The sequence below is a fragment of the Streptomyces gardneri genome (assembly GCF_006539185.1).
Taxonomy (GTDB): Bacteria; Actinomycetota; Actinomycetes; order Streptomycetales; family Streptomycetaceae; genus Streptomyces; species Streptomyces gardneri.
Genome location: NZ_BJMN01000059.1, coordinates 1 through 51,210, shown reverse-complemented (window position 1 = coordinate 51,210; position 51,210 = coordinate 1). Strand labels below are relative to the sequence as shown.

35 protein-coding genes, 2 tRNA genes and 1 pseudogene are annotated in these 51,210 nt (G+C 70.7%); 7 read left to right on the top strand and 31 right to left on the bottom strand.

Features of this window, described 5'->3' with window-relative positions; all coding sequences use genetic code 11:
• Positions 1 to 227: 227 nt before the first annotated feature.
• From galE to SGA01_RS35375, 10 genes are all read right to left on the bottom strand, one after another.
• Positions 228 to 1,220, bottom strand: a complete 993-nt coding sequence (galE, locus tag SGA01_RS35420; RefSeq protein ID WP_141301987.1) for a UDP-glucose 4-epimerase GalE — start codon at positions 1,218 to 1,220, stop codon at positions 228 to 230.
• Between the two features lie 121 nt (positions 1,221 to 1,341).
• Positions 1,342 to 2,496: a glycosyltransferase gene (locus SGA01_RS35415; protein WP_141301985.1), complete on the bottom strand. Its 1,155-nt coding sequence runs from the start codon at positions 2,494 to 2,496 to the stop codon at positions 1,342 to 1,344.
• A complete protein-coding gene (locus SGA01_RS35410) occupies positions 2,489 to 5,272 on the bottom strand; it encodes a CDP-glycerol:glycerophosphate glycerophosphotransferase (RefSeq protein ID WP_141301983.1) in 2,784 nt (927 codons plus the stop codon). The genes SGA01_RS35415 and SGA01_RS35410 overlap by 8 nt, the downstream gene beginning before the upstream one ends.
• A gap of 134 nt (positions 5,273 to 5,406) precedes the next feature.
• Entirely contained in the window at positions 5,407 to 7,038 is a 1,632-nt protein-coding gene (locus tag SGA01_RS35405; protein WP_141301981.1) for a glycosyltransferase family 2 protein, read from the bottom strand.
• Positions 7,039 to 7,135: 97 nt separating this feature from the next.
• Positions 7,136 to 8,575, bottom strand: a complete 1,440-nt coding sequence (obgE, locus tag SGA01_RS35400; protein ID WP_141301979.1) for a GTPase ObgE — start codon at positions 8,573 to 8,575, stop codon at positions 7,136 to 7,138.
• A gap of 126 nt (positions 8,576 to 8,701) precedes the next feature.
• Positions 8,702 to 8,956: a 50S ribosomal protein L27 gene (gene rpmA / locus SGA01_RS35395; protein WP_024756701.1), complete on the bottom strand. Its 255-nt coding sequence runs from the start codon at positions 8,954 to 8,956 to the stop codon at positions 8,702 to 8,704.
• Positions 8,957 to 8,969: 13 nt separating this feature from the next.
• Positions 8,970 to 9,290, bottom strand: coding sequence for a 50S ribosomal protein L21 (gene rplU, locus SGA01_RS35390; RefSeq protein WP_015033583.1), 321 nt, complete (start codon positions 9,288 to 9,290; stop codon positions 8,970 to 8,972).
• A gap of 245 nt (positions 9,291 to 9,535) precedes the next feature.
• Complete coding sequence (locus tag SGA01_RS35385; RefSeq protein WP_141301977.1) at positions 9,536 to 13,369, bottom strand: Rne/Rng family ribonuclease; 3,834 nt, start codon at positions 13,367 to 13,369, stop codon at positions 9,536 to 9,538.
• A 234-nt stretch (positions 13,370 to 13,603) separates the two neighbouring features.
• Positions 13,604 to 14,395 carry a TIGR03936 family radical SAM-associated protein gene (locus tag SGA01_RS35380; protein WP_141301975.1) on the bottom strand — a complete coding sequence of 264 codons (792 nt, stop codon included), beginning with the start codon at positions 14,393 to 14,395 and terminating at the stop codon, positions 13,604 to 13,606.
• Positions 14,396 to 14,519: 124 nt separating this feature from the next.
• Positions 14,520 to 15,734, bottom strand: a complete 1,215-nt coding sequence (locus SGA01_RS35375; RefSeq protein WP_167534247.1) for a hypothetical protein — start codon at positions 15,732 to 15,734, stop codon at positions 14,520 to 14,522.
• 98 nt (positions 15,735 to 15,832) lie between these two features.
• On the opposite strand from SGA01_RS35375, the gene SGA01_RS35370 reads away from it, so the two are divergent.
• Positions 15,833 to 17,866: a glycosyltransferase gene (locus tag SGA01_RS35370; RefSeq protein ID WP_141301971.1), complete on the top strand. Its 2,034-nt coding sequence runs from the start codon at positions 15,833 to 15,835 to the stop codon at positions 17,864 to 17,866.
• Between the two features lie 118 nt (positions 17,867 to 17,984).
• On the opposite strand, the gene SGA01_RS35365 is transcribed toward SGA01_RS35370, so the two are convergent.
• Positions 17,985 to 21,599: a bifunctional glycosyltransferase/CDP-glycerol:glycerophosphate glycerophosphotransferase gene (locus tag SGA01_RS35365; protein WP_141301969.1), complete on the bottom strand. Its 3,615-nt coding sequence runs from the start codon at positions 21,597 to 21,599 to the stop codon at positions 17,985 to 17,987.
• Positions 21,600 to 21,983: 384 nt separating this feature from the next.
• On the opposite strand from SGA01_RS35365, the gene SGA01_RS35360 reads away from it, so the two are divergent.
• Positions 21,984 to 24,506, top strand: coding sequence for a bifunctional glycosyltransferase/CDP-glycerol:glycerophosphate glycerophosphotransferase (locus tag SGA01_RS35360; RefSeq protein ID WP_503827364.1), 2,523 nt, complete (start codon positions 21,984 to 21,986; stop codon positions 24,504 to 24,506).
• Between the two features lie 187 nt (positions 24,507 to 24,693).
• On the opposite strand, the gene SGA01_RS35355 is transcribed toward SGA01_RS35360, so the two are convergent.
• The 10 genes from SGA01_RS35355 to folC all read right to left on the bottom strand — a co-directional run bounded on the left by SGA01_RS35355 (position 24,694) and on the right by folC (position 37,032).
• Positions 24,694 to 26,622 (bottom strand): TIGR03960 family B12-binding radical SAM protein, encoded by a 1,929-nt coding sequence (locus tag SGA01_RS35355; protein WP_141301965.1) that lies wholly within the window; start codon positions 26,620 to 26,622, stop codon positions 24,694 to 24,696.
• A 52-nt stretch (positions 26,623 to 26,674) separates the two neighbouring features.
• Complete coding sequence (locus tag SGA01_RS35350) at positions 26,675 to 28,222, bottom strand: CYTH and CHAD domain-containing protein (protein ID WP_141301963.1); 1,548 nt, start codon at positions 28,220 to 28,222, stop codon at positions 26,675 to 26,677.
• 38 nt (positions 28,223 to 28,260) lie between these two features.
• Positions 28,261 to 29,457 carry a rod shape-determining protein RodA gene (gene rodA, locus SGA01_RS35345; RefSeq protein ID WP_141301960.1) on the bottom strand — a complete coding sequence of 399 codons (1,197 nt, stop codon included), beginning with the start codon at positions 29,455 to 29,457 and terminating at the stop codon, positions 28,261 to 28,263.
• A 4-nt stretch (positions 29,458 to 29,461) separates the two neighbouring features.
• Positions 29,462 to 31,648 carry a penicillin-binding protein 2 gene (gene mrdA / locus SGA01_RS35340; protein ID WP_141301958.1) on the bottom strand — a complete coding sequence of 729 codons (2,187 nt, stop codon included), beginning with the start codon at positions 31,646 to 31,648 and terminating at the stop codon, positions 29,462 to 29,464.
• Positions 31,649 to 31,667: 19 nt separating this feature from the next.
• Positions 31,668 to 32,336: a rod shape-determining protein MreD gene (mreD, locus tag SGA01_RS35335; protein ID WP_141301956.1), complete on the bottom strand. Its 669-nt coding sequence runs from the start codon at positions 32,334 to 32,336 to the stop codon at positions 31,668 to 31,670.
• On the bottom strand, positions 32,333 to 33,316 hold the full coding sequence (mreC, locus tag SGA01_RS35330; protein ID WP_055643472.1) for a rod shape-determining protein MreC: 984 nt from the start codon (positions 33,314 to 33,316) through the stop codon (positions 32,333 to 32,335). Before mreC ends, mreD begins: the two co-directional genes overlap by 4 nt.
• 93 nt (positions 33,317 to 33,409) lie before the next feature.
• Positions 33,410 to 34,429, bottom strand: a complete 1,020-nt coding sequence (locus tag SGA01_RS35325) for a rod shape-determining protein (protein ID WP_055643471.1) — start codon at positions 34,427 to 34,429, stop codon at positions 33,410 to 33,412.
• Positions 34,430 to 34,678: 249 nt separating this feature from the next.
• Positions 34,679 to 35,092: a nucleoside-diphosphate kinase gene (gene ndk / locus SGA01_RS35320; RefSeq protein ID WP_141301954.1), complete on the bottom strand. Its 414-nt coding sequence runs from the start codon at positions 35,090 to 35,092 to the stop codon at positions 34,679 to 34,681.
• 66 nt (positions 35,093 to 35,158) lie between these two features.
• Complete coding sequence (locus tag SGA01_RS35315; protein ID WP_141301952.1) at positions 35,159 to 35,524, bottom strand: DUF4233 domain-containing protein; 366 nt, start codon at positions 35,522 to 35,524, stop codon at positions 35,159 to 35,161.
• Between the two features lie 5 nt (positions 35,525 to 35,529).
• Positions 35,530 to 37,032 carry a bifunctional tetrahydrofolate synthase/dihydrofolate synthase gene (folC, locus tag SGA01_RS35310; RefSeq protein ID WP_141301950.1) on the bottom strand — a complete coding sequence of 501 codons (1,503 nt, stop codon included), beginning with the start codon at positions 37,030 to 37,032 and terminating at the stop codon, positions 35,530 to 35,532.
• A gap of 100 nt (positions 37,033 to 37,132) precedes the next feature.
• Between folC and SGA01_RS35305 the strand changes: the two genes are divergently transcribed.
• A complete protein-coding gene (locus SGA01_RS35305) occupies positions 37,133 to 38,155 on the top strand; it encodes a rod shape-determining protein (RefSeq protein WP_167534246.1) in 1,023 nt (340 codons plus the stop codon).
• A 56-nt stretch (positions 38,156 to 38,211) separates the two neighbouring features.
• Here SGA01_RS35305 and SGA01_RS35300 read toward each other — a convergent pair whose 3' ends face one another.
• Both SGA01_RS35300 and SGA01_RS35295 read right to left on the bottom strand, forming a co-directional pair.
• On the bottom strand, positions 38,212 to 39,351 hold the full coding sequence (locus SGA01_RS35300; RefSeq protein WP_229917522.1) for a sensor histidine kinase: 1,140 nt from the start codon (positions 39,349 to 39,351) through the stop codon (positions 38,212 to 38,214).
• Positions 39,352 to 39,441: 90 nt separating this feature from the next.
• Positions 39,442 to 39,720, bottom strand: a complete 279-nt coding sequence (locus SGA01_RS35295; protein ID WP_141301946.1) for a hypothetical protein — start codon at positions 39,718 to 39,720, stop codon at positions 39,442 to 39,444.
• An 85-nt stretch (positions 39,721 to 39,805) separates the two neighbouring features.
• On the opposite strand from SGA01_RS35295, the pseudogene SGA01_RS43130 reads away from it, so the two are divergent.
• A pseudogene (locus SGA01_RS43130) lies at positions 39,806 to 40,039 on the top strand (glycosyl transferase); the annotation flags it as partial.
• A 101-nt stretch (positions 40,040 to 40,140) separates the two neighbouring features.
• On the opposite strand, the gene SGA01_RS35285 reads toward SGA01_RS43130, so the two are convergent.
• Positions 40,141 to 42,762, bottom strand: a complete 2,622-nt coding sequence (locus SGA01_RS35285; protein ID WP_141301944.1) for a valine--tRNA ligase — start codon at positions 42,760 to 42,762, stop codon at positions 40,141 to 40,143.
• A 138-nt stretch (positions 42,763 to 42,900) separates the two neighbouring features.
• Between SGA01_RS35285 and SGA01_RS35280 the strand changes: the two genes are divergently transcribed.
• On the top strand, positions 42,901 to 43,860 hold the full coding sequence (locus SGA01_RS35280) for a hypothetical protein (protein WP_141301942.1): 960 nt from the start codon (positions 42,901 to 42,903) through the stop codon (positions 43,858 to 43,860).
• A gap of 528 nt (positions 43,861 to 44,388) precedes the next feature.
• Here the strand turns inward: SGA01_RS35280 and clpX are convergent.
• The 5 genes from clpX to SGA01_RS35255 all read right to left on the bottom strand — a co-directional run bounded on the left by clpX (position 44,389) and on the right by SGA01_RS35255 (position 49,047).
• Complete coding sequence (gene clpX / locus SGA01_RS35275) at positions 44,389 to 45,672, bottom strand: ATP-dependent Clp protease ATP-binding subunit ClpX (protein WP_015033605.1); 1,284 nt, start codon at positions 45,670 to 45,672, stop codon at positions 44,389 to 44,391.
• 156 nt (positions 45,673 to 45,828) lie between these two features.
• On the bottom strand, positions 45,829 to 46,491 hold the full coding sequence (locus tag SGA01_RS35270) for an ATP-dependent Clp protease proteolytic subunit (RefSeq protein ID WP_037641831.1): 663 nt from the start codon (positions 46,489 to 46,491) through the stop codon (positions 45,829 to 45,831).
• 62 nt (positions 46,492 to 46,553) lie between these two features.
• Positions 46,554 to 47,171, bottom strand: a complete 618-nt coding sequence (locus tag SGA01_RS35265) for an ATP-dependent Clp protease proteolytic subunit (protein ID WP_141301940.1) — start codon at positions 47,169 to 47,171, stop codon at positions 46,554 to 46,556.
• A gap of 242 nt (positions 47,172 to 47,413) precedes the next feature.
• Entirely contained in the window at positions 47,414 to 48,799 is a 1,386-nt protein-coding gene (gene tig, locus SGA01_RS35260) for a trigger factor (protein ID WP_141301938.1), read from the bottom strand.
• 171 nt (positions 48,800 to 48,970) lie between these two features.
• A tRNA-Pro gene (locus SGA01_RS35255) sits at positions 48,971 to 49,047 on the bottom strand.
• 132 nt (positions 49,048 to 49,179) lie between these two features.
• Between SGA01_RS35255 and SGA01_RS35250 the strand changes: the two genes are divergently transcribed.
• Together SGA01_RS35250 and SGA01_RS41530 are read left to right on the top strand one after the other, a co-directional pair.
• Positions 49,180 to 49,253, top strand: a tRNA-Gly gene (locus SGA01_RS35250).
• Between the two features lie 132 nt (positions 49,254 to 49,385).
• Positions 49,386 to 49,862, top strand: coding sequence for an amphi-Trp domain-containing protein (locus SGA01_RS41530; RefSeq protein ID WP_176602607.1), 477 nt, complete (start codon positions 49,386 to 49,388; stop codon positions 49,860 to 49,862).
• 42 nt (positions 49,863 to 49,904) lie between these two features.
• Here the strand turns inward: SGA01_RS41530 and SGA01_RS35240 are convergent, their stop codons facing one another.
• Together SGA01_RS35240 and SGA01_RS35235 are read right to left on the bottom strand one after the other, a co-directional pair.
• Positions 49,905 to 50,099 (bottom strand): hypothetical protein, encoded by a 195-nt coding sequence (locus tag SGA01_RS35240; protein ID WP_030684996.1) that lies wholly within the window; start codon positions 50,097 to 50,099, stop codon positions 49,905 to 49,907.
• 156 nt (positions 50,100 to 50,255) lie between these two features.
• On the bottom strand, positions 50,256 to 51,210 hold a 955-nt coding region (locus tag SGA01_RS35235), incomplete at its 5' end, for a PP2C family protein-serine/threonine phosphatase (RefSeq protein WP_141301936.1).

Sequence of the window (51,210 nt, the reverse complement as noted above, 5' to 3'; positions counted from 1 at the left end):
CCCGCCAGGTCGCGTACCGGCCGCTCCTCATCGGCGGGCTGACCGAGCCGCTGTTCGCCCGCACGTACGAGCGGGACTGGGCGGCGCGGTGCACGGCCACGTACTACGGCGTGGACCGCATCCACCGCCCCTGAGGGGCCCGCCGACCCTCGGCCCGACACAGCGGAGTGGGGCGCCCCGGGCCGAACCCGGGACGCCCCACTCGGTACTGCCTGCCGTTGCTCGGATCAGCCGGCCGTGCGGGCCGACCGGTTCGCGCCCCAGCCTTCCCAGGCCGAGCTGATCATGGAGCGGACGTCGTGCCGCGCCTTCCAGCCGAGCTCCGACTCGATGCGCTCCGCGGAGGCGACCACGCGGGCCGGGTCGCCCGGTCGGCGCGGGGTGACCAGGGGCTCGACGCTGTGACCGGTGATCTCGTTGATCAGGTCGACCATCTCGCGCACCGACACGCCCTCGCCGCGCCCGATGTTCAGGGTCAGCGCGGCCGTCTCGCCGGCCTCACCCGCCTTGGCGAGCGTGCGGGCCGCCGCGAGGTGGGCGTCGGCGATGTCGGCGACGTGGATGTAGTCGCGGATGCAGGTGCCGTCGGGCGTCGGGTAGTCGTCACCGAAGATGCGCGGGGACTCGCCGGCGTCGAGGCGCTCGAAGACCATCGGCACCAGGTTGAAGACACCGGTGTCGGCGAGCTCGGGGGCCGCTGCGCCCGCCACGTTGAAGTAGCGCAGGCAGGCGGTGGAGATCCCGTGGGCCTGGCCGACCGCGCGGGCCATCCACTCGCCGACGAGCTTGGTCTCGCCGTACGGGCTGAGCGGCAGGCACTCGGTGTCCTCGGTGACGAGGTCCACATCGGGCATGCCGTAGACGGAGGCGGAGGAGGAGAAGAGGAAGCTCTTCACCCCGGCGCCGGCGGCGGCCTCCAGGATGGTCTGCAGACCCGTCACGTTCTCGCGGTAGTAGAAGAGCGGCTGCTCGACCGACTCGCCGACCTGCTTCTTGGCCGCCAGGTGGACGATGCCCTTGACCGCGTGCTCGCGCAGCACCCGGTCCAGGAACTCGCGGTCCAGGACCGAGCCCTTCTCGAGCGCGACGCCCTCGGGGACGCGCGCCGGGTTGCCCGTGCTGAGGTCGTCGACCACGACGACACGCTCGCCGGCCTCGGTCATTGCTTTGACGACATGGGAACCGATGTATCCGGCGCCGCCGGTGATGAGCCAGGTCATTCCGACAGTTTAGCCACAGGACGACGGCCCCCCGGCGGACCACCGCAGGGGTCCGCCGGGGGGCCGCGGGGTCCACCGGGTGTTCCGCCGAGTCCTCGACGGAACCGTCTTCAGCGCCTCTCTAGCGCTCTATCTCCGCGAACACGGAGTCCCACCGGTCGAGGACGCTCGGCAGCGACAGGCGCGCGACGTGCTCCCGTCCCGCCGCGCCGTACCGCTGCCGCAGCCCGGCGTCGTCCATGAGCTCGCCGAACGCGGCGGCGAGCCCGGGCACGTCGGCCGGCGGCACCAGGGTGCCCGTGACACCGTCGTCGACGAGCTCCCGGACACCGCCGGAGACGTCGAAGCTCACACACGGCACGCCGCACGCGGCGGCCTCCGCCAGCGCCATCGGACGGCCCTCGCGCTCACTGCTGATCGCGACGACCGACAGCTCGCGGTAGGCGGCCGCCATGTCCTTGACCGTGCCGCGCAGGACGACCTGGTCGGCGACGCCGAGGTCCTCGGCCTTCATCCGCAGCTCGTTCTCCAGCGGGCCGTCGCCGAAGAGGTGCAGCTCCCAGCCCTCGCGCCCCTCGCGGGCCCGAGCGAAGGCCTCGATCAGCCGGTCGTACCGCTTGATCGGGTCGAGCCGGCCCACCGCGCCGATCTTGCGGGTGTCGAGCGGAGCCGACTCGTCCGGGTAGAACGGCAGCGGGTTCGGCATGACCCGCACGTTCGGCACGCGCTGGTTGACGAACTCGACCGCGTCCCCCTGGGAGAGGACCAGGGTCTGCTCCAGAGCCGGGTAGTGCCGCCGGATCAGCCCGAGGTTGGCGCTGCGCCGGGCCTGGGCGAAGGACTCGTGGTACTGCCCGATGCCCTTCAGGTGCTGCCACTCCAGCGGCATGACCCAGTCCGCCGCCCACGGCGAGCCGAAGACGATGTAGCCGTCCTCGACCGACGACAGCCTGCGCTGCATCTCCGCCCGCGCGTGCTCGCGGGCGGCCCGCGCCCGGCGGGCGTCGGCGCGCCGCGCCAGGCTGAGCCGGTCGCCGACCGTCCGCACGGGCGGCTTGGGCTCGGGGCTCGGCGGGTAGAGCGTCGCATGGCGGTACGCACGCGTCGTGTTGTACGGGAAGGGCTCGGCGCTCGGCCGGATGCCGATCAGCTCGACGCGGTGGCCCCGCTCGCCCATGCCCTGGGCGAGGGTGTGCAGCACCCGCTGGGAGCCGCCCATCGAGTCGACGTCGACACCGACGAAGAACACGTTGCGGGCAGGGGAGGCCTCAGTCATGGGTGCCGCCTTCGAAAAAAGCATCGACCACCAGCTTGCTCGCGTGGCCGGTCTCGTACGAGCAGAACATCTCCTGGAAGCGCGTGTAGCGCTGGGCGTGCCGCTCCCGCACGCCTTCCAGGTCGCGCACGGCGGCGGCGAGGTCCTCGGTGGTCGTCAGCATCGGACCCGGTGCGATGTCCTCGAGGTCGTAGTACGTGCCCCGGTCACCGCCCTTGTAGTCCTCGTAGTCGTCCGTGTACAGCAGTATCGGGCGACCGGTGTTCGCGTAGTCGAACATCAGCGACGAGTAGTCCGTGAGGACCGCGTCCGAGGCCAGCATCAGGTCGTTGACGTCGGCGAACCCCGAACCGTCGCGGAGGAAGTGGCCGAGCTCCGGATCGACCTTGAACCGGTCGTACGGGTGGGCGCGCACGACGATCGTCCACTCGTCGGCCAGGTACGGGGCCAGCGCCTCGAAGTCCACCCGGATCGACTGTCCGGTGCGACGGGCCGCGTCGCGGAAGGTCGGGGCGTAGAGCAGCACCTTGCGGCCGGCCGGGATGTCCAGGGCCTCGCGGGTGGCGGCCGCCCTGGCCCGCTGCTCCGGCTCGGCCCAGCGCACGAGCACGTCGTTGCGCGGGTAGCCGGAGCGGATCAGGTCGGCCCCGACCTCGAAGGCGGGGACGAAGGTCCGCTCGAACTCGGCGCTCGGACAGACGAGCGCGTCCCAGCGGCCGACGGCGGCGCGGAAGCGCCCCTTCTCGATCTCCGAGGCGCCGCGAAGCGACGGGACGTCGAAGCCCATCGCCTTGAAGGTCTGGCCGTGCCAGGTCTGGAGGTACCGGGTGCCCTTGGGCTTCGCGTACAGGTACGGCAGGTTGTGCGAGTCGACCCAGTACGCGGCCCGGGCCAGCGCGCGGCCGTAGGCGAAGCTGCCGCGCTTCACGAGCTTGACGTCGTCGGGGAAGGAGTCCCGGCTGCCCGAGTAGGCCCAGACCACGTCGATCGGGAGGTTGCGGCGCTTGAGCTCCTCGTAGACGTAGCGGGGGTTGTCCGCGTAGCCGCGGCCCTCCACCGCCTCGAAGACGGCCAGGCCGCGCTTGCGCGGGAGCCTGGCGACGGCGTCGTAGGCGGTCGCCTTGCCCTCGTTGCCGACGAGGATCTTCTTGACCTTGCCGACCTTGGCCTTGGTCTTGCGGGCGTAGGGGCCGAGCGGTTCGAGGGACTTCAGGACGCCGGAGCGCTGCCAGGTCACCTCAAGGCGCCCGGCGCCCTTCTGCTCGGCCTGGACGCGCAGGTGGTGGATGCCGAACTTGTTGTACCGGAGGGTGGCGCGGAAGTCGGGCTGGTCGTGCCGGGCCAGCAGGATGTCCGTGCGCCGCACGCCGTCGCGCTCCAGGGCGATCACCGGGTGGCGGCAGGTCGCGACGCCGACCTTGCCGACCGGGACCTTCCGCAGGTCCACCTCGGCCTTGGACACGTACTGTCCCGAGCCGTCCGCGACGAGCCTGAACGGCACGGTGAGCGGCGTCTTGTGGGCGGCCAGCTTGACCGACGCCTCGGTGTCCTCGGTGATCAGGCCGACGGGGTCGTACGTCCGGATCTCCAGGCGCAGGACCGGGCCGAGCATCGACACGGAGGTCAGCTCGTGCCGCAGGCGCCCGGTGGCGAGGGACTGCTCGTGGAGGTGCCACTCGCCGAGGTCGAGCTCGGCGCGGCTCGCGGCGTCGGCCGGTGCGACGTCGCCCCAGTAGGAGACGCCGTCCACCTCCGTCACGGCACGGGGCGCGAGCTGCGGCCGGCCGAACTGGCGGGCGGCCACGGCGACGTCCTCCAGCCTGCCGGTGCGCAGCAGGTGGAGACAGACGCGCTCCTCGCGCGAGAGCCGCTCGTAGGTCTCGTCGGAGATCTCGTCGAGGTACGGGGTGACCTCGGCGGCGAACTCCGCGATCCAGTCGCCGTCGCGGAAGGGAAGGTCGCCCAGGTACAGGCGGAAGTCGTGGCGGAGGAACTTGTAGTCCTTCTCCGCGCGGAGCTCGAAGTCGCCGCGCTCCTCCAGCCAGGCGTCGATCAGCCGGGCCACGCCGATGCGATCGCGAACGTTCTGGATCTTGTGCCGGCTCGACGAGATGGAGACGCTCTCCGGCGCGAGACGCCAGGTGTAGACCGACCACGGCACGACGGCGAAGGTCTCGGCGAGCGTGTAGGCCTGCGCGGAGAACAGCTGGTCCTCGTAGTGGATGCCCTCGGGGAAGGCGAGGCCGTGGTCCCGGATGAAGGCGGTCCGGTAGAGCTTGTTCGTCGACAGGTGGTCGAAGAAGTACTCGGGCGCCTCGGTGATGCCGTCCACGACCCGCTGCTCGGTGAAGAGGTGCGGGTACCAGAGGCCCGTGGAGTCGTTCGCCTCGTAGAACCGGGTGACCTCACCGGTCACGAAGTCGACGCCGGTCTCCTCGGCGACGAGCAGCATGCTCTTGCAGGCGTGCCGGGGCAGCTCGTCGTCGCTGTCGAGGAACATGACGTACGGGGCGCGGGCGAGCGCGATCCCGTGGTTGCGGGGGGCGCTGCAGCCGCCGCTGTTCTGTTCCAGGCGCGCGTACCGCACGCGCGGGTCGGCGGCTTCGAGCTCGCGCGCCACTCGCTCCGTGCCATCGGTCGAGCAGTCGTCGGCGATGATCACTTCGAGATTGTTCAGGGTCTGGTCGAGTACGGACCGAACCGCTCGCGGGAGCCGTTCCTCATCGTTGTAGACGATGACGACGACGCTCACATCGGGGACGTCGGTGGTCGGCATCCAAGTCCTCTCACACAGGCATGCGGTAGTGCAAAGCGCGTTCACAGTTGACTGATGAACGCCCTCGGCGCCCGCCAAGTCACTCCCCCGGGGGGAATTGTTAAGAAACTGGTTTCCCGCTCATCGGGGGGTGTTCAGCGTCTTGCCAGGATCCTCCTGATACGTCCGGAGAGCACCTGACGGGCGCCCGCCATTCCGCCCGTGAGCCGGAGGGTCAGCGCCCGGCGCGGCGAGGCCACGACCTGGACGAGCAGGACGCGGCCGAACCGGCCGAAGGCCACTCCCCGCTTGCCGGCGAAGCCGTCCGGGGTCCTGATCTCGGCGCGGCCGGTCGAGCCGTCCGCGTAGAGCAGCACGGCGACGAACGACCAGGAGGCGAGCCGGCCGGCCCGGAGCAGCCGGGCGCTGGGGACCCGCGCGGTGGCGGTCCAGCCCTCGCCGGCGGGGACCAGCGGGGCGGACTCGGCGAGGAGCTTCGCGCCAGAGACGCGCTCGGTGCACTCGACCTGTACGGAGACGGGGTGCAGCGCGCCGACCCGGCCGTACAGCTCGTGCACGGTCAGGGTCACCCGGGCGCTGCCGCCGACGGTGGCGAGGCCGTCCACGGCGACGGGCAGCCCGGCCGGGGACAGCTCTTCGAGACCGTCCAGCGGTACGTCGGCGGGGGCGGCGGCCAGCACGGGGGCGCCGTCCTCGGAGCGGGGGTACGGAGGGACGAGCCGCGGCCGGCCGGCGGCGAGCTCGGCGAAGCGGGTGAGCTCGCGGCCCTCGGGCACGGCGGCGAGGGCCGTGATCCCGGCGTGCAGCCAGCGGTGCGGCGCCCGGGCGGCGGCGACCGCCGCGTCGTCGAAGCCGGCGACGTGGTCACGGGTGACCGTCCACCAGTCGGCGCGGTAGGCGGCGGGCCGGCGCGGCAGCTCGCGGAGGTACATGGGGAGGTCGTAGTCGAGGAACTTCGTCTGCGCGGGGATCGCGAGCGCGGGGCGCCCGGCCTTGCGGAAGACCTCGACGACGGCACGGTGCGCGGCGACCCGGTGCTCCCAGTTGTCCAGGGAGCCCTGGCGCAGCGAGATCGACAGGTTCGCGGCCTGGCGCCGTACATGCCAGACGTACAGGGGGACGTCGGTGACGGCGAGCCGGGGGGCCGCGGCCTGGACGCGGGCGCTGAAGACGAAGTCCTCGTAGTGGAAGGCGCCCTCGGGGAAGCGGATCGCATGCCCGTTCAGGAAGTCGCGGCGGTAGAGCTTGTTGACGGAGAGGGTGTCGCGGACCAGCTCGGGGTGGTCCTCGACGCCGTCGAGGACGGTGCCGGGGAGGGTGGCGCCCCGGGAGACGTCGTACAGCGTGGGCGCCCAGACGGTCTCGCGGCCCTCGGGGAGCTCGCGCCGCACGCAGAGACCGGTGACGACGTCCGCGCGCTCCTCGGCCGCGACGGCGAGGAGCCGGTCGACGGCGCCGGGCATCAGCACGTCGTCGCTGTCCAGGAAGAGGACCCACGGGTGGACCGCGGCGGCGATGCCGTCGTTGCGGGGGGTGCCGCAGCCGCCGCTGTTGACCTCGCGGACCAGCGGCTTCACGCGCGGCTCGTCGGCGAAACCGGCCAGCACGTCGGGCGTCGCGTCCGCGGAGGCGTCGTCGACGACGACGACCTCACCGACGGCCTCGCCCTGTGCGAGGGCGGACCGGATCGCGTCGCCCACGTGCTCGGCGTCGTTGTACGCGATGACGACGACACTGACCCGTGCCGCGTGGGGTGGCTCGACCATCCGAGCATCGTAGCGGGAGCAAACCGGACCCCTGACCGGAGAACCGGAAGGGAGGGCCGCCGAGCGCGTCGGCGACACTCCCTTGACGCCGGACATGCTAGAAGGGGTCGAACTCGTCGTACTCGCGCTGTGCATCGTCCCGCTGGGCGTCCCGGTCGCGGCGGCGCTGCGCTGCCGGGCGCGGGGCCTCCAGTCGGTGGTCCTCGCCACGGCGGCCGAGCATCTCGGCGCCCGCCATCATGGTGGGCTCCCAGTCGAAGACGACCGCGTTCTCCTCTGTGCCGATCGCCACACCGTCGCCGGCGCGGGCGCCCGCCTTCATCAGCCGGTCCTCGACACCGAGGCGGTTGAGGCGGTCGGCCAGGTAGCCCACGGCCTCGTCGTTGTTGAAGTCGGTCTGGCGGACCCAGCGCTCGGGCTTGTCGCCGCGCACCCGGTAGACGTCCTCGGCCTCGTCGTACGTGACGGTGAAGCCCGCGTCGTCGACGGCCTTCGGGGTGATGACGATCCGGGTCGCCTCCTCCTTCGGCTTGGCCGCGCGCGCTTCCGCGACGATGCCGGCGAGAGCGAAGGAGAGCTCCTTCAGTCCCGTACGGGCGACGGCGGAGGCCTCGTACACCTGGTAGCCGCGCGCCTCCAGATCCGGGCGAATCATGTCGGCGAGGTCCTGGCCGTCCGGGATGTCGATCTTGTTGAGGACGACGATCCGGGGGCGGTCCTCAAGACCGCCGTACTGCCGGAGCTCCTCCTCGATGATGTCGAGGTCGGAGACCGGGTCGCGGTCGGACTCCAGCGTCGCCGTGTCCAGGACGTGCACGAGGACCGAGCAGCGCTCGACGTGGCGCAGGAACTCCAGGCCCAGACCGCGGCCCTGGCTCGCGCCCGGGATCAGGCCCGGCACGTCGGCGATCGTGTAGACGGTCGAGCCGGCCGTGACCACGCCCAGGTTCGGGACGAGCGTCGTGAAGGGGTAGTCGGCGATCTTCGGCTTGGCGGCCGACAGGACGGAGATGAGCGAGGACTTGCCCGCGCTCGGGTAGCCGACGAGGGCCACGTCCGCGACGGTCTTGAGCTCCAGGACGATGTCCCGCGACTCGCCGGGCTCGCCGAGGAGGGCGAAGCCCGGGGCCTTGCGGCGGGCGGAGGCCAGCGCGGCGTTGCCGAGGCCGCCGCGGCCGCCCTGGCCCGCGACGAAGGTGGTGCCCTCGCCGACGAGGTCCGCGAGGACGTTGCCCTGCTTGTCGAGGACGACGGTGCCGTCCGGCACGGTCAGGACGAGGTCCTGGCCCTCCTTGCCGGAGCGGTTGTCGCCGGCGCCGGGCTGGCCGTTGGTGGCCTTGCGGTGCGGCGAGTGGTGGTACTCGAGCAGGGTGGTGACCGACTGGTCGACGACCAGGGTCACGTCGCCGCCACGGCCGCCGTTGCCGCCGTCGGGTCCGCCGAGGGGCTTGAACTTCTCCCGGTGAACGGAGGCGCAGCCGTGGCCTCCGTTACCCGCGGCGACGTGCAGCTCGACGCGGTCCACGAAGGTGGTCATGGTGGTGCCTCCATTGGGGGGTCCCCGGCCGAAGGCGGGGGAAGTGCGGAATGTCTATCTAGTAACACGCGAAAGGCGGACCCGCTTCCCGTACGGGAAGTGAGGTCCGCCTCCGCAAAGATCCGATCAGGCGACCGGAACGATGTTCACGACCTTGCGGCCACGGTGGGTGCCGAACTGCACCGAGCCGGGCAGCAGGGCGAACAGCGTGTCGTCGCCGCCACGGCCGACGCCCGCGCCGGGGTGGAAGTGGGTGCCGCGCTGGCGGACGAGGATCTCACCAGCGGAAACGACCTGACCGCCGAAGCGCTTCACGCCGAGCCGCTGAGCGTTGGAATCGCGCCCGTTCCGGGTGGACGATGCGCCCTTCTTGTGTGCCATGTCTCAGTCCCTCTTACTTCGCAGCCGCGGGGATACCGGTGACCTTGATCGCCGTGTACTGCTGGCGGTGACCCTGGCGACGGCGGTAGCCGGTCTTGTTCTTGTAGCGCAGGATGTCGATCTTGGCGCCCTTGTGGTGGTCCACGACCTCGGCCGTGACCTTGATGCCGGCCAGGACCCACGGGTCGCTGGTCACGGCGTCGCCGTCGACAACGAGCAGGGTCGAGAGCTCGACCGTGTCGCCAACCTTGGCAGTGGAAATCTTGTCAACCTCAACGATGTCGCCGACAGCAACCTTGTGCTGGCGACCACCGCTGCGCACGATGGCGTACACGCGGATCTCTCTCTCACTCGGGATCGAAAACCTCTGAAGCCAGCCGCTCACACGGGCCCGGGGGCCCGCGGCGTTCCGGAATCGGACGAGCGGCCTCTCCCGACGAGCGGGAGGGAGTTGCTCAGAGGTGCGACGCGTCCAGTCAGACACGCCGACGGTCTAGGTTACGGGCGGCTGCCGCAGGGGGTCAAATTCGCCCGAGCGGGTGCGGGCCGTCCCGAAGGGGACGGCCCGCACCCGGTGGATCAGTCCTGGGCCGGAGCCGCGGTCTTCTCCGCCGCCTTCTTGGCCGGGGCCTTCTTGGCGGTGGTCTTCTTCGCCGCCGTCTTCTTGGTCGCCGCCGTCTTCTTGGTGGCGGCCTTCTTGGCCGTGGCCTTCTTCGCGGTCTTGCGCGCGGCCGTCTTCTTGGCCGGCGCGGCCTCGGTCTCGGCCTCCGCCTCGGACTCCGCCGTGGCAGCCTCGGTCTCGGCCGGGGCCGTGGCGACCACGAGGACGGCCGCCTCCTCGGCGCCCGCGGGGGAACCGGCGGGAGCGGTGGCCTTGCGGACCACCCGGCGACGGGCACGCGGCGGGGCGGCCACGGGGGCCTCCTCGACGACGGGCTCGGGCGCGGTCTCCACGACGGGCTCCGGCTCCGGGGCGGCCACGGGGGCCTCCTCGGCGACGGGCGCGGCCACCGGCTCGACGACGGCGGGCTCGACGGCCTCGACGGCCTCCGTGGTCGACACGACCGGGGACGTCGCCCGGCGCGTGGCACGGCGACGGGCGCGCGGGGCCGGGGCGGCGGTCTCCTCGACCACCGGCTCGACGACCGGCTCGGCCACCGGCTCGACGGCCTCGACGACGGGGGCCGGCTCCGGCTCCACCACGTAGGTCTCGGTCTCCACGACACGGGCCGGGGCGGCCGGCGCGGACACCCGGCGGGTGGCGCGGCGACGGCCACGACCGCGCGAGGCGGCGGCCTCGGCCTCGGCGATGCTGCCGTACAGCTCCTCGTCCGGGGCGATGGGCTCGGGCAGGGCCACCGGCGCGGCCAGCTCCGCCGCGACCTCGGCCTCGGTCTCGTGCTCGGCACCGGACTCGACGGTCTCGTGCTCGTGCTCGTGGGCGTGCTCGGCGCCGCCGCGGCCGCGCTTCTTCGCCCGCTTGCCGCCACCGCCGCCGGTGACCGCCGGCTGCTCCATGTGGACGATGACACCGCGGCCGTTGCAGTGGACGCAGGTCTCGGAGAAGGACTCCAGGAGGCCCTGGCCGACCCGCTTGCGGGTCATCTGGACCAGGCCGAGCGAGGTGACCTCGGCCACCTGGTGCTTGGTCCGGTCACGGCCCAGGCACTCCAGGAGGCGGCGCAGCACCAGGTCGCGGTTGGACTCCAGGACCATGTCGATGAAGTCGATGACGACGATGCCGCCGAGGTCGCGCAGCCGGAGCTGGCGCACGATCTCCTCGGCCGCTTCGAGGTTGTTCCTCGTCACGGTCTCTTCGAGGTTGCCGCCCTGGCCGGTGAACTTGCCGGTGTTGACGTCGACGACGATCATCGCCTCGGTCTTGTCGATCACCAGCGAGCCGCCGGACGGCAGCCAGACCTTGCGGTCCAGCGCCTTCATGAGCTGCTCGTCGATCCGGTACGTCGCGAAGACGTCGACCTCGCTCGTCCACTTGGACAGGCGGTCGGCCAGGTCCGGGGCGACGTGCGAGACGTAGCCGTGGATGGTCTCCCACGCCTCGTCACCGCTGACGATGACCTTGGAGAAGTCCTCGTTGAAGATGTCGCGGACGACCCGGACGGTCATGTCCGGCTCGCCGTACAGCAGGCTCGGCGCGCTCGTCGAGATCTGCTGCGCCTTCTTCTGGATGTCCTCCCACTGCGCCTGCAGACGCTCGACGTCGCGGCGCAGCTCGTCCTCGCTCGCGCCCTCGGCGGCGGTACGCACGATGACGCCCGCGTCCTCGGGGACGATCTTCTTGAGGATGGTCTTCAGCCGGGCGCGCTCGGTGTCCGGGAGCTTGCGGCTGATGCCGGTCATCGAGCCCTCGGGCACGTACACGAGGTAGCGGCCGGGCAGGGAGACCTGGCTGGTCAGACGGGCGCCCTTGTGGCCGATCGGGTCCTTCGTGACCTGCACGAGGACGGACTGGCCGGACTTGAGGGCGGTCTCGATGCGGCGCGGCCCGTTGGCCATGCCGAGCGCCTCGAAGTTGACCTCGCCGGCGTACAGGACGGCGTTGCGGCCCTTGCCGATGTCGACGAACGCGGCCTCCATCGACGGCAGGACGTTCTGGACCTTGCCCAGGTAGACGTTGCCGACGTACGAGGTGGCCTGCTCCTTGTTGACGTAGTGCTCGACGAGCACGTTGTCTTCGAGGACGCCGATCTGGGTGCGCTCGCCGCTCTGGCGGACGACCATGACGCGCTCGACGGCCTCGCGGCGGGCCAGGAACTCGGCCTCGGTGATGATCGGGACGCGGCGGCGGCCCTGCTCGCGGCCCTCGCGGCGCCGCTGCTTCTTGGCCTCCAGGCGGGTCGAGCCCTTGATGGACTGGACCTCGTCGGCGCTCGTGCCGGCCTCGGCCTTCTCGCGGGCCGGGCGGGGCTCGCGGACCTTGACGACCGTGCGGACGCCTTCCTCGTCGGTGCCCTCGACGTCGGCGGAGGCGTCCCCGCTGCGACGGCGACGGCGGCGACGGCGACGGGAGCTGCTGGAGCCGCCGGCGTACGCCTCGGCCTCGTCCTGCTCCTCCTCGCCCTCCTCGGCCTCGCCCTCGTCCTCGGCGCGGAGCTCGTCGGACTCGTCCGACTCCTCGACCTCGGTGAGCTCACCGCGGCGACGGCGACGGCCGCCACGGCGGCGACGGCGGGACGGGCGGTCCCCGTACTCGTCGGTCTCCTCGGTCTCGTCGGCCTCTTCGAGCTCGTCCGCTGCGGCCTCGACCTCGGGCTCGTCGGCGACGGTGGCCGGGACGGGCTCGACGGCGACGGGCTCGCCACGGCGGCGACGGCGACGGCGGGAGCCGGCCTCGGCGCGCTCGGTGGCCTCGGGGATCTCGATGGGCCCGGCCGTCTCGGCGGCCTCGGCCTCGACGGTCTCGTCGAGCTCGTCCTCCTCCAGCTCCTCCGGCTCCACGACCTCGGCGGCTGCCATGGCGGCCGTCTCCGGGGTCTGGAACATCGGCTCGGAGAACACCGGGGCCTGGAAGACGGCGACGGCGGGACGCTCGGCGCGGCGGGCGCGGGACGTCTCCGGCTTCGTGACGGGCTCGGAAGTGAACTGCGGCGAGGTGGCGCGACGGCGGCCGCGGCCACGGGTGGCGGCGGTCTCGGCGGCGGCGACCTCGGCCTCGTCGGCGGCGATCTGCGCGAGGGCGTCCTGCGGCAGGGACTCGCCGGTGGCGGCCTCGGCGGGCGCCTCGGGGGCGGCCTCGGGCGAGGTGACCCTGCGGGTGGCGCGGCGGCGGGTGCGCGGGGCGGGCGCGGCGGCCTCGGGGGCCTCCTCGACCGGAGCGGCGGCGGTGACCGGCGCGGCCTCGACCGCGGGCTCCTCCACGGCGGCCGGGGACGTCACCGGCGACGTGGCCTTACGGGTGGCACGACGGCGGGCCGGGCGCGCCGGAGCGGCCTCGGCGGCCTCGTCGACCGGGGCGGCGGCGGTCTCGGCGACCGGCACGGCCTCGACCGCGGGCTCCTCCACGGCGGCCGGGGACGTCACCGGCGACGTGGCCTTACGGGTGGCACGGCGACGGGCCGGGCGCGCCGGAGCGGCCTCGGCGGCCTCGTCGGCGGCGGTCTCGGCGACCGGCTCGGCGGCGGGGACCTCCGCGAGGGGGGCGCCGACCTCGATGGTCTCGACGGCCGGTGCGGTGGCCTTGCGGGTGGCGCGGCGGCGGGTGCGCGGCGCGGGGGCGGCCTCGGCCTCGACCGGCGCGGCCTCGGCGGCCGGGGTCTCGGCTGGCGCCGTGTTCTCGGTGGCCTGGGTGCCCTCCGTCACCGGCGGACCGGCGGGGCGGGAAGCGGCGCGGCGCCGACGGCGCGGCGGCAGCTTGTCACCGGGGGCGTTGGTGTCTTCGTTGGACTCGAGCATGCGGGCGGTTCTCCCGTCACGCTCCCGGGCGCCGCGTCTGGTTCCGGCCCGGCGGCACGATCACGCCTGTGGCGCGGTGCCGCCGTCCGGGGCGCGGGCGCCGCACGGGAGCTGATGTCTGGCTCGCCGGTTCCGTACGCCCTGTGCGTACGGCCTGGCGAAAGTCTCCTGGTCTGTGCGCTGCCCGACCCAGGTGGCTCCCGAGTACCAGGGCGGCGCTACAACGACCGCTCCCTACGCGGTACCTGCACCCGGCGCCGTCGCTGAGGCGGTCGCGGCGGCCGTGGTTGAAGCGGCCGTGACTGCCTCGCGGTCGGGCGCGAGCGGGTCGGTCACCGTGCCGGACTCCTCGTCGAAGAGCCCCTGCGCCAGCCTGGTCACCGCAGCGGGGACCGGCGGCGCCAGGTCGGCCACAGCTCGGAGACCGGACAGGACGTCGTCGGGTCGTACGGCAGGTGTCACGTGCCGAACAACCAGCCGCAGTATCGCACAGGCGCTGTCCAGCGGCCTATCACCCTGGGGATCGCCCTGGGGAGAGGAAACCGTCAGCTCGGTGACCGCGGAGCGGGCGTCGAAGGTGCGGATGCCGTTCTTGGTCTTGCGCTGTACTTCCACGGTCTCGGCCGCGAGAAACGCGTCGGCGGCCTTCTTCGCGTCCTCGACGGTGACGCCTTCGAGCCGCAGCTCCCACACGGAGGCGGTGAGCCGGTCGGCGAGACCCGAGGTCCGGGCCTCGACGGCGTCGGTGATGTCGAGGCCCGCGGGGAGGGACTCGTCGAGCAGGGCCCGCAGGGTCTCCGGGTCGCGCGTCTGGGTGAGCGCGATCTCCAGGTACTCGGCTTCGGAGCCCGTACCGGTCGGGGCGGCGTTGGCGTACGACACCTTGGGGTGCGGGGTGAAGCCGGCCGAGTACGCCATGGGCACCTCGGCACGGCGCAGCGCACGCTCGAAGGCGCGCTGGAAGTCACGGTGGCTGGTGAACCGGAGGCGGCCGCGCTTGGTGTAGCGCAGTCGGATGCGCTGCACCGCCGGTGCGGGCGGCGGGCCTTCGGGCTGTCGCTTGCCCAGTGGTTCTTCTCCTCGGTGCGGGGCGGGCGCGGGGGGCGCGCCGCCCTCAGGTGTACGGGGGTTCCCTCGGGGCCCGGCCGGCTCACCCCCGCTTGTGCAGGGAGATCTCGGCCTCGGCCACCATGCCGGGAACGGTCTGTCGTGGTGCAGCACCTCCCAGGTTACGCGCCTGACCCTGTGGAGCGTTCACAGGCTCGGGCCGCCGCTCCCCGCCGACCAGAGCGTGCCACGCGTCGCGGCGCGCCCGGCGCACGGTCTCCGCTGCCGAGGCGAGGGCTTCGCGGACCGCTCGGCCGGTCTCGACGGCGGCCTTCTTCGCGGGCCGCCACACGGCGTCGCGGACGAAGTGGCCGACCGGAGTGGCCACGCTCCGGTAGAACCAGCTCACGGGGCGGCCGAGCAGGTTCCACGCGAGCCACTTGAGGGCGCGGCCGACCGCCAGGGAGATGTACCCGGCGATGCGCCAGCAGACGGCGAGGGCGGCGGCGATCTCGCGGCCGATCACCGCGAGGACCCGTCCGACGGGGGTGAGCACCCAGCGGTACAGGAAGACGGCGGGGATGACGAGGAGGACCTTCCCGAGCCGCATCAGGCCGGCGGCGAGGCCCTTCAGGATCCACGTCAGGCCGGTGGCGAGCCCCTTGCCGATCCAGGCGAGGCCGTGGCCGAGCGGGGTGAGGACGTAGCGGTACGCCCCCGAGGCGAGCGGCACGACCACGTACCGCCACAGGGCGGTCCACGGCCACACCAGCACCGCCCACAGCGCGAGGCCGGCGCCGCGGCCGAGCGGTGCGATCAGCCGGGCGTACACCCAGGCCGTCGCACGGGCGAGGCCGTGTCCTATCGGTGTCAGGACGGCGCGGTACAGCCAGGCCGCCGGGGCGGCGACGAGGTGGACGGCGAGGGGTACGAGGACGTAGCGCCACAGGCCGAGCCAGGGCCAGTAGAAGACGGCCTTGACCAGCCACCATGTCGCCGTGGCGAGGGCTTCGGCCATTCGGGCGACGGCGCGGCCCACGGGTGCGAGCACGTGCTCGTGGAACCAGTCGTAGGCCCGGCCGAGCGGGCGCAGCAGCACGCGGCCCAGGAAGGCGCCGCACAGGGCGAGCGCGTCCCAGACGAGGCGCACGGGGACGACGACGACCAGCACCACGATCCGTACGGGGATCCTGATCGCCGCGGTCAGACAGCCTTCGGGCGCGGGGCCTGGGGCCGCTTTCTCCGGATACATGTCACGGGAGACGCAAAAGGTCCGCTCCCGGTTCAGCGCGGAAGCCGGATCCGGACTGTTCGGCACCGCCTCCTTGGGCGGCCCCGTAGCCTAGGTGCCGACGCCCGCTCCCCCACACACGTTGCGCATCCCCCCACCTAACCCAGGACACGTTGAGGCTCGGTATGAAAATATCCTTCCTGCTGGTTGACCGCTGTCACATCGGCGGCGTGGTCAGCGCCATCCACAACCTGGCGAAGGCGCTCGCGGATGACCACGAGGTCGAGCTCGTCTCCCTCCGCCGCAACCGCGACCAGGCGTACTTCCCGCTCGACCCCCGGGTGAAGACCCTGGCTCTCAGCGACATGCGGAAGCACTCCCACACGTACGACGGCGACGACCCGGCGATCGAGGTCTTCCCGCACATCTACCCGAACGAGCCCACGGACAAGAAGCCCTGGATCAGCCGGCTGGCCGAGAAGCGGCTGATGGAGTACCTGGCCACGACCGACGCCGACGTCGTGGTCAGCAACAACCCCAAGATCACCATCATGCTGGCCTACTCGGACCGCGACTTCCTCAAGGTCGCGATGGAGCACTCGCGGCCCGCGCGGTACGGCCCGCACATCCGGGACGCCCTCTTCCGGGACGCGTACCCGAAGATGGACGCGATCACCGCGCCGACGCCGGACGAGTGCCGGACCATCGCCGGGGTCGTCCCCGCCGTGAGCCACCTGCTCTCCCCGATGCCCAACTGCATCCCGGCCCACGAGGGCCAGATGTCCACCGGCGACAACAAGATCGTCGTCACCGCGGGCCTGCTCAAGACCCACAAGGGCTTCGGCGATCTGATCGAGGCCTTCTCCACCGTGGCGCCGCGCCACCCGGACTGGAGCCTGCGGATCTACGGCTCCGGCCCCGAGCGCGCCAACCTGCGCAAGAAGATCGACGAGACGGACAGCAACAACCAGATCTTCCTGATGGGCCCGGCCACCCCGGTCACCCCGGAGTTCGCCAAGGCGTCCGTGTTCGTCCTCCCCTCCCACCTGGAGGCCTTCGGCAACGTCACCGTCGAGGCGATGGCGGCCGGTCTGCCGGCGATCTGCTACGACGCCCCGCACGGCCCGCGCAACATCATCAAGCAGGGCGAGGACGGCTACGTCGTGCCGCTCGGCGACAAGCAGGCGCTCGCCGAGCACATCGAGAAGCTGATCTCCGACGAGGACCTGCGCCGGAAGATGGCCGCCGCCGCGGTGGCCAACGTGGTCCGCTTCCAGGAGGCCGAGACCGCCGCCCGCTTCGAGCAGCTCGTGGAGACCATGCGGGCCCGCCGGGCCATCCCCCGCTCGGCCGCCGCCGTGGTCACCCCGCAGGGCGACGTCCGGGTGCGGATCGACGGGCTGCCCGCCGGCAGCGACGCCGTGCTGGTCTGCAAGGACATCCGCAAGAAGGCCGACGAGGTCGTCGTCCCCTTCGTCGGCGACGAGGCGCTGGTCCCCGCGCTCGGTAAGCTCGTCGAGGGCGACTGGCAGCTGGAGATCCGCGCCGCAGGCTTCGACCTGCCGCTGCGGTCGGCCGGCTGCGACACCCTCCAGATCCTGTCGCTGAAGCTGCCCCGCACCGAGGGCCCCGCCCTGTCCGTGCTGCTGCCGCACGCCCACACCGACGGCACCCTGCGGGTGCAGAGCCGGGTGCGCGCCCAGCACGTCGAGGTCGCGGCCCTGCACGCCGGCGCCACCTCGATCGTCATCGACGCGGCGGCCTGGGGCGTCGAGCCCGGCAAGGACAGCGTGATCGAGGCCGTCCACCGCAAGGAGGCCGACAGGAACTTCACCTTCCCGGTGAAGCCCGGCACCGACGGACGCTTCACGGCCTCCCTGGACAACGCCGCCGCGGCCCGCCTCCACGAGGCCGGCGGCGAGGACGTCTGGGATCTCTGGCTGCTGCCGGACCAGGAGTCCGCCCGGATCCGCGTCTGCAAGCTGGCCACCGACGTGCTCGTCCCGATGGACGTCTTCCAGTTCCCGTACCCGGTGGTGACGCAGTCCGGCGCCCCGGTCGCGGCCGCCGTGGACACCAAGCCGAAGAGCGGCTGGCGCAACCGGCTGGCCGCCGTCCCCTCCGCCGCCGTCACGGCCGTCACCGGCAGCCGCCAGGAGCTGCGCCCGTACTTCGCCAGCAACGGCCAGCTCTCGCTGAAGATCATCGACAAGAAGTGACCGGCGAGCGGTAGCCGGGCCCCGGTCCGCACGACCGGGCCCGGCCCGAACGACGGAGCCCCGGCCCGCAGGGAGACCTGCGGACCGGGGCTCTTCCGTATGCCCGGGGGGGCACCGCCTACAGCGGCGCACCCTCCTCGGCGATCTTGAACATCAGGTCGGCGACCCGGCCGGCCGCGTGGCCGTCGTCGAGGTCGCAGAACTGGTGGTGGAACTCGTCGTACTTCTCCTGGTACTCGACCGCCACCTCGTCGATCTCCCGGATGGCCTGGATCAGGTCGTCCGAGGTCTCGACCAGCGGGCCCGGGGCGTCCTGCTCGAAGTCGAAGTAGAAGCCGCGCAGCCGGTCACGGTAGTGCTCGAGGTCGTACGTGAAGAACAGCATCGGCCTGCGCAGGTGCGCGTAGTCGAACATGACCGACGAGTAGTCCGTGATCATGATGTCGGCGGCCAGGTAGAGGTCCGCGATGTCCGGGTACTCGGAGACGTCGAAGACGAAGCCGTTACCGGCACCGGGGATGCTGTCCACGATGTTCGAGTGGCGCCGGACGAGGAAGACGTGGTCGTCCCCGAGGCGGCGGCGGGCGTCCTCCAGGTCGACACGGAGGTCGAACTTGAACTGGCCGCGGGCGTGGGAGAGGTCGTCGCGCCAGGTCGGCGCGTACAGCACGACCTTCTTGCCCTCGGGCAGTCCGAGGCGCGCCTTGACCTCCTTGGCCCGCTCGTCGCGGTCCTCGGCGTACAGGTAGTCGTTGCGCGGGTAGCCCGTCTCGGCGATCAGACCGTTGTAGCCCATGGCCCGCTTGAGGATGGGCGTGCTGAACCGGTTCGACGAGACGAGGATGTTCCAGTTCGCCGCCTCCTGGACCAGGCGCTCGTGGTAGTTCGGGTCGAACTTCGGCGCCTCGATGTCGAGGCCGATCTTCTTGAGCATCGTGCCGTGCCAGGCCTGCACGATCACCTGTCCCGGCCGCCGCTTGATCCAGTGCGGGAGGTGGGCGTTGGTGATGATGTAGCGCGAGCGCGCCAGCGCGTCGTACCAGTCGGCGCCCTGGAAGCGGACCGCTTCCAGGGTGTCCGGGAGCTCGACCTGGCCGTCGCGGACCAGCCAGCGGTGCTTCACGTCCGCGCCGCGGCGCAGCAGTTCCTCGTGGACGGCGCGCGGGCTGTCCGAGAACTGCTTGCCGTTGTAGCTGATGTACAGGACCTCGTCGCGCAGCGGCAGCTCGCGGCCGCGCTCGTAGACCTCGGTGCGCAGCTGGTACTGGCGGTTGGCGCCGCGCTCCATGTCGTTGAGGTCGGGCAGGCAGTTGAGCTGCGGGTGGTCCTGCCAGTGGACCTCCATGCGGTAGTCGCGGCCGCTGTGCGAGCCCTCCAGCGGGAACTGGGTCACGGCGAGGCGGTCGACGACGAGCGGCAGGGACTGCTCCTGCTCCTCGTCGGAGGTCTCCAGGCGGAGCACCCAGCGGCCGGCCTTGAGCGGCAGCCTGCTGTTGGTGCCCGTCATGGTGGCGGGGCGGAAGGAGGCCTCGAAGGAGCCGTCCGGCAGGACGTTGAGCGGGACCTTCCGCTCGTCGAAGCGGCCCTTGGCGCTGATGACCAGGTGGTGGTCCGACAGCTCCACGGGAGCGGCGCCGCGGATGAGGAACGTGCCGTCGGCGAAGGCGATGCCGGTGATCCTGGCGCGCAGCGGGCGGCCGGAGAACTTCAGGTAGCCGTTGGCTCCGGAGAGGACGGCCACCTCGTTCTGCATGGCCTCCTCGCCGAACTCGGCGGGCAGCCGGACCTGGAGGTCGGCCACGCCGTCCTGGACGACGACCTTGACGGAGCGCTGCTTCTGGCCGGGCTCCGTCACCCGGATCTGGCTGCTCCAGTTGCGGCGCATCGTCTTCGCGGCGTCGGAACCGCCGCCGGACGCGGCCTCGGCGCTGTCCTGGTGCTCGGGCAGCAGGGCTATGTCGCGCAGCGGGACGTTGATCTGCAGCCGGGTGTGCCCGCCGCTGACGCCGAGGACCTCGGCCGGGTAGGTGAGCACCTCGCCGCTGTTCTGGTTGGCGACCCGGAGGATGATCTCGGTGCCCATCGCGAAGGTCTCGCGGAAGACGGCCTCGACGACGATCTCGTCGCCGGCGGGCTTGAAGCCGGTGACGACGACCGGCACCTTCTCGATGCGCAGCTTGAGCGCGGCGCGCCGGATCTCCGGGACCATGCGGAAGTCGTCGTCGAGCCACTGGTACGGCGGGTAGGTCAGCCGGTCCGTGCCGTACGAGTGCACGGAGCGGGAGCGCACGAGGCCGCCGGACATGACGCGCATGCCCACGTGCCAGAGGCCCTCCTGCCACTTGCCGCCCTTGCGGAACCGGGCGGGGTCGATGACGGTCTCCCAGCCGGCCCAGTCGAAGCTGTGGCCGCGGCCCTTGTGGCCGGAGGCGGTGGTGGCCTTGGGGGCGAAGATGTTGCCCAGCGGGACGAGGACGCGGCGCTGGGTGCCGTCCTTCTTCAGCTGGAGCAGCTTGACGACGCTGCGCTTGCCCGTCTGGTCGACGCGGTCGATCCACGCGTGGCCGGACAGCTTCAGCTTGCCGTCCTCCCAGGTCAGCTCGTCCAGCGGGGAGCGGAGCTGGAGGTCCTTGTCGACGCGCAGGAGCTTCTTGGGCACGAGGTCGCCGCGGTCTTCCAGCGCGGAGTAGCGCGCGTACTTGCGGACGACGCCGTCGAGGCCGACCGGCTCGCCGAGGCGCTCGGCCTCGATGAAGTCGACCAGTTCGTTCGCGGCGTGCTTGCGGACCAGCAGCCACTTGACGCGGAGCGCCGTGGGCAGCGTGTTGATCAGCTTGACGTCGATCTGGTCGAGGAACTTGTTCGCCACGCGCATGAACTCCGCGCGGTACTCCTCGTCACCGTCGGGCATCACGTTGAGGAAGATGCGCAGGTCGCCGGTGAGGACCGTCTTGTCGTACGCGAGCTTCAGCGCTTCGGCGGCGGGGTTGTTCTGCTCGGCCAGGAAGCGGCTGACGTGCTCGCAGCCGGTGGCGCGGTCGCGGGCCGCCTTGGGCTCGTTGCGGCGCTGGGTGATCGAGGGGTTGGCCTCGCCCTCGCGCAGGCGCCAGTAGTAGCAGGGCTCGCTGATGATGTCGACGGACTCGGCGAGGAACTGCGCCGGCACGATGACCGGGGTGTCCTCGTACAGCACGCCCTCGGGGAAGCGCAGTCCGTGCTGCTCCCAGAAGTCACGGCGGAACACCTTGTTGCAGGCGAGGCGGTCCGTCAGGAGGTTCTTGTTCTTCCGGACGTGCGTCTTCTTCACCGCGCCCCGGGACAGGAACCGGTGCATCGGGGACTGCCAGATCCTGGTGGAGTTGATGTGCTCCACGTTGCCCGTGGCGAAGGAGGAGCCGGTCTCGTCCAGGCTGCCGATCATGAGCCGGAAGGCGTCCGGCGGGATCATGTCGTCACTGTCGACGTACGTGACGAACTCGCTCTCCGGCGCGAGGCTGTCGAGTCCCGTGTTGCGGGCCGCACCCAGGCCGGCGTTCTCCTTGCGTATCAGCTTGAACCGGGCGTCCTGCTCCGCGAACTCCGCCGCGATGGCGTTGGAGTCGTCGGTGGACCCGTCGTCGATCATGAGAACTTCCAGGTCCTGGAAGGTCTGCACGGCCAAGGAGTTGAGGCAGGCTGGAAGGTACTCCGCCACGTTGTAGATCGGGACGATGACGCTGAGCCGGGGTGCCATGAAGTTCTGCGTTCCTTTCTGGTTCAGACCCGCTCGACGAGCTCGAGCGCCTGAGGGGTGACGGGGCGTGCTAGGGGTTTTCCAGCGGATTGTCGGGAGGCGTCTCCACCCTCCGAGAAAGACCCGCCGGGCGACGTGCTGGGCCGCACACCCGCCGTCGAACTGCAGTACTTGTCCCGGTACCCGGTCCGCAGCTTAGCTGCCGGCCGCCGGCCCACCCCGGAGAGAAGCGAACCTTGTCCCGCCCCGTGACGGGGGGAGTCGTGACCAGAGACACAGAAGAGCGCAGGACCGTTTCCGCGCGCCCCGGCATGCGGGAGCGCGCGTGACGTACGTGGACCACCAGGGCCACTCGGGACATTCTTCACCGGTCCATCTGCGTGCATGACGATGCGGCGGCCCCCGACCGCCGCAGCACTCCAGAATAGACGATCCGCAATTCCGGCGTTCTCCCCTCATTGGCCCCTTCCTCACCCGCAGGGAACGGCCCGTTCATCGCGCGCGCGAGCGCCTGCGGTTTCCGCGGTGCGGAAGGCCTCCGGCATACTGCGTTGGAGCGGTTCGACTGAGGAGACACAAGCCATGCCGGCTGCAGCTAACCCCCGATTCAGCGTGATCGTCCCGGTGTACGGGGTCGAGGGCTACATCCGCGAGTGCATCGAATCGGTGACTACGCAGAGTTACCCCGATTTCGAGATCATCGCGGTCGACGACTGCTCCCTCGACGGCAGTGGCGCCATCATCGACGAACTCGCCGCGCGCGACCCCCGCGTGCGCCCCGTCCACCGCGCCGAGAACGGCGGCATAGGCGCCGCCCGCAACACCGGCGTCGAGCACGCCCGCGGCGACTACCTGCTCTTCATCGACGGCGACGACTCGATCCGCCCCGGCTCCCTGCAGGCCATGGCCGACCGGCTCGCCGAGGCCGAGGACCCCGAGGTCCTGCTCTTCGACCACGTCCGCACCCACGTGGACGGCACCGTCGAGCCCAGCAACTCCGGCCCGTACCTGGCCGGCATCCGCGACCAGGTCATCCGCCCCGCCGACCGCCTCGAACTGCTGCGGATCTTCGCCGTGGTCTGGAACCGCGTCTACCGCCGGGACTTCTTCACCGGCGAGGGCTACGCCTTCACCGACGGCCTGTACGAGGACGCGCTCATGGTCTACACGTCCATGGCCGCGGCCCAGCGCGTCGCGGGCCTGGAGTACGTGGTCGTCGAGTACCGCCAGCGCCGCGTCGGCAGCTCGATGCGCAGCAGCACCCCGCGCAAGCACTTCGTGATCTTCGAGCAGTACCGCAGGGTCTTCGCGTACCTCGACGGCCTCGCCGGCCGCCCCGGCATCGACGAGTACCGCAGCACCGTCTTCACGCGGATGATCTCCCACTTCCTGTTCACCTTCGCCCGGGACTTCCGAATACCCAAGGGCCACCGTCGCGCGTACCTGAAGCAGGCCTCCAAGGTCTACCGCGACCTCGAACCGGCGGGCTACACGCCGCCGCCCGGCATCCTCGGCCTCAAGTTCAAGGTGCTGAAGAGCGGTTCGTACACCGGCTTCGAAGGCCTCAAGGCCGTCAACGGCACCCGCGAGGCGAGCATCCGCTCCCTCGGCCGGTCCAAGCGCTGGGGCGGCCGCAAGGCCCTGCGCGCCTACTACGCCGTGCAGCGCCGCCTCCCCGTGGACGACAACCTCGCCGTGTACTCGGCGTACTGGGGCCGCACCCCCGGCTGCAACCCGCTCGCCGTGCACGAGGCGGCCAAGCGGGTCGCGCCCGGCGTCCGCGGCGTGTGGGTCGTGAACCAGGAGTACGCCGGCAGCCTGCAGCCCGGGATCAAGCGGATCGCCCCGGCCACCTTCGGCTACTGGAAGGCGCTGGCCAGGGCCAAGTACCTGGTCAACAACGTCAACTTCCCGGACGCCGTGATCAAGCGCCCCGGTCAGATCCACCTGCAGACGCACCACGGCACCCCGCTCAAGCGGATGGGCCTCGACCAGCAGTTCTACCCGGCCGTCTCCCGCAGCATGGACTTCGAGAAGCTGCTGGAGCGCGTCGACCGCTGGGACTGGAGCGTCTCGTCGAACCAGCACTCCACCGAGAACTGGGAGCGGGTCTACCCGGCCGACTTCCGCACCCTGAACACCGGTTACCCCCGCAACGACGTCTACTACCGCGCCACCGCCGCGGACGTCCGCCGGATCCGCGCCGAGCTCGGCATCGCGCACGACAAGACGGCGATCCTGTACGCCCCCACCGTGCGCGACCACCAGAAGGACGCCTTCGTCTCCCGGCTGGACCTCGCCCGCTTCGCCCGCGAACTCGGCCCGGACTTCGTCCTGTTGGTCCGCGCCCACTACTTCTACGGCAGCGACCCGGAGCTGAACTCGCTCGCCGAGCGGGGCGCGCTCGTCGACGTGTCGCGGCACCCGTCCGTCGAGGAGCTCTGCCTGGCGGCGGACGCGCTGGTCACGGACTACTCGTCGATCATGTTCGACTACGCCAACCTCGACCGGCCGATCGTCACCTACGCCGACGACTGGGAGGCCTACCGGACCTGCCGCGGCGTCACCTTCGACCTGCTCTCCGGCGAGCCCGGCGAGTCCCCCGGCGTGCTCACGACCACCGAGGACGAGCTGATCGAGGCGTTCCGCAGCGGCGCCTGGGACGGCGAACACGCGGCCACGCTGCGCCAGGCCTTCCGGGAGCGGTTCTGCGCCTGGGACGACGGTTTCGCGGCCGAGCGGGTCGCCCGGCGGGTCTTCCTCGGCGAGGAGGCGCTCCGGCCGCCCGTCGTCCCCGTGGCCGAGCGCCGTCCGGCCCCGTCGCCGCGCGCGGCCGAGGGCCTCGGGGCGCCCCGCCCCCGGGCGGCGGACCAGGACGAGCTCACCGCGGCGGGCTCCGACCACTAGGCATCACGTGTGACGAGGAGGCGCCCGGAGCGTGATGCTCCGGGCGCCTCTTCGTATCCGGCCTCGGATCCGGCCTCGGATCCGGCCTCGGATCCGGCTTCGTCACCGGTGTGCGGGAACGGGCGAGGGCCCGGCCGCGGGAATCCGCGACCGGGCCCTCGCCCGTTCTTCCTGTGCCTGCCGCGTGCTACTTCACGACCGACAGCGGCAGCAGCTTCTTGCCCGTCGGGCCGACCTGGATCTCGGTCTGCATCGCGGGGCAGACACCGCAGTCGAAGCACGGCGTCCAGCGGCAGTCCTCGACCTCGGTCTCGTCGAGGGCGTCCTGCCAGTCCTCCCAGAGCCAGTCCTTGTCGAGACCGGAGTCCAGGTGGTCCCAGGGCAGGACCTCCTCGTAGGTGCGCTCGCGGGTCGTGTACCAGGCGACGTCCACGCCGAAGCCGGGCAGCGTCTTCTCGGCGCACGCCATCCAGCGGTCGTACGAGAAGTGCTCGCGCCAGCCGTCGAAGCGGCCGCCGTCCTCGTACACCGCGCGGATGACCGAGCCGATGCGGCGGTCGCCGCGCGACAGGAGGCCCTCGACGATGCCGGGCTTGCCGTCGTGGTAGCGGAAGCCGATCGAGCGGCCGTACTTCTTGTCGCCGCGGATCTTGTCGCGGAGCTTCGCGAGCCGCGCGTCCGTCTCTTCGGCCGACAGCTGCGGCGCCCACTGGAACGGCGTGTGCGGCTTCGGGACGAAACCGCCGATGGAGACGGTGCAGCGGATGTCGTTCTGGCCGGAGACCTGGCGGCCCTCGGCGATGACCTTGACGGCCATGTCGCCGATCTGGAGGACGTCCTCGTCGGTCTCCGTCGGCAGGCCGCACATGAAGTACAGCTTCACCTGGCGCCAGCCGTTGCCGTACGCGGTGGAGACGGTCCGGATCAGGTCCTCCTCCGAGACCATCTTGTTGATGACCTTGCGCATGCGCTCGGAGCCGCCCTCGGGGGCGAAGGTGAGGCCGGAACGGCGGCCGTTCCTCGTGAGCTCGTTGGCCAGGTCGACGTTGAAGGCGTCCACCCGGGTCGACGGGAGGGACAGACCGACCTTGTCCTCCGTGTACCGGTCGGCGAGGCCCTTCGCGATGTCACCGATCTCGGTGTGGTCGGCGGAGGACAGCGAGAGAAGGCCGACCTCCTCGAAGCCCGTCGCCTTGAGGCCCTTCTCGACCATCTCGCCGATGCCGGTGATGCTTCGCTCCCGCACGGGGCGCGTGATCATGCCGGCCTGGCAGAAACGGCAGCCGCGGGTGCAGCCGCGGAAGATCTCGACGGACATGCGCTCGTGGACGGTCTCCGCGAGCGGGACGAGGGGCTGCTTGGGGTACGGCCACTCGTCGAGGTCCATGACGGTGTGCTTGGAGACGCGCCACGGCACACCGGACCTGTTGGGCACGACACGGCCGATACGGCCGTCCGGCAGGTACTCGACGTCGTAGAACGCCGGGATGTAGACCGCGCCGGTCTTCGCGAGACGGAGGAGGACCTCCTCGCGGCCGCCCGGCCTGCCCTCGGCCTTCCAGGCGCGGATGATCTCGGTCATGTCGAGGACGGCCTGCTCGCCGTCGCCGATGATCGCCGCGTCGATGAAGTCCGCGATCGGCTCGGGGTTGAAGGCGGCGTGGCCGCCGGCGAGCACGATCGGGTGGTCGACGGTCCGGTCCTTCGACTCCAGCGGGATGCCGGCGAGGTCGAGGGCGGTCAGCATGTTCGTGTAGCCGAGCTCCGTGGAGAAGCTCAGGCCGAAGACGTCGAAGGCGCCGACGGGACGGTGGGAGTCGACCGTGAACTGCGGGACCTTGTGCTCGCGCATGAGCTCTTCGAGGTCCGGCCACACGCTGTACGTGCGCTCGGCGAGGACACGTTCGCGCTCGTTGAGCACCTCGTACAGGATCATGACGCCCTGGTTGGGCAGACCGACCTCGTACGCGTCCGGGTACATCAGCGCCCAGCGGACATCGGCGGACTCCCACGGCTTCACCGTGGAGTTCAGCTCTCCACCGACGTACTGAATCGGCTTCTGCACGTGCGGGAGCAGAGCTTCGAGCTGCGGGAAGACAGACTCGGCAGCAGACATCTCGAACCTTCGTGAGCTGGCAGGGGGGCGACTCTCAAGCGTACCCCGGTGCTCAGCGGGTCAGCGCCGCGCGGATTCCCGGGGCCGACGCCTTGGCCCAGGCACCGGGGAGCTCGCCTTCCACGGCGGCCGCCGCCGCCTCCTCGCGGCCGTGGAGAAGTCCCCAGGTGAAGGCGGATTCCCCGGCCGTCTGGGCCTGGTCCGCGAGCTCCCGCAGGGCCTCGCGGGCGACGACGCCGTCCTGGTGTTCGCCCAGGAGGGACTGGACGGACTTCACACGCTTGGCGAACTTCCGTGCGGGCTTCCCGAGGGTGGGGGTGGCGGCGTCGGCCGCGTACCGCGCGCGCTTGGCGGCCTTGCGGGCCTCGTGGAGGGCCACGTCGAGGTCCCGGCCGGGATCGAGGGCGAGGGCCCGGTCGACGCGGGCGGTGAGGCGGTCGTGGTCCTTGAGGACGGCGTGGGCGAGCACCGTGCGGGCGTCACGGGCGGCGGGTCCGCGCAGGGGCGGGTCGGCGAGCAGCTCGTCGAGGGTGTCGAGCAGGGCGAGGTAGCGGGGCGACTCCAGCGCGGCGAGGGCGCGGCGGCGACCGCTCCGGGCGCGGGCCGCGGACCAGCTCCGCAGCCGGCCGCGGACCGGGCCGAGGCGCAGGGTCCGGGGCAGCGCGTCGATCCGGCCGCGCAGCCGCTCGGTCAGCACCTCCTGGTCGCGGGCCACGCCGAGCTCGCCGGCCAGCCACTTCAGCTCCGCGCCGACCGGGTCGGTGACGTCCCTGTCGAGGACCTTCCGGTACGTCTTGAAGGCGCTGCGCATCCGGCGGCACGCGACCCGCAGCTGGTGCACGGCGTCGGGCAGGTCCCGCCGGACGGCCGGGTCGAGTGCGACGATCGCGTCGGCCTGCTCGCGTAGGTAGGCGAGGACGGCGTGACCGGCGGTGCCGGTGGCCGGGGCGGTGCCGGGGTCGGTGCGGGGGCCCGGGGCATGCGCTTCGGGCCCCGGGGCCGTCTCCGCCAGGGCCCTCGACAGTTTGGAGGGGGCGGACGAGGGGTGGATGCCGGCCTTGCGCAGGCGTTTCCCGATCGCGTCGAGGAGCGCCTCGTCGGCGCCTGCTGTGTCGTCGGCCAGTTCGACCTCGATCTCCGTCCAGCCGGCCTCCGCTCCCCCGGGCAGCCGTTCCGCGTGGACGGTGTCGACGGAGAGTTCGGCCAGGAGGGTGCCGTCGGCGGCCTGGAGGTGGCGGACGTCACGGGCGGAGCGGAGGCGTACGACGGGGACGACCTCGCCGCCCCGGACCCGGGAACGCAGAAGCCCCGCCAGCTCACCCGGGAGGGTGTCGGCCAGCGGGGCCCTGATCTCGTCGCGGATGCCGGAGGCGACGGGGAACTTGAGGTGCCAGCCCTCGTCGCTCCCGCCGGTGCGGCGCCGCAGGGTGACCCCGTCGGCGGCGAGCCGGAGGTCGGGGGTGTCGTAGTAGACCGCGTCGAGCTCCATGACGCCCCGGTCCGCGACCGCCGCGATCCCGGGGACCCGGGTGAGGTCCGGGACCCGGGTCCCGCTCGTGGCTTCGTACTTCCGCTCGATCTCGCGCTTCGTCTCCGCCATGAGACGAATCTAATACGCGCGGCCCCGCCCGGCGGGCCCTACGCCGTCATGGGGCGCTGCACCCTGATCGACTGCAGCAGCCCGATCGCCACCCACACGGCGAACATCGACGAGCCGCCGTACGAGACGAACGGCAGCGGCAGGCCCGCGACCGGCATGATGCCGAGCGTCATGCCGATGTTCTCGAAGGACTGGAAGGCGAACCAGGCGATGATGCCGGCGGCGACGACCGTGCCGTAGAGCTCGGTGGTCTCGCGGGCGATCCGGCAGGCCCGCCACAGGACGACGCCGAGGAGCAGCAGGATCAGACCCGCGCCGACGAAGCCCAGCTCCTCCCCCGCCACCGTGAAGACGAAGTCGGTCTGCTGCTCGGGCACGAACTGGCCGGTGGTCTGGGAGCCCTTGAAGAGTCCGGAGCCGAGGAGGCCGCCGGAGCCGATCGCGATGCGGGCCTGGTTGGTGTTGTAGCCGACGCCCGCGGGGTCGAGGTCGGGGTTGGCGAAGGCCGCGAAGCGGTTGATCTGGTACTCGTCCAGCATGCCGAGCGCCGTGACGAGGACCGCGCCGCCGATGCCCGCGCCGATCAGGCCGAGGACCCAGCGGTTGGAGGCGCCGGAGGCGAGCAGGACGCCGAGGACGATGACGGCCATGACCATGACCGAGCCGAGGTCGGGCATCAGCATGACGATGCCCATGGGGAGGGCGGCCAGCGTGAGGGCCTTGGCGACGGTGCGGTGGTCGGGGTGGAGCTGGTCGCCCGCATCGACCTTGGCGGCCAGCAGCATCGCCATGACCAGGATGATCGTGATCTTCACGAACTCGCTGGGCTGGAGCGAGAAGCCGCCGCCGACGACGATCCACGCGTGGGCGCCGTTGATGGTGGCGCCGAGCGGGGTGAGGACGGCGAGGATCAGCACGATCGAGAGCGTGTAGAGGATCGGGACCGCGCCGCGCAGGGTGCGGTGGCCGAGCCAGATCGTGCCGATCATCAGGGCGACCCCGATGCCGGTGTTGAGCGCGTGCCGGAAGAGGAAGTAGTACGGGTCGCCCTGGTTCAGCTCGGTGCGGTTCCGGGTCGCGGACCAGACGAGCAGCGACCCGATGAAGGAGAGCGCGAGCGCCGAGAGCAGTATCGGCCAGTCGAGGCGGCGGAGCAGCGAGTCGCGGGCGGTGAGCTTCGCGAGCGGCCCGCGCTCGGGCGCGTATCGGGAGACGGAGAAGCTACGTGTCGTCATCGGGTCAGTCCCTCAGGTGGGCGGGCGGGCCTGCGAGGGGCGGCGGGCCGCCGTCCTCGACGGGTGCGACCAGCTGGGACTTCGGGTCGTACGCCTTGATGTCGGGGGCGTCGATGGTGCCGTCGGCGTTGACCTTCGGCAGGGCCTTCTGCGGCTTGGGGAGCAGGGCCCGCTTGAGGTCCTGGTTGCCCGCGTCGTCGAGGCCGTAGAGGGCGTCGTAGATGTTGCGCACGGCGGGGCCGGAGGCTCCGGAGCCGGTGCCGCCCTGGGAGATCGTCATGATGATGGTGAAGTCGTCGGAGTAGGTCGCCAGCCACGACGTGGTCTGCTTGCCGTAGACCTGGGCGGTGCCGGTCTTGGCCCGCAGCGGGATCTTGTCCTGGGGCCAGCCGCCGAAGCGCCAGGCGGCGGTGCCGCCGGGCTCGACGACCGAGCGCAGTCCCTTGTCGAGGTCGCTGATGGTCTCGGCGCCGACGGGCAGCTTGCCGTGCGCCTTCGGCTTGATCTCCCGGACGCTCTTGCCGTCGGGGCTGATGACGGCCTTGCCGACGGTGGGGTCGAAGAGGGTGCCGCCGTTGCTGATGGCGGAGTAGGCGGTGGCCATCTGGATGGGGGTGACGAGGACGTCACCCTGGCCGATGGCGAAGTTGATGCTGTCGTAGGCCTTGAGCTGGTTGCCTTCGAGGCAGCTCTCGTAGGCGATCTGCTCGACGTAGGTGCCGCCCTTCTTGCCCTGCTTGCACCACGCGTCCTTGTTGGCCGCCCAGAAGTTCTGCTTCCACTGGCGGTCGGGGATGCGGCCCTTGACCTCGTTGGGCAGGTCGATGCCGGTCTCGGAGCCGAGTCCGAAGTCCCGGGCGGTCCGGTAGAACCAGTCGTTGGCGCCCTTCTTGGGCTTGATGCCGCCGTCCCGCTGCCACTCCTGGTGGCCCAGGGCGTAGAAGACGGTGTTGCAGGAGAACTTGAGGGCCTCGCCCAGGGTGATGGGGCCGTGTCCCTTGGACTCGAAGTTGGCGAAGCTGCGGTTGCCGAGGCTGTAGGAGCTGCTGCAGTTGTACTTGTCGTTGAAGTCGTGGCCGGCTCGGACGGCGGCGCTCGCCGACACCACCTTGAAGATGGAGCCCGCGGCGGCCTGGCCCTGGATGGCCCGGTTGAGCAGCGGGTAGTTGGAGTTCTTGCTGGTGAGCGCGGCGTAGTCCTTGGCGGAGATGCCGCCGACCCAGGCGTTCGGGTCGTAGTCGGGCTGGGAGGCCATCGCGACGATGCGGCCGGTCTTCGCCTCCATGACGACGACGGCGCCCGAGTCGGCCTCGTACTTGCGACTGGTGATCTTGTCGGTCTCGTTCCGGACGGCCTTCATGGCCTCGTTGAGCTCGTACTCGGCGACGGCCTGGACCCGGGCGTCGATGCTCGTGACGAGGGTCGAGCCGGCGACCCCGGGGTCGGACTCGGTCTGGCCCATGACCCGGCCGAGGTTGTCGACCTCGTACCGGGTGACACCCGCCTTGCCGCGCAGCTCCTTGTCGTACGTCCGCTCGATGCCGGAGCGGCCGACCTGGTCGGAGCGGAGGAACGGGGAGTCGCCGTCCTTGGCCTTCTCGATCTCGGTGTCGGTGACGGGCGAGAGGTAGCCGAGCACCTGGGCGGTGCGGGCCTTGCCGGGCGCGGGGTAGCGGCGCACGGCGGCGGGTTCGGCGGTGATGCCGGGGAAGTCCTCGGAGGCCTCGCGGATCGTCAGCGCCTGCTGGGTGGTGGCCTCGTCGGTCACGGGGATCGGCTGGTAGGGCGAACCGTTCCAGCAGGGCTTGGGGGTCTTGGAGTCGCAGAGGCGGATCTTGTTGATCACGTCCTCGGGCTTCATCTCCAGGACGCCGGCGAGCCGGGTGAGGACGTCCTTGCCCTTGTCCTTTATCTTCATCAGCTCGGTACGGGACGCCGAGACGACCAGGCGGGTCTCGTTGTCGGCGAGCGGGACGCCGCGGGCGTCCAGGATGGAGCCGCGGACGGCGGGCCGGACGACCTGCTGGACGTGGTTGTTCTTCGCCTCGTCCGTGTACTCCTTGCCGTTCCGGATCTGGAGGTACCAGAGGCGGCCTCCCAGGGTCAGGAGCAGCGAGAAGACGAGGATCTGGATGACGACGAGCCGGATCTGGACCCGCGGGGTCCGCCCCGTCTCGGGGATGTTGCTCATACTGCCGGGACCCCCTCGGTCACAGTCGCTTGACGCCCTTGATGCGGCCGGCCCGTGTGGCGCGGCTCCGGGCGGCCTTCACGCGCAGGCCGCCGCGCTGGTTGCCGATCCGCAGGCCGGTGCCGGAGGAGAGCCAGCCGGAGGCCACGTCGGCGCCGTTGCCCCCGCCGGCGTCGGCGAGCGGATCGTTCTCGGCGCGCCGGGCCAGGGCCATGATGAGCGGCACGGTGAAGGGCGCGAGGAGCAGGTCGTAGACCGCCGCGGTGAACAGCAGGAAGCCCAGGCCCACATGGCGGGCTGCGGTGTCGCCGACGAGCGCGCCGACGCCCGCGTAGAGGAGCGTCGAGCCGACGGCCGCGACGACGACGACGGCCATGGGGCCGGTCGCGGAGGTCAGCCGGCCGTTCTCGGGCTTGGCGAGGCCGACCAGGTAGCCGACGACGCAGAGCACGAGGGCGTAGCGGCCGGCGGCGTGGTCGGCGGGCGGGGCGAGGTCGGCGAGGAGCCCGGCGGTGAAGCCGATGAGGGAGCCGCTGACCGGGCCGTACACCAGGGCGAGGGCGATCACGGTGAGGAGGACCAGGTCGGGGACGGCGCCGGGGAGTTGCAGTCGGGCGAGGACGGAGACCTGGACGACGAGGGCGACCACGATCAGGGTCGCGGAGAGGAGGATGCGGTTGAACTTCACGGTGTCGCGTCCCCCTGGTCCTGGCCCTGCTGGTTCTCGTTCGGCTTCTGTCCGTCGGCGGCCTGCTGCCCGTCCGGTGGCGGTGGTGTGACCGTGACCGTGACGGTCGGGGCGGGCTTGGGCTTCTGCGGCAGGACCATGTCGCGCGGGTTGGAGCGGGGGGCCTGGACGACGACGCCGACGATGTCGAGCTTGGTGAAGCCGACGTACGGACGGACGTAGACGTTACGGGTCAGGCCGCCGCCCGCGGGGTCGACACGGACGATCTCGCCGACCGGGACGCCCGGCACGAAGGGCTTGTCGCCGCTGGAGCCGAAGGTGACGAGACGGTCGCCCTCCTTCACCTTGGCCTTGCCGTTGAGGAGCTGGACGAGCAGGGGGCCGTCGCCCTGGCCGGTGGCGAAGCCGAGTTCGTCGCTCTTCTCCATGCGCGTGCCGACGGTGAAGTCGGGGTCGTTGGCGAGGAGGACCGTGGAGGTGGACGGGCCGACGGTGGTGACGCGGCCGACGAGTCCGGCGCCGTTGAGCACGGTCATGTCCCGCTTGATGCCGTCGCGGGCACCGACGTCGACGGTGACCGTCCAGGAGAAGCCCTGGGCCGCTCCTATGGCGATGACCTGCGCGCCCTTGATGCCGTACTGCCCGGCGCCGGCCGTCTTGAGCATGGCGTCGAGCTCGCGCAGCCGGTTGCGGTTGCGGTCGTCGCTGCCGAGCTCGGCCTTCAGCTCGGCGTTCTCCTTCTCCAGGGCGGCGATCCGGGTGTGCCGCTCACCGGAGTCGCGTACCGCGCCTATGGCGTTCCCGATGGGGTCGACGGCCGCCGCCACACCGTTCTCGACGGGCCCGAAGACCGCGGCGGCGGCCTGTCGGGCACCGTCGACGGGTGACTCCTGGCCTCCGCGGATGTCCACCGTGATCAGTGCGAACGCGATGGCGATCAGCAGCACCAGGAGCAGCCGGCTCTCTCGTGTGTCCCTCACGTGCGGCGGCCGTGCCTTTCCTCGTGGTTCGTTGTTCGGCTGTACGTGTTCTCTTGTGGGTTCTGCTCGTGTGGTGCGGGTGCGGTACCGCGCCTAGCGGCGCGGCTGGGCGTCCAGCACCTGCTGGAGGGCCTCGAACTCCTCCACGCACTTGCCGGCGCCGAGCGCCACCGAGTCCAGCGGGTCCTCGGCGATGTGGATCGGCATGCCGGTCTCGCGGCGGAGCCGCTCGTCGAGGCCGCGCAGCAGGGCGCCTCCACCCGTGAGAACGATGCCGCGGTCCATGACGTCACCGGAGAGCTCCGGCGGGCACTTGTCGAGGGTCGTCTTCACGGCGTCGACGATCGAGTTGACCGGCTCCTCGATGGCCTTGCGGACCTCGGCGGCGGAGATGACGACCGTCTTGGGCAGGCCGGAGACGAGGTCGCGGCCGCGGATCTCGGTGTGCTCGTCCTTGTCGAGGTCGTAGGCCGAGCCGATGGTGATCTTGATCTGCTCGGCGGTCCGCTCACCGAGGAGGAGCGAGTACTCCTTCTTGATGTGCTGGATGATCGCGTTGTCCAGCTCGTCGCCGGCGACCCGGATCGACTGTGCCGTGACGATTCCGCCGAGCGAGATGACGGCGACCTCGGTGGTGCCGCCGCCGATGTCGACGACCATGTTGCCGGTGGCCTCGTGGACGGGGAGGCCCGAGCCGATGGCCGCCGCCATGGGCTCCTCGATGATGTGCACCTGGCGGGCACCGGCCTGCGTCGAGGCCTCGATGACGGCGCGGCGCTCCACGCCGGTGATGCCGGAGGGCACGCAGACGACGACCCGGGGGCGCGCGAGGTAGCGGCGCTTGTGGATCTTGAGGATGAAGTAACGGAGCATCCGCTCCGTGATCTCGAAGTCGGCGATCACGCCGTCCTTGAGCGGGCGGACGGCGACGATGTTGCCGGGCGTCCGGCCGATCATCTTCTTCGCCTCGGCACCGACCGCCAGGATGCCGCCGGTGTTGGTGTTGATCGCGACGACGGACGGCTCGTTCAGAACGATGCCTCGGCCCCTGACGTACACCAGCGTGTTGGCGGTCCCGAGGTCGACAGCCATGTCACGGCCGATGAACGACATTGAGTTCCCCTTGATTTCCCATGGCTGAGAGTGGTGCGGCGTGGAGTTTTCCATCGTAGTGCCGCCCGCGCGGATGCCGCGCGTTGGTCCACCTCAGTACTGGTGACGGCAGGACGCGGCGATCCGTTCCCGGGATTGGCGTTCATATGCCTGGGGGCGACCGAAATTCCTTCGGTCGCCCCACAGGGTTGTGCTGATCGGCTGACGCCGGGTCAGTACCGGATCAGCGCACAGGATCAGCTCACCGGATCAGACGAGACCCGGGAAGAAGATCTTCAGCTCGCGGAGCGCCGACTCCTCGGAGTCCGAGGCGTGGATCAGGTTCTCGCGGACGATGGTGCCGAAGTCGCCACGGATGGAGCCGGGCGCGGCGGCGATCGGGTCGGTCGGGCCGGCGAGCTGGCGGACGCCCTCGATGACCCGCTCGCCCTCGACGACGAGCGCGACGACGGGACCGGAGGACATGAAGCCCATCAGCGGCTCGTAGAAGGGCTTGCCCTTGTGCTCGCCGTAGTGCTGCTCCAGCGTGTCCTGGTCCAGCTCGCGCAGCTCCAGGGCCGCGAGGGTCCAGCCGGCCTTGCGCTCGATACGGCCGATGATCTCGCCGATCAGGCCACGGCGGACGGCGTCGGGCTTGAGCAGGACGAGCGTGCGCTGGCTCACGGGGGGACTCCTTCGGAAAAGCGGTGTGCGGGACCTCCGAGGCTACAGGTCCCGCACGGCCCTCGATTACGCAGCGTCAGGCCCTGCCGTGGCCTGCCCGGCCTGCGACTCGGCCCAGCGGGCCTTGATGTCGTCGACCTTCCGGCCGTAGTGCACCGAGGCCCACCACAGGACGGCGAAGACCGCCCCGAGGGCGTACATGACCGGCACGAAGAAGCCGCTGGCGATCAGGCCGACCTGGAGCGCCCAGCCGAGCTGTACGCCGCCGGGGCGGGTGACCATCCCGCACAGCAGCACCGAGAGGGCCATCGCGACGCCGCAGACGGTCCAGACGGTCGACATCGCGAGACTGTCGTCCTTCATGGCGACGAGTCCGGCGAAGCCGATGACGAAGAACTCGCCGATGAGCGTCGAGGAACAGAGGATGCGCATCGGTGTCAGCCCCTTCGCAGCAGCAGCCGGGCGTCGCCGACCGTGAAGATCGAACCGGTCACGAGGACTCCCGCGCCGCCGTACTCGGCCTCTTCCTCCGCAAGGGTGATCGCGGCCTCGATGGCGTCGTCGAGCCGCGGCTCGACGACGACCCGGTCCTCGCCGAAGACCTCGACCGCGGCCGCGGCGAGCGCGTCCACGTCGGTGGCCCGCGGGTTGGAGTTCGCCGTGATCACGACCTCCGCGAGGATCGGCTCGAAGGCTTCGAGGAGGCCCTTGGCGTCCTTGTCCCCGCTCGTGGAGACCACGCCGATGAGCCGCGAGAAGCCGAAGGCCTCGCTGACGCCCTCCGCCGTGGCGCGCGCGCCGTGCGGATTGTGCGCGGCGTCGAGGATCACCGTCGGGGAGGAGCGGACGATCTCCAGGCGGCCGGGCGAGGCCACCTGGGCGAAGGCCGTGCGCACCGTGTCCGGGTCCAGGGTCCTGGCGTGCTCGGCGCCGATGCCGAAGAAGGCCTCGACCGCCGCGAGCGCCACCGCCGCGTTGTGCGCCTGGTAGGCGCCGTGCAGCGGCAGGAAGACGTTGTCGTACTCGCCGCCCAGGCCGCGCAGGGTGAGGAGCTGGCCGCCGACCGCGACCTCGCGGGAGACGATGCCGAACTCCATGCCCTCGCGGGCGACGGTGGCGTCCACCTCGACGGCCTTCTTCAGCAGGACCTGGGCCGCGTCCACCGGCTGCTGGGCCAGGATGACGGTCGCGCCCTGCTTGATGATCCCGGACTTCTCGCCGGCGATCTCGCCGGTCGTCCCGCCGAGCCTGTCGGTGTGGTCGAGGTCGATCGGGGTGACGACGGCGACCGAGGCGTCGATGACGTTCGTCGCGTCCCAGGTGCCGCCCATGCCGACCTCGACGACGGCCACGTCGACCGGGGCGTCGGCGAAGGCCGCGTACGCCATGCCGGTGAGGACCTCGAAGAAGGAGAGGCGGTACTCCTCACGGGCGTCGACCAGCTCCACGTACGGCTTGATGTCCTGGTACGTCTCGACGAACCGCTCGGCGGAGATCGGGGCGCCGTCCAGGCTGATCCGCTCGGTGATCGTCTGCACATGCGGCGAGGTGTACCGCCCGGTGCGCAGCTCGAAGGCGCCGAGCAGGGCCTCGATCATGCGGGCCGTCGACGTCTTGCCGTTGGTGCCGGTGATGTGGATCGAGGGGTACGCGCGCTGCGGGTCGCCGAGCACGTCCATCAGGGCCGCGATCCGGGTGACCGAGGGCTCCAGCTTGGTCTCGCCCCAGCGGGTGGACAGCTCGGTCTCGACCTCGCGGAGCGCCTTGTCGAGCTCCGGGTCCTCGGGGCGGCTCGGCACGGGATCGCCCTGGGGCTGACCGCCCTGCGTGCGCAGGGTGCGGCTGCCGGCCTCGATCACCGCCAGGTCGGGGTCGCGGTTCGTCTCGGCATCGACGATGTCGTCGAACTGGTCGTCACTCTGGTCGCTCGGCTCACTCACGGGCCCAGTCTACGGAGGGGTACCGACAGGACCATGGACCCACCCCTTTCGGGACTTTCGGTCCACCGTCCGCCGGAGCGGCCCGGCAAACTTGGCGATCATGGACATAGGGATCGACCTCGGCACGGCCAACACGCTCCTCTACGCCCGGGGCCAGGGCATCGTGCTCAACGAGCCGTCGGTGGTGGCGGTCCAGGAGGGCTCGCGGCAGGCACTCGCGGTCGGCACCGAGGCGAAGGAGACGATCGGTCGCACACCGGGGTCGATCAGCGCGATCCGCCCCCTCAAGGACGGCGTGATCAGCGACTACGAGGCGGCCGAGGAGATGATCCGGCACTTCGTGCGCAAGGCGGTCCCGGGCCGCCGCAGGCCCCGCACCCGGATGGTGGTCTGCGTGCCGAGCGGGGTGACCCAGGTCGAGCGGCGGGCCATCGTGCACGCCTCGCTCTCGGCGGGGGCGCGGGCGGTGCACCTCATCGAGGAGCCGATGGCGGCGGCGATCGGGGCGGGGCTCCCGGTCTCCGACCCGCGCGGCTCGATGGTCGTCGACATCGGCGGCGGGACGACCGAGGTCGCCGTCATCTCGCTGGGCGGGATCGTCACGGCCCAGTCGCTGCGGGTCGGCGGCGACCGCCTCGACGCCGCCATCACCGACTTCGTCCGCAAGGAGCACTCGCTCCTCATCGGCGAACGCACGGCCGAGGACGTCAAGGTCGCGATCGGCTCGGCGTGGCCGGTGCCGGGCGAGGAGGAGCGGGAGCGGGCCACCTTCACCGTGCGGGGGCGGGAGAAGGTCAGCGGGCTGCCCCGGACGGTGCAGCTGACGGTGCCGGAGGTGCGGGAGGCGCTCGACGAGCCGGTGGAGGCGATCATCGCGGCGGTGCGGGCGACGCTGGAGGAGTGCCCGCCGGAGCTGTCCGGCGACGTGATGGAGCACGGCATCGTCCTGACCGGCGGCGGGGCACTGCTGCCGGGGCTCGACCTGCGGCTCGCCTCGGCGACGGAGATCCCGGTCTTCGTCGCGGACCGGCCGCTGGACTGCGTGGCACTGGGCTCGGGTCGGTGCGTGGAGGACTTCGACAGCCTCCAGCGGGTCATGGGGAAGGCGGAGCGGGTCCGCTGACGGGCCGGAGGCGGGTCGGGAGCGGTCCGCCAGTGGGTCGGGGCGGGCGGGGCCTCCTAGCGGTCGAGGCCCGTCGGGAGCAGCGCCGTCACCACGTACCCGCCGTCCTCCGCGCGGGCCTTCAGCGTGCCGCCCATGCTGGTGACCCGCTCCTCCATGGAGAACAGCCCGGTGCCCGTCGAGACGGGCGCCGGGTCCGGCGGGGTCTTCGGCAGCGGGTTGCGCACCTCGATCCGCAGATCGGGTCCCTCCACCGTGATCGTGACCGTCACCGGCAGGCCGGGCGCGTGCTTGGCGGTGTTCGTCAGGCACTCCTGGACGACCCGGTGGACGGCCGCCTGCCGCAGCGGCGAGAGCGCCCTGGCCTCCTCGGCGACCGTCAGATCGACGGGGCTGCCCATCCGTTCGCTCTCCTCGGCGAGCGCGGCGAGCCCTTCGAGCCCGGGGGTGGCCGCGTCCCGGTCGGCGCGGCGCACGATCGTCTCGTTGAGCATGAGGTGGGCACGGCGGGCGGTGTCCGCGAGCTCCTCGAAGTCCTTCTGGTGCGCGTCGCCCCGCGCCCGTACGGCGAGGACCTCGGCCCGTACCGCGAGGACGGTGAGCTCCCGGCCGACCAGGTCGTGGACGTCCCGGCCGACGGAGATCCGCTCCTCCTGCACGGCCTGCCGGGCGGCGGCCTCGCGGCGCTGGACCTCCAGGGCGCGCACGAGGTCCTGGCGGTACGCGGCGATGCCGACGCCCGCCGCGAGGACGCCGATCGGGACGACGATGCTCAGGAAGTCGCTCAGGGTGTCGCCGTGCCGGGCGGGCCAGCCGGGCGTCTGGAAGAGGGCGAGCGCCACGCCGATGTAGAGCACGGTGGCGGCGACGGCGGCCCGCCGCCCCCGGAACCGGCCGATCGAGTACAACGCGAACTGGATCATGGTGAGCTCGTGGAGCCACCCCATCAGGCCGAGCGCCACGAGGTACGGGACCCACGGCAGCCGGCGCCTGAGCACCAGCGTGGCCGCCCCGGCCGCCAGGACCAGGGTCGCGGTGACCCCGGTGAGCGAGTTGTCGGCGCGGGCGAGGCCCGGCACGTCGAGGACCATCAGGCCGAAGGCGCTCAGCGCGGTGACGACGTCGAGGGCGCGGGGCGAGACGGCCCACCGGTCCACGCAACGGCGCAGCGCGGGGACGGTGGGGAGGCGGAGCATGCCGTCCATCATCCAAGGTCTTTCGTCCCGAGACGGTGGACCCGAAGTCCCTTCTGGTGTGAGATCGGGCACTTCGCCCACATTGCCGTTTCACTCTGAAATGTGCACGAAGCATCCCAGGAGCAGCTGTCCTTCGCCGCCGCTCTCCTCGACTCCCTCCCCCAGGCGGCCCTCCTCCTCGGCCACGAGCTCCGGATCATCCGCGCGAACCGCCGCCTCGCCGAGCTCCTGCGGCTGCCCGAGGGGCTCGACCTCTCCCCCGGTACGCCGCGCGAGCGGATCGTCGGCCACCTGGCCGGGATGCCGGCCCGGCCGGAGGAGCGCAGCCGCCCCACCGAGGCCGGCGACCCCACCGCGTACGACTGGCACTTCTTCGTCCCCTGCCGTGACGAGGGGGACGTGATCGCGACCACCGTGACCCGGCTGCGTACCGACTTCCCCACCGCTCACGTCTGGGTCGGTCGTCCCGTTCCTGCTCTGGGGCCCGGTCTACCGCCGCGAGTTCGCCCCCGACCGCTCCCGGCTCAAGGGCCTGCTGTGGGGGTTCGCGCTCTGGCTGTACGCGTACCACCTGTTCGTCGTCTCGGCGCGCGGCTTCGTCCGCCTCGTCCGCGGCCGGACGGGCTGGGCGAAGACCCGGCGGAACTCCGAGACGGCGGGCGTCGGCCCGGTCGCCACGGAGTCCTGACGGAGACGCAGGTACGCAGGTACGCAGGTACGCAGACACGCAGGTACGCAGACACGCGGAGGGGCCCGGAACCGAGTCGGTTCCGGGCCCCTTCCGTACGGCTACGCCTGCGGCAGGGTCGCCAGCTGCGTCTTGATACGGGCGATGTCCTCGTCCGCCTTGGCGAGGCGGCCACGGATCTTGTCGACCACGTTGTCCGGGGCCTTGGCGAGGAAGGCCTCGTTGCCGAGCTTCCCGTTCGCCTGGGCCTTCTCCTTCTCCGCCGCCGCGAGGTCCTTCGCGAGGCGCTTGCGCTCGGCCTCGACGTCGATCGTGCCCGACAGGTCGAGCGCGACAGTCGCCCCGGCGACCGGCAGGGAGGCGGTGGCGGAGAAGCCCTCGCCCTCCGGCTGGAGGCGCAGGATCTGGCGGATGGCCGCCTCGTGCGCGGCGAGCGTGGTGCCGTCCAGCGTGAGGCGGGCGGGCACCTTCTGGGCGTCCTGGAGGCCCTGCTCCTTGCGGAACCGGCGGACCTCGGTGATGACCCGCTGGACCAGGGCGATCTCCTGCTCGGCGGCCGCGTCGCGGAAGCCGCTGTCCTTCGGCCAGTCGGCGATCACGACGGACTCGCCGCCGGTCAGCGTGGTCCACAGCGTCTCGGTGACGAACGGGACCACCGGGTGCAGCAGGCGCAGCATGACGTCGAGGACCTCGCCGAGGACCCGGCCGGAGACCCGGGCGCCTTCGCCGCCGGCGAAGAACGTCGTCTTCGACAGCTCGACGTACCAGTCGAAGACCTCGTCCCACGCGAAGTGGTAGAGGGCGTCCGACAGCTTCGAGAACTGGTAGTCGTCGTAGAACGCGTCGACCTCGGCGACCGTCTTGTTGAGCCGCGACAGGATCCAGCGGTCGGTCGCCGACATCTCCGAGGCGTCCGGCAGCGGGCCCTCGACCGTCGCGCCGTTCATCAGCGCGAAGCGGGTGGCGTTCCAGATCTTGTTGGCGAACTTGCTGGAGGCCTGGACCCAGTCCTCGCCGATCGGGACGTCGACGCCCGGGTTGGCGCCGCGGGCCAGGGTGAAGCGGACGGCGTCGGAGCCGTACGTGTCCATCCAGTCCAGCGGGTTGACCACGTTGCCGAAGGACTTCGACATCTTCTTGCCGTTCTGGTCACGGACCATGCCGTGCAGGGCGATGGTGTGGAACGGCGGGGTGCCGTCCATCGCGTACAGACCGAACATCATCATCCGGGCGACCCAGAAGAAGAGGATGTCGTAGCCGGTGACCAGGACGGAGTTCGGATAGAACTTCTCGAGGCTCTCGGTCCGCTCGGGCCAGCCCAGCGTGGAGAACGGCCACAGGCCGGAGGAGAACCAGGTGTCCAGGACGTCGGTGTCCTGGTGCCAGCCCTCGCCCGTCGGCGGCTGCTCGTCCGGTCCGACGCAGACGACCTCGCCGTTCGGGCCGTACCAGACGGGGATGCGGTGACCCCACCACAGCTGGCGCGAGATGCACCAGTCGTGCAGGTTGTCGACCCAGTCGAAGTACCGCTTCTCCATCTCCTGCGGGTGGATCTTGACCTTGCCGTCGCGGACCGCGTCGCCGGCGGCCTGCGCGAGCGGGCCGACCTTGACCCACCACTGCATCGACAGGCGCGGCTCAATGGTGGTCTTGCAGCGCGAGCAGTGGCCGACGGAGTGGGTGTACGGACGCTTCTCGGCGACGATCCTGCCCTCGGCGCGCAGCGCGGCGACGATGGCGGAACGGGCCTCCAGGCGGTCCAGGCCCTGGAAGGGGCCGTGGGCCGTGATGATGGCGCGCTCGTCCATGACGGCGAGGTTCGGCAGGTTGTGGCGCTGGCCGATCTCGAAGTCGTTCGGGTCGTGCGCCGGGGTCACCTTGACGGCGCCGGTGCCGAACTCGGGGTCGACGTGGGTGTCGGCGACGACCGGGATCGTGCGGTCGGTCAGCGGCAGCTTGATCTGCCGGCCGATCAGGTGCTTGTACCGCTCGTCGTCGGGGTGGACGGCGACGGCCGTGTCGCCGAGCATCGTCTCGGCGCGGGTGGTGGCGACGACCAGCGAGTCGTCCCCCTCGCCGTACCGGATCGAGACGAGCTCGCCGTCGTCGTCCTGGTACTCGACCTCGATGTCCGAGATGGCCGTGAGACAGCGCGGGCACCAGTTGATGATGCGCTCGGCGCGGTAGATCAGCTCGTCGTCGTAGAGCTTCTTGAAGATGGTCTGGACGGCCTGGGACAGACCCTCGTCCATGGTGAAGCGCTCACGGGACCAGGCGACGCCGTCACCCAGACGCTTCATCTGGCCGGAGATCTGACCGCCGGACTCGGCCTTCCACTGCCAGACGCGCTCGACGAAGGCCTCGCGGCCCAGGTCGTGGCGGGACTTGCCCTCCTTGGCGAGCTCGCGCTCGACGACGTTCTGGGTGGCGATGCCTGCGTGGTCCATGCCCGGCTGCCACAGCGTCTCGAAGCCCTGCATGCGCTTGCGGCGGGTGAGGGCGTCGATCAGCGTGTGCTCGAAGGCGTGGCCCAGGTGCAGGGAGCCGGTGACGTTCGGCGGCGGGATGACGATCGTGTACGGCGGCTTCTCGCTCTTCGCGTCCGCCTCGAAGTACCCGCGCTCTACCCAGCGCTGGTACAGCGGCCCCTCTACCTCGGCCGGCGCGTACTGGGTCGGCAGTTCGGTGGTGGGCGCTGTCTGCTGCTGAGTGTTCTCGGTCACGGGGCCAGTTTAGGGGTGTCCTCGCCTTGTCCTGAAACGCTTTGGTTCGGTAACGGTGTGGCCCCCGCCGCACTTCATGGTCATCGCTTCCGCCAGGATGTTCGGCAGACATAAACATCCTGTGAGGGGAACCTGTCGATGAGCTACAACCAGCCCGGCCCGTACGGCGGCCAGCCGCCCCAGCAGCCCGGCCCCTACGGCCAGCCGGGCCCGTACGGCCAGCAGCCGCAGCAGCCGGGCCCGTACGGCCAGCCGCAGGCTCCCCAGCCGGGCTATGGGTACCCCCAGCAGGCCCCGCAGGGCGTCCCGCCGCAGCAGCCGCCGTACGGCTACCCGCAGCAGCCCCAGCAGCCCGGCCCCTACGGCCAGCAGCCCCAGTACGGCGCCCCCCAGGGCCCCGGCGGCTACGTCCCGCACCCGCCGGCCCCGAAGAAGTCCAAGGCCGGCTGGATCATCGGCGCGGTCGCGGTCGTCGCGGCGCTCGGCGTCGGCGCGTACTTCGTCTTCGGCGGCGGTAGCTCCTCGGTCGCGGACGACGGCCCGCACAAGCTGATCACGCCGGAGACGGTGCTCGGCGAGTACAAGAAGGACCCTGGCAGCGACAAGTCGAGTGGCGAGGACTCCCTCAAGGAGGCCTCGCAGAAGGGCGTCAAGAACGCCCAGCAGGTCCGCGCCGGCTACAAGGTGGAGGACAAGGCCAACCCCCTCGCGGGCAAGTTCATCTCCTTCAACGGTCTCTACGGTGAGATCGACGACCCGGAGCAGGTCGTCGACACCGTGTTCGCCAGCGTCAAGGCCGAGGCCGACAAGGACGCGGGCAAGGCAGGCTCGCCGCAGCTTGAAGGCAGCCCCCAGGAGTACAAGCCGGCCGAGCTCGACGGCGCGGTCCTCAAGTGCCAGCAGGCCAAGAGCAAGGCAGACGCCGCCACCAGCATGCCTGCCTTCACTGTGACGATGTGCGTGTGGGCCGACCACAGCACAGTGGGCTTCGTGGTCCCGACCGACGCGTCCGCCCTGATGTCGGGTAAGGCCGGCTCCCCCGAGGACGCCGCCTCCCTCACCGCCAAGCTCCGCAAGGAAGTCCGCGTCAAGGCCTGATCCCCCTACAGCCGAACATGGCGATGCCCGGTCGGTTCGCTGAACCGACCGGGCATCGCCATGAGCGCCAAGGGAATTATCGGCTAGCCAAGTCGCAGGCCGTAATCGCGTCCGTCTGCCTGACTCCCGCATTTACGAGCCCCGCCACGCAGAAGCCCCATCCCACATCGGAGGTGTAGCCACAGGCAGTCCTTACCTTCGGGCCTACGATATAGCCCTTAAAGTCCAGCCATGTCAGACATTGAATCGTCGTGGCCTGCGCAGGAGCAGCAGCAGCCACCGGCAAGATGCCCGCAGCAGCAGCGATACACGCGGCGACCAACACCCGCTGGACTTTTGAGCGAAGCACGTCTGTCTCCCACGCATCTCGACTGATCGAACTATCACTCAAGTGTTCGATCGAGGTGCCGGGCCGTCAAGAGTCGCTCGAAGGAATGGCTTGATCACCCTTGGTCATGTCCAGTACACAGCCGACACGACTGCGCCCGGGTAGCTCGCTGAACTACCCGGGCGCTTCTGCGTGTCCTACTACGCCGACTTCTCGTGCCTGCCGTCGTTCTTCACGATCCGCGGGACCAGCGTCGGGTTGACGTTGTTCCGGACGACGTCCGCCGTGATGACGACCCGGGCCACGTCCTTGCGGGACGGGACCTCGTACATCACCGACTGGAGGACCTCCTCCATGATGGCGCGCAGGCCGCGCGCGCCGGTGCCGCGCAGGATCGCCTGGTCGGCGATGGCCTCCAGGGCCGGGCGGTCGAAGTCCAGCTCCACGCCGTCGAGTTCGAAGAGGCGCTGGTACTGCTTCACCAGGGCGTTCCGCGGCTCGACGAGGATCTGGAGGAGCGCCTCGCGGTCCAGGTTGTGGACGGAGGTGAGGACGGGCAGACGGCCGATGAACTCCGGGATCATCCCGAACTTCACCAGGTCCTCCGGCATGACCTCCTGGAACTGGTCGCTCGCCTCGATCTCGCGCTTGGAGCGGATGGTCGCCCCGAAGCCGATGCCCTTGGCGCCCGCCCTCGACTCGATGATCTTCTCGAGGCCGGCGAAGGCGCCGCCCACGATGAAGAGCACGTTCGTCGTGTCGATCTGGATGAACTCCTGGTGAGGGTGCTTCCGGCCGCCCTGCGGCGGTACGGAGGCGGTGGTGCCCTCCAGGATCTTGAGGAGCGCCTGCTGGACGCCCTCACCGCTCACGTCACGCGTGATCGACGGGTTTTCGCTCTTACGGGCGACCTTGTCGATCTCGTCGATGTAGATGATCCCGGTCTCGGCCTTCTTGACGTCGTAGTCGGCCGCCTGGATCAGCTTGAGCAGGATGTTCTCGACGTCCTCGCCGACATAGCCGGCCTCCGTCAGCGCCGTCGCGTCGGCGATGGCGAACGGGACGTTGAGCATGCGGGCCAGGGTCTGCGCGAGCAGCGTCTTCCCCGAGCCCGTGGGGCCGAGCAGCAGAATGTTGGACTTCGCCAGCTCGATGGCGTCGTCCCGGCCCTGCGCGCCGCCGTTCTCGCCGGCCTGGACGCGCTTGTAGTGGTTGTACACCGCGACCGAGAGGGCCTTCTTCGCGGGCTCCTGCCCGACGACGTAACCCTCGAGGAACTCGTAGATCTCGCGGGGCTTGGGGAGTTCCTCCCAGCGCACCTCGCTCGTCTCCGCGAGTTCTTCCTCGATGATCTCGTTGCAGAGGTCGATGCACTCGTCGCAGATGTACACACCGGGTCCCGCGATGAGCTTCTTCACCTGCTTCTGGCTCTTTCCGCAGAACGAGCACTTGAGCAGGTCGCCGCCATCACCGATGCGTGCCACGAGGTGCTTCCCCTTCGCCTGGGAGTGCTTGGTTCAGCGACTCCTGGTGCCTCATATTCGACGGTACCTTGCCGGGCCCCCCGTTCGGGCCCCCCTTGGCACGGTTCACATGGACGGGAATGTGTCATGTGCCCCGTGCCGAGGGAAGGTCGGGCGTCAGCGCTCGGCGGAGGCCGTGCTCTTGCGGGTCGAGACGATCTGGTCGACGAGACCGTACGCGAGGGCGTCCTCCGCGGTCAGGATCTTGTCACGCTCGATGTCCTCGCGGATCTTCTCGATCGGCGTCGAGGAGTGCTTGGCCAGCATCTCCTCCAGCTGGCTGCGCATCCGCAGGATCTCGCGGGCCGCGATCTCCAGGTCGGAGAGCTGCTCACGGCCGGTGCCGCCGGAGGGCTGGTGGATCAGCACGCGCGCGTTCGGCAGGGCCATCCGCTTGCCGGGCGTGCCGGCGGCGAGCAGCACGGCCGCGGCGGAGGCCGCCTGGCCCATGCAGACCGTCTGGATGTCCGGCTTCACGAACTGCATCGTGTCGTAGATGGCCGTGAGGGCGGTGAAGGAGCCGCCCGGGCTGTTGATGTAGATCGAGATGTCGCGGTCCGGGTCCATCGACTCCAGGCACAGGAGCTGCGCCATGACGTCGTTGGCGGAGGCGTCGTCGATCTGCACGCCGAGGAAGATCACGCGCTCCTCGAAGAGCTTCGCGTACGGGTCGTACTCTCGGACGCCCTGCGAGGTGCGCTCGACGAAGCGCGGAACGACGTAGCGGTTGTCCATCGGCGCGCCGGTGTAGAGGCCGCTCGCGGAGAGGTTGTTCTGCATCTGGGTGTTCACCGTCCTGGTGGCGTTCGGTGGGCTGGGGCTCTTGAGCGGACTGCCGGGGCTCAGGCGCCCGTGCCGCCGCCGCCGGGAACACCCGCGGCGTGCGTGATGATGGCGTCGATGAGGCCGTAGTCCTTGGCCTCGTCCGCGGTGAACCAGCGGTCGCGGTCACCGTCACGGATGATCGTCTCGACGGTCTGGCCGGAGTGGTGCGCGGTGATCTCGGCCATGCGCCTCTTCGTGCGAAGGAGGTACTCGGCCTGGATCTTGATGTCCGAGGCGGTGCCGCCGATGCCGGCGGAGCCCTGGTGCATCAGGATGTCGGTGTTCGGCAGCGCGAAGCGCTTGCCGGCGGTACCACCGGTGAGCAGGAACTGCCCCATGGAGGCCGCCATGCCCATACCGATGGTGACGACGTCGTTGGGGATGTACTGCATGGTGTCGTAGACGGCCATGCCGGCCGTCACCGAGCCACCGGGGCTGTTGATGTACAGGAAGATGTCCTTCTCCGGGTCGGCGGCCAGGAGGAGCATCTGAGCGGTGATCTTGTTGGCGATGTCGTCGTCGACCTGCTGGCCGAGGAAGATGATCCGCTCGCCGAGCAGCCGGTTGTAGACATGGTCGCCGAGGCCGCCACCGATGGACGGCTCACCCGCGGCGTAAGGCTTCAGATTCGTCACGTATCCACCTGCTCGTCTCCGACGGCCAAGGCCGTCTCAGCGTCTTGTTCTGAGGGCAGTGCCCTCGTATTCATGGACCCTAACGCGCAGGTAGGACAACGCCATCCCGGTTCCCGAACTGTTCGCTGGGAGCGCAAGGTACGTGCGGACGCATAAGGGGTTCCGGTACGCCCACGGGCCCGGACGCACAGCAGTGCGTACGGGCCCGTGGAGCGGGGTTCCGCGCCGGGGCGCGGAGCCGCTTACTTGTCCTCGGAGACCTCGGCCTCGCCGGTGACGGCCTCGACGGCCTCGGCGGCGGTCTCGACCTCGTCCTCGTCGTCGGAGAGGTCGACGACCTCACCGTTGCTGTCGAGGACCTTGGCGGCCTCGACGACGACCGCGAGGGCCTTGCCGCGGGCGACCTCGCCGACGAGCATCGGCACCTGGCCGCCCTGGGCCACGGCCTGGGCGAACTGGTCGGGGCTCATGCCGGAGGAGGCGGCGCGACGGAAGAGGTGCTCGGTGAGCTCCTCACGGGAGACGTCGAGCTTCTCCTTGTTGACGAGCTCATCGAGGATGAACTGCGTCTTGATGCCCTTCTCGGCCTGCTCCTTGGTCTCCGCCAGGAACTCTTCCTCGGTCTTGCCCTGGAGCTCCAGGTACTTCGCGAGGTCGATGCCCATCTGGCCGAGCTGGTGGTGCTCCAGGTTGTGCTTGCGGGTGTTGATCTCGTCCTCGAGAAGCTTCTCGGGCATCGGGACCTCGACCAGCTTGAGGAGCTCGTCGAGGACGCGCTCCTGGGCCTGGGTGGCCTGGTCGAACTGCTTCATGTTCTCGAGGCGCTTGCGGCTGTCGGCCTTGAGCTCGTCGAGGGTGTCGAACTCCGACGCCATCTGCGCGAACTCGTCGTCCAGCTCGGGGAGCTCACGGGCGGCGACGGTGGTGACCTTGACGGTGACCTCCGCGTCCTTGCCCTCGGCGGAGCCGCCCTTCAGCTGCGAGGTGAAGGTGGCCTCGCCACCGGCCTCCAGGCCCTTGACGGCCTCGTCGATGCCGTCGAGCAGCTCGCCGGAACCGATGGTGTACGAGACACCGTCGGCGACACCGTCGGGCAGGACCTCGCCGTCGACCTTGGCCTCGAGGTCGATGGTGACGACGTCGCCGTCCTGGGCGGCGCGCTCGACGGTGGACGTCGAGGCGAAGCGCTCACGGAGCTGCTCCACCGACTTCTCGATGTCCTCGTCGGTGACCTCGACCGCGTCGACGGTGACCTCGATGCCGGAGTAGTCCGGGATCTCGATCGTCGGGCGGATGTCGACCTCGGCGGTGAAGGCCAGCAGCTCGCCGTCCTTCAGCTCGGTGATGTCGACCTCGGGCTGACCCAGCGGGTTGACCTCGGCCTCGTTGACGGCCTCGGTGTAGAACTTCGGGAGCGCGTCGTTGACGGCCTCTTCCAGCACGGCGCCGCGGCCGAACCGCTGGTCGATCACGCGAGCCGGGATCTTGCCCTTACGGAAGCCCTTGACCGTGACCTGCTGGTTGATCTTCTTGTACGCCGCGTCGAGGCTGTCCTTGAGCTCCTCGAAGGGCACCTCGACAGTGAGCCGAACCCGAGTCGGGTTCAGGGTCTCCACGGCGCTCTTCACGGTTCGGTCTCCTTGTGGCTGATTCCTGGAATCCACCGTCTCCGCGGTCCGCGGTTCCGGCGGGTCGGCCCGGTCAGAAAGACACACGGGCACGCAGCTTGCATAGTAACCGCAAGCGGGGAGGCAGCCATAACGTGATCAAGAACGCGACCGGTGGGCGCGTGATCGACATGGTCGGGGTGGCGGGATTTGAACCCACGGCCTTCCGCTCCCAAAGCGGACGCGCTACCAAGCTGCGCCACACCCCGTCGGTGCGACACGTAGGGTACATGGACGCGGACAGTGCGGCGCCCCCCGTTTTACGGGTGTGCGGAAAGGTCCTCCGACCCGCTAACATGCTGTCCGTGCCGCGGTCCTCGTGACCTGCGGCGCGATGATGTGCGGGTGTAGCTCAATGGTAGAGCACTAGTCTTCCAAACTAGCTACGCGGGTTCGATTCCCGTCACCCGCTCCACGGTCTCGGGGCCGGTCCGGAGAAGTCTCTCCAGGCCGGCCCCGAGGCGTTTGCGGAGGCTCGCGAGATGCCGGGTCCGGCGGGCTCGCGCAGACTGGGCTCAGCCCGTCTCCCGTCGCACCGGAGGTAGCGATGAAGGACCTGAAGTTCGAGCGGAAGCGCTCGGTGTCCCGCCTTGAGGCAGCCGATCAGCTGACCGCCCTCGCCGCCGCGCTGAGGAAGGGCGGGGAGGCCGAACTGGAGCTGGGGGCCGGGACGCTGAGCCTGCACGTCCCCGACGAGTTCCGCAGCGAGGTGGAGCTGGAGATCGAGGACGGGGAGATCGAGCTGGAGATCGAGCTCAAGTGGTCGCTGCGCGACTCCCGTGAGCCCGCGAAGCCGAGTGCCGCCGTCACGGGCGGCGACATGGGTGCGAAGCGGTCCGCCCCGAGGCCGCAGGCCGCACAGACCGCGAAGCCGGCGGCACAGCCCGCCCAGCCCGCGCAGCCGGCCGTGGCGACCGCGGCGACCGCCAAGAAGCCGGCCGTGGCGGCCGCGAAGAAGCCCGCCGCGACGACTGCCAAGAAGTCCAAGGCGGCCAAGTCTTCCAGGGCGCCCAAGGGCCGGTAGCCGGCGGACCGACGTCGGCCACCCGCCCGCGTCGTCTTCGGCTCAGAACTTTATGGAGCCGACCGTCTGCGTTATCGAGTCCAGGAAGCGCTGGATGTCGTCGGCCATGCCGGTCGAGGCGAGGAAGAAGCCGAAGAGGACGGCGACGACGGCCGGGCCGCCCTTGAGGTTCCCCCCGCGGATCAGCACCACCAGGATGATTGCCAACAGCAACACCACAGACAGTGAAATGGCCACAACTGATCACACCCTCGGTCGGTCCCGCCTTGCCCACCAGGGAGTCCGCGTCACGCAACGCCCCCCGTTGGCTCCATCGTGCCACCAACCCCCCTGCCCCCGCCGCACACTGACGAATCGTCGTGGAGAAGATCACGTCACACGGGCGTGGCCGGTTCAGGCGCGGCGGGAGATGAGGAGGAGTGCCCGGTCGTCGTTGACGTCCTTGGCGACGGCCTCGATCAGGTGCCAGGTGACGCCCTCGAAGCCCTCGGCGACGCAGCGGTCGGCCTCGCCGGTGAGGCGGTCGATGCCCTCGGCGATGTCCCGGTCGGCGGCCTCGACGAGGCCGTCGGTGAAGAGCATGAGGACGTCGCCGGGCTGCAGCGCGCCCTTGACCGGGTGGAACTCGGCCCCGTCGTAGACACCGAGGAGGGGGCCATCCGCGGCCTTCTCCTCCCAGCGGCCGCTGCCCGCGTGGAGCTGGAGTGCGGGGAGGTGGCCGGCGGAGAACAGCTCGTAGTCGCCGGAGTCCAGGTCGAGGACGAGGTGGATGGAGGTGGCGAAGCCCTCGTCCCAGTTCTGCCGGAGCAGGTAGCCGTTGGCGGCGGGCAGGAAGCCGTGCGGCGGGAGCGAGCCGAGGAGGCCGCCGAAGGCGCCGGAGAGCAGCAGGGAGCGGGAGGCCGCGTCCATGCCCTTGCCGGAGACGTCGGTGAGGACGACCTCCAGGGTGCGGCCGCCGTGGGTGCGGGCGGCGACGACGAAGTCGCCGGAGAAGGACTGGCCGCCGGCCGGGCGGAGTGCCATCTCGCGGTGCCAGCCCTGCGGGAGGCGGGGCAGGGCGCTCTGTACGCGGATGCGTTCGCGCAGGTCGAAGAGCATGGTGCCGCCGCGCCGCCAGGGCACGCCGACGCGGGCACGGAACTGGGCGATGAGGAGTCCGAAGAGTCCGCAGGCGGCGACCGTGAGGACGGTTCCTGGGGTGACCCGGGCGGGGCCCTGGGTGTACGGGCCGAGGACGACGGACTCGACGATGAGGGCGCCGGCGGCGGCCGCGTACAGGCCGAGCAGGCTGGCGGGGCGGAGCAGCAGTCCGCCCGCCACGATCGGCAGGACGAGCGCGGCGGGCGCG

Bases quoted from the DNA above. Each gene is read 5' to 3' on its own strand.
- obgE (WP_141301979.1), bottom strand. From the start codon at position 8,575: ATGACCACCTTCGTGGACCGCGTCGAGCTGCACGTCGCCGCGGGTAAC.
- SGA01_RS35325 (WP_055643471.1), bottom strand. From the start codon at position 34,429: ATGTCGTTCATCGGCCGTGACATGGCTGTCGACCTCGGGACCGCCAAC.
- SGA01_RS35300 (WP_229917522.1), bottom strand. From the start codon at position 39,351: ATGCTCCGCCTCCCCACCGTCCCCGCGCTGCGCCGTTGCGTGGACCGG.
- SGA01_RS35270 (WP_037641831.1), bottom strand. From the start codon at position 46,491: ATGCAGAACAACCTCTCCGCGAGCGGCCTCTACACCGGCGCGCCGATG.
- SGA01_RS35410 (WP_141301983.1), bottom strand. From the start codon at position 5,272: ATGCCGACCACCGACGTCCCCGATGTGAGCGTCGTCGTCATCGTCTAC.
- SGA01_RS35370 (WP_141301971.1), top strand. From the start codon at position 15,833: ATGAAAATATCCTTCCTGCTGGTTGACCGCTGTCACATCGGCGGCGTG.
- SGA01_RS35360 (WP_503827364.1), top strand. From the start codon at position 21,984: ATGACGATGCGGCGGCCCCCGACCGCCGCAGCACTCCAGAATAGACGA.
- SGA01_RS35315 (WP_141301952.1), bottom strand. From the start codon at position 35,524: ATGCGCATCCTCTGTTCCTCGACGCTCATCGGCGAGTTCTTCGTCATC.
- SGA01_RS35385 (WP_141301977.1), bottom strand. From the start codon at position 13,369: ATGCTCGAGTCCAACGAAGACACCAACGCCCCCGGTGACAAGCTGCCG.
- SGA01_RS35305 (WP_167534246.1), top strand. From the start codon at position 37,133: ATGGACATAGGGATCGACCTCGGCACGGCCAACACGCTCCTCTACGCC.
- rodA (WP_141301960.1), bottom strand. From the start codon at position 29,457: ATGACGACACGTAGCTTCTCCGTCTCCCGATACGCGCCCGAGCGCGGG.
- SGA01_RS35350 (WP_141301963.1), bottom strand. From the start codon at position 28,222: ATGGCGGAGACGAAGCGCGAGATCGAGCGGAAGTACGAAGCCACGAGC.
- SGA01_RS35405 (WP_141301981.1), bottom strand. From the start codon at position 7,038: ATGGTCGAGCCACCCCACGCGGCACGGGTCAGTGTCGTCGTCATCGCG.
- mrdA (WP_141301958.1), bottom strand. From the start codon at position 31,648: ATGAGCAACATCCCCGAGACGGGGCGGACCCCGCGGGTCCAGATCCGG.
- rpmA (WP_024756701.1), bottom strand. From the start codon at position 8,956: ATGGCACACAAGAAGGGCGCATCGTCCACCCGGAACGGGCGCGATTCC.
- SGA01_RS35365 (WP_141301969.1), bottom strand. From the start codon at position 21,599: ATGGCACCCCGGCTCAGCGTCATCGTCCCGATCTACAACGTGGCGGAG.
- SGA01_RS35280 (WP_141301942.1), top strand. From the start codon at position 42,901: ATGAGCTACAACCAGCCCGGCCCGTACGGCGGCCAGCCGCCCCAGCAG.
- SGA01_RS41530 (WP_176602607.1), top strand. From the start codon at position 49,386: ATGAAGGACCTGAAGTTCGAGCGGAAGCGCTCGGTGTCCCGCCTTGAG.
- SGA01_RS35355 (WP_141301965.1), bottom strand. From the start codon at position 26,622: ATGTCTGCTGCCGAGTCTGTCTTCCCGCAGCTCGAAGCTCTGCTCCCG.
- galE (WP_141301987.1), bottom strand. From the start codon at position 1,220: ATGACCTGGCTCATCACCGGCGGCGCCGGATACATCGGTTCCCATGTC.
- SGA01_RS35415 (WP_141301985.1), bottom strand. From the start codon at position 2,496: ATGACTGAGGCCTCCCCTGCCCGCAACGTGTTCTTCGTCGGTGTCGAC.